We start from the raw sequence: 57,671 nt of genomic DNA, 5'->3' as shown, positions 1-57,671 counted from the left end.
GATCTAAAAGGAGCGCCCTTTGAGCTGCCGATTCTCCTCCGTTTAAATAGAGGATGAGACATTCCTGCATAAGGCTTGCTACTGCCCTGCCTACCCGGTAGGTTCGCATGAGCTGATTTTTAGCTACGGTTTGAACGAGACTTTTTTTACCTACAATCCAGCCTGCCTGCGGTCCGCCCAAAATCTTATCTCCCGAAAAGCAAACCAAATCCGCTCCTTCTTTTATAATGGAAGAAACCGTGGGCTCTTCGGGCACATTTAAGGATAGGTTTCCCGAGCCCTGATCCACTGCGAGAATTATATTTTGCGGAAGGATGGCTTTGATTTCTGAAATTGAAGGCTGCTCTGTAAAACCTCTTATTTTATAGTTTGAGGTATGAACCCAAAGCACCATTGCCGTGTTTTCGTTTATTGCTTTTTGAATGTCCTTAAGGCTTGTGATATTTGTTGTGCCGACCTCGATGAGCTTACAGCCTGCCATCTCCAAAATTTCGGGGATACGGAAGCCTCCGCCTATTTGAACCTGCTGTCCGCGGGAAACTATGACTTCCTTTCCGCCTGCGAGGGCCTTTAACATTAAAAAAACAGCCGCCGCATTGTTGTTCAATATGAGGGCATCCTCGGCTCCTGTCAAAAGGCTCATACAGTCATTTAAAAACTCGAACCTCTTTCCGCGGTTTCCGTCCCGCAAATCCATTTCTATAGAAGAATAGCCCGAAGCGGTTTCTTTTGCTCTGTCCCAAATATTTTCAGGCAGGGGAGAGCGGCCGAGGTTTGTATGGAGGATTATCCCCGTCGCATTTATTACGGGTGTAATTTTTGTGCGGATTATGGGTCTGCATAGTTTGCTTATTTCTTCGGCACAGGCCTTAAGCGAAGGAACATCCCCTCCGGCCCTTGCCTTTTTGCGTATGTCTTCCAAATACTCCGAGGCCTTTTTTACTACAAAGGGCCTTCCGATAAGAGCTGCCGTGTTTTTTAATATATCTTCATTTAAAAGTTTTTCAACTTGCGGAATCCTTGCAAGCGGATTTGTATTTTCTTTTGCCATGGGTGAAGTATAGAATAGAAAGGCTCTCTTGTCAAGGAAGTTTTCACCATGCTTGAAACAATTAAAAAAATTCTATATAATCGGCGGATTAAGGAGAGAATTCTATGCCGAAAAAGATTGTTATTGCCTTAGGCGGCAATGCATTAGGGAATAATTTGGAAGAACAAAGAAAGGCCGTTAAAATTACGGCAAAGGCCATTGCCGATTTAGCCGAAGAAGGTCATCAGGTAATCGTTTCTCACGGAAACGGGCCTCAGGTTGGAATGATTCATTTGGCAATGTCCGAATATCATAAAATCGATCCTAAAACTTCGGAACCCGAACTTGCAGTTTCCGTTGCTATGAGTCAAGGCTATATCGGGAATGATTTGGAAGCCGCTTTAAGGGAAGAACTTTTAAACCGCGGTATCAATAAGCCCGTTGCTACCTTGATAACTCAGGTGCTTGTAGATCCTTCGGATCCTGCCTTTTCAAAACCTACAAAACCCATAGGCAGTTTTATGACCAAGGAAGAAGCCGATATTTTAACCGCTAGGGGTGAAAATGTTGTAGAAGATGCAGGCCGAGGTTACAGGCGGGTTGTGGCTTCTCCCAAGCCCATAGATATTGCAGAAATAGAAAGTATCAGGGCGCTTTGCGATGCAGGCCAAATAGTTATAACCTGTGGAGGCGGAGGTATTCCTGTCGTAAAAAAAGGAAACGCTCTTTGCGGTGTTCCGGCCGTTATCGACAAGGACTTTGCAAGTGCAAAGCTGGCTCAGCTTTTAAATGCAGACTGCCTTATCATCTTGACTGCTGTAGAAAAGGTCGCCATCAACTTTAACAAGCCGGACCAAAAATGGCTTTCAGAAATTTCGGTTGCAGAAGCAAAAAAATATATTGAAGAAGGACACTTTGCTCCCGGTTCCATGCTTCCGAAAGTGCAGGCTGCCATCCAGTTTGCCGAATCCAACAAAAAAGGTTATGCTCTTATTACCCTTTTGGAAAAAGCAAAGGATGCCATCGACGGTAAATCGGGAACAATAATCAGATAGTGGTTACAAATTTAAAACATAAATATTTCGGGCCTTTTTCTTTTTATAAAAATGCCATAAAATTAGCTGTACCTGTAATGGTACAGCTTTTTATTCAATCTCTTGTTTCTCTTATAGACAACTTTATGGTTGCCGACCTAGGCGACCTAAAAATGAGCGGGGTAAATGTTGCCAATCAAATTATCTTTGTATACATAACCGGCCTAAATATTCTTTGCAGTGCGGGCGGAATGTTTATGTCGCAGTATAACGGCACAAAGGATGAAGAAGGAATGCAGCAGGCCTACCGCTTTAAGCAGATATCCGGCATCATATTCGCACTTGTTCTTCTTGTTGTCTGTCTTACAATCCCCGACCTTGTTTTAGGCCTCTTGGTGAATGGTAATACTGCAAAAAAAGAAATAGTAGAGCAGGCCGTAATTTACAGCAATGTTATTCTATTATCGTTTATTCCCACAGCCTTTTCGGTAGGTATAGCCTCTTCTTTCCGTGAAACGGGAAATGTAAAGGTTCCCATGTATATATCCCTTGTTTCAACCCTTATAAATACTATCGGAAACTACATGCTCATATACGGAAATCTGGGTGCCCCTAGGCTTGAGGTCGCAGGAGCTGCCTATGCTACGGTAATTGCCCGCTGTGCCGAGCTTATAATTTTTGTTCTTTATGCAAAAAAAGTTAAGCCTCTTTTCTATGTAAAAATAAAAGAAATGCTTAAAATAAAGCTTCACCTTTTTTATGAGATTTTAAAAAAGTCTGCCCTCATCTTTGTTGCCGATATGTCTTGGGTTCTGAGCGAGATAGTGGCAACGGCTGTTTATAACAGCAGGGGAGGCACTGAAGTTGTAGCCGGTATGTCTGCGGGCTGGACAATTGCCAACCTATTCTTTTTGGTTTTTCCGGCAATAGGTACTTCGGTTGGCGTTATAATAGGCGGTACCCTCGGAAGAAATAAGCTTGAGGAGGCAAGAGAGCAGGCCCGTTGGATTAAAAGAGGTGCTTTTGTACTCGGTCTCGGAACATCCCTTTTAGAGCTTTTTTCGATTATGCTGGTTCCGATTGTGTTCCGTAGTTTAAGTCCTGCTTCTCATGAGGTTACAAGGCTTCTTATAATCTTTATCGCTCTTTATATGCCTGTATGGACCTTTCAAAACACCCAATATGCGATAGCCCGATCCGGAGGGGATGCGGTCATGGGAGTCTGGGTAGATACTACGGTAAATATGTTCTTATTTATGCCCTGCATGCTTTTGTTATATTATTTTACGGATTGGTCTTCACCCATTATGTATGCAATTGCTAAACTTACCAGCATAATGAAAGCTGTCCTTGCCGAAGTCCAGCTAAAAAAAGAACGCTGGGTCAAAAACTTGACTAGGATTGAAAAATAAAATCTCTATTTATAGAAGGAGGATAGTAGTTATATGGAAATATTGATTAGGCCGACCGAAAAAAAGGACCTTCCATTGGTTAAAGCCTTATGGGCTGATGGTGATGTTATGAAATTTGTAGGATTTCCGGACGGTTTGGTTCAAACCGATGAAGAAATGGCCCGTTGGTATGATTGGGTGCTAAAGAACAGTCCTCTATCTATGCATTATTCGATTTTTGAGGGGGAAGTTTATTGCGGAGAAACTTGGTATTCCATCGATACGGTTCATGATAATCTTACAAGTCTTGATATTAAGCTGTTTGCCAAGGCTCGGGGGAGAGGGATTGCCTCTAAGGCCTTGAGTTTTGCTATAGAACAGGCAAGACTTAAAGGTGCGAAAAAGGTTTGGGTTAATCCTGTTCCTCAAAATGAAAAAGCAATCAAACTTTATAAAAGATTAGGTTTTTCCGCCTCTAAGGTACCTGAGCATATTTTAAAAAAAGAGGGAGAGGACGGTTATATTTATATGGAAAAAGAGCTTAGATAAAAAAAGAGCTTGGGTTCAAGTTTGAAACCGCAAGCTCTTTTCCATTAATAGCTCTTTGAATCGCGTGAGCGTCTTGTTTTTTTCATAAGTTTTCGGCGGAGGGCCTTATTCTTTCTGTTTAAAACAGTGGAAGGTTTTTCGTAGAATTCCTTCTTTTTCCATTCGCGGATAATACCTTCTTTTTCGACTTGACGCTTAAATCTTTTTAGAGCTTTTTCAAGATGCTCTGAATCGTCAATTGTTACATATGCCATTTCTTTTTTCACCCCCTCCGGCTTTAGGATTAAGAGTCGATTATATAGAAAATATAAGAATATGTCAATAGGATGATTTTTTGTTTGTATAAATTCCGGCTTGTCTTTTTTTTTGTTTTTCTGTATAATGCGGACTTATCATATAATACACCTTTTCAAAAAGGAAAGCTCGTTCCCGGACTTTTTGAGGCATTTTGCATTTGCCGTTTTACTGACGATGCAAAGGAATTTATTTTGACTAATACCAAGATTAATGTTTTATCGCGTTTAGCCCTTTTGATTGTTGCAATAGTATGGGGTAGTTCTCTTGTTGTTGTAAGCGAAACTACGGATTTTTTTAAACCTAATTTTTTATTGGGCTTAAGATTTTCTATTGCCTGTTTTTTGCTTTGTCTTGTGTTTTATAAAAAATTAAAACTTATAGACAAAGATTATCTTATAAACGGAGGAATTGTAGGTTTTTTTCTGTTTATTGCTTATTCCAGTCAAACCTTCGGCGTTACGACTGCCGGCGGACTCCCCGGACGAAGCGCCTTTTTATCTGCTTCTTATTGCGTAATCGTACCCTTTTTGGGTTGGCTTGTAAACAGGATTCGTCCCGATAGGTACAACGCCTCTGCTGCCGTTTTGTGTATTTTGGGAATAGGTCTTGTATCTTTTAAAGACTTGGTTCTTTCATCCTCTGTAGGAATAACGCTGGGAGATTTTTATGCTCTTTTAAGCGGTCTTCTTTTTGCAAGCCACATTGTAAGTATTACACGATTAAGCAAAAGAAAGGATCCCATTCTTATGACTATTATCCAATTCGGAGCGGCTGCAATTCTTTCATGGCTTGTAACCCTTATTTTTGAAGATAATAGTGCAATAGTTTGGTCTTATTCGTCCATAGGTTCCGTGCTCTATCTTGCTGCAATTTGTACGGGACTGGCTCTTCTTTTACAAAATATAGGACAAAAGCACACCGATGCTTCGAGTGCAGCCATTATTTTAGGTCTTGAATCAATTTTCGGAATTATCTTTTCGGTTATATTTAAGGGTGAAAGTCTTGATGTTTATTCGGTTTTCGGTTTTATCTTAATCTTTATAGCTATAATAATTTCGGAAACAAAGCTTTCATTTTTAAAAAAGACCGAAATTAAAGTCGAAATTGTTTCATAGCTTGAAAAAGCTTTAAACTTTATAGTATAATATTCTTCTAAAATATTGTTAAAATGATGAGGTTAATATGAAAAACGATATAAATTATTTTACATCAGAATCTGTAAGTGAAGGACATCCCGATAAGCTCTGCGATCAGATTTCGGATGCAGTTTTAGATGCATGTTTGAGAGATGACCCTGAAAGCCATGTAGCCTGTGAAACCTTTGCCTCTACCGCTTTGGTGCTTGTCGGCGGAGAGATAACCACAAATACCTATGTAGATATTCAAGAGATTGCACGGTCTATCGCTGAAGAAATAGGCTATACAAATACCGATTTCGGTTTGGACTGCCATTCTATGGCAGTTATGAATATGATCCATTCCCAGTCCCCCGATATTTCGCAAGGGGTAGACGGTACCGGGCTTGATGAATATAAGGGCCAACAAGGGGCCGGAGATCAGGGTATGATGTTCGGTTTTGCCTGCAAGGAAACTCCTGAACTGATGCCTGCTCCCATTATGTTTTCTCATTCTGTATTGAGGTATGCGGCAAAGCTCAGGAAAGAAAAGGTTATTCCTTGGCTCAGACCCGATTCAAAGACTCAGATTACCGTAAAATATGAAGGATTTAAACCTATAAAGATAGATACTGTTGTGCTTTCTCATCAGCACTATCCCGATGTTAAATATGATGAGTTAAAGAATACCTTAATCAATCAGGTTATTAAGCCTGTTTTGGGTCCGACCGGACTTTTGGCAGATGATACCAAATATTTTATTAATCCTACCGGCCGCTTTGTTATAGGGGGTCCCTTTGGAGACACAGGTCTTACCGGAAGAAAAATAATAGTAGACACCTACGGCGGAATGGGAAGACATGGAGGAGGCGCTTTTTCGGGTAAGGATCCGTCAAAGGTTGACCGCTCTGCTGCCTACATGGCTCGATACATTGCAAAAAACGTAGTAGCCGCAGACCTTGCACGCCGCTGCGAAGTTCAGTTAGCCTATGCAATCGGAGTTCCTTTCCCTGTTGCCGTAAGAGTTGATACCTTCGGCACGGGTGAAGTTCCTGAAGAAAAAATAGAAAAGGCAATAAAAGAGGTTTTTGATATGTCTCCGGCAGGCATAATAAAGACTCTGGATTTAAAACGCCCTATCTATAAAGAAACGGCAGCTTACGGACACTTCGGCCGCCCCGAATTCTCATGGGAAAAAACCGACAAGACGGAAGCTCTAAAGAAAGCGGTTAAATAAGCTTATCTGTTATTTGCATTTACACTTAAGTTTTAAGGGAATTATTTAAATGAAAGAGATCGACGATTTTTTTGAGAGAAATAATTTTGATTATAAAATTGATATCGAATATGCAGCTTCAATCCTTTTGGAAGATATGAAAAAAGGATTGGAAAGCGAAGTTGAGTCTGTTTCTTCCATGGATATGATTCCCTTATGGAAAAATCTTCCCACCGATATCCCTAAGGATAAAAAGGTAATAATCATCGATGCGGGAGGAACCAATTTTAGGGCAGGTATTGTCTATTTTGACAAAAAAGGAGAGCCTGAAATTCTTTCTTTTTTTAAGCATCCGATGCCTGCTCTTGACAAGGAAATGACTAATGAAGAGTTCTTTGACAGCATTGCCGAATACTTAGAACCTTTAAAAGATGAGTCCGATATGATTTCCTTTTGCTTTTCCTATGCCATAAAGATTTTTCCCGACGGCGGCGGACAGGCTATTAAACTTTCAAAAGAAATAAAACTGCCCTATATCGGCGATTGCAAAATAAATGAAGGGCTTTTTCAAGCCTTATCTCGTAAGGGTTGGAAAAAAATAAAAAAAATTATAATGGTGAACGATACCGCTGCAGTTCTCCAGTCAGGAATTTTTTCTGAAACCGACGATCAGAGCTTTGACTCTCACATAGGCTTTGTTCTAGGGACGGGGCTAAATTCAGCATATATCGAATACGGAAAGATTGAAAAACTCAAAAGTACCGAATTTTACGATAAACCACAGATAATCGTATGCGAGTCGGGAAAGAGCAATAAGATTCCTCAAAGTAAATTCGATAAAATCTTATCCGAAAATTCCAATTTAAAAAACGAGTATTTTTTGGAAAGAATGTGTTCAGGACGCTATCTTGGAGAGCTTTGTTCAATTGCATTAAGGACGGGTGCTGCCGAGGGAATTTTTTCGCCGCGGGTCAACAAGATGCTTTTAAATTCCTCTGATTTTTCAAGTGAAGAGATTTCTTTGTTTTTAAAGGAACAAAATCACGATAAAAATATTTTTTCCGGTATAATCGAAGCTCATTCGGTTTCGGAAGACTATGTTAAAATCTATTCCATATGTAAATGCTTTTTTGAGAGAGCCGGAAGGCTTTCAGCTGCCGTAATTGCTGCCGCTTGTATAAAAACCGGTAAGGGTAAATCGCCGGATAAGCCCATCTGTATAAGTGCTGACGGTTCGATGTTTTTAAAAGGTTTTTTGATTAAAGAAAGAATCTTTAAGAGTTTACACACCTGTTTAACCGAAAAAAGAGGAATTTACTTTGTTCTTAAAACAAATGATGAGGCTGTAACCTTGGGTACAGCTCTTGCAGCCTTTTTAAATTAAATAATAAATCTTAATTTTTTTTAATATGTTGACATTTTATTTTCTTTTTGCTAAAATTATACCTGATAAATCGTTATGGTTTATACTTTAGTTATGGGAGATCGAAATGCGTAAATGAGTTTATATCTTCGAGGTAATTTTACTTCCGGCTTATAATACGGAAACAAAAACGAAGGACCTTTTGCGAATTTTGCTTTTTCCGCCGCCTTCTTTTTGATTCCTTCAAAATTGTCTTTATAGCCTTTTTGTAAATTTATTTTGAAAAACTCGTTATCTCCCAATCTTTTTTAAATGGAGGAGAGTTTATGAAAAAACATCTCATGGTTATTGTTACAGGTGCCGTGATCGGTATTGCGGCCCTCGTATTGGTTAGGTTCGGAAATCCGGGAAACATGGGTTTTTGTATTGCATGTTTTTTGCGGGACATTGCCGGCGCCTTAAAACTGCATAATGCAGGAGTTGTTCAGTATATGAGACCTGAGGTAATAGGTCTTATAATCGGTGCCTTTATACTGGCTTTTGTAAAAAAAGAATTTAAGCCGAGAGGCGGATCTGCTGCCTTTACACGATTTACTCTAGGTTTCTTTGTTATGATAGGAGCCTTGGTTTTCTTAGGCTGTCCTTTGAGAATGTTTTTACGCTTGGGAGCAGGAGATTTAAATGCTGTTTTCGGTTTAGTAGGCTTTATTGCCGGAATTGTAATCGGTATCTTCTTCTTAAATAAAAACTTTTCTCTTAGCAGGGCTCATAATCAGTCAAAGCAGGAAGGTGTAATTCCTATAATCTTTATGATTGTTTTCTTTGTTCTTTTGGTTGCCTTCCCCTCAGCTCTTGCTTTTAGCGAAAAAGGTCCCGGTGCTATGAAGGCTCCGATTTTCTTGGCATTGGCTGTAGGTCTTGTTGTAGGCGGTCTTGCTCAAAGAAGCAGAATGTGTACTGTAGGCGGAATTCGAGATGCAATCATGCTTAAAGATTTTCACCTATTGTGGGGAAGCCTTACTATTTTGGTAACTGTTGTAGTAGGTTCGTTAATTTTAGGTAAGTTCAATTTAAGTTTTGCCGGTCAGCCCGTAGCCCACACAGACGGCTTATGGAATGCCCTTGGAATGGTTTTAGTCGGCTGGGCAAGCGTTCTTTTGGGCGGCTGTCCTTTAAGACAGCTCATATTGACGGGTGAAGGAAACAGCGATTCAGCAATTACTGTTGTAGGGCTTATCGCCGGTGCTGCTTTTGCCCATAACTTCGGCCTGGCTTCCTCCGGTAAAGGACCGACAAGTGCCGGAATGATTGCTGTTGTTGTAGGTTTGATTCTTACAGCTTTTGTAAGTATCTATTATTCTTTGAAAAATAAATAAGTTTTTATTAGGAGAAGATTATGTCTGATATTATTGTAGATGCCCGAGGGCTTGCTTGCCCTGAGCCTGTGGTTTTAACCAAGAAAGCTCTTGCTGTAAATTCCGCCTTCGTTGTGTTGGTAGATAATGAAACATCAAAAGAAAATATAAAACGCTTTTGCGATAATGCAAAGGCTAAAACAAAGATTGAACCTAGCGATGACGGCTGGAAAATTGCCGTATCAAAATAATGAAAGAGTATTTGATTACCTTTCATACGCATTATGATTCTCTTGTCTGCATGAGGGCCGTGAACAAAACGGATAATGCTAAGACAGGAGAGTTGACTGCAAAATTGGTTCCGGTGCCGCGCTCTGTAAGTTCAAGCTGCGGCACTGCATTAAAATTAATTTTTAAAGAAGGCCTTGCTTTTGATAAAGATTATTTTAGTCAATTTGATTACGATGCTTTTTATTTTTTAAGTGAAGACGGTAAGTACGTTGAGGTGTGATGGTGCGATTAAAGGCGGCAGTGTTACGGAAGCTTTCCGATTTGGATGGATTCCATCAATACTGCCGCCGCTTTTTATTAGTTAATTATTTTGTTTTTAACGCATCCAGTTTTTGTTTTAATTCTGCAAGAACCTTTTCTATTTCTTCATAAGTTTCTAAGGTTTCCAGATGAGCTCTTCCTTCTTTAATTATTTTTTCCAATTTTTTTTGTTCTCCCTTTTTATAATTGTCGGGATTTTTGTAGTTTACAAGTTCCTTAATTGAAGCATCAAGCACCAAAGCCTGTAAAACCGCATTCTTTACTGCAAGGGAAGCTGCTGTGGCTCCTCCTACTGCATCAACTCCCGGAGCTCCGGGGAAACCGACATTCATTTTTTTGACATCTTCTATGGTAAGGTTTTTATACTTTTCAAAACCTTTTCCTGACAAATATTTTTTCCAGTAAGCTTTGTTGCTTGCTGCAGCTCCTATAACATCTGCTGCGATAGATGCCTCCGTGTTTTTCTCGTCATCACTTACTTTGATGATTTTACCTTGGTCATCAACGGTTACATCGATACATACTGAATATCCATATTCATAATTAGTACCGGCAGGGGTCGAGCCGGCTACCTTTGCAGTTCCGTAAAGCATCTCCGGTTCGCAAGCAAAAGCAAATACTAAAAGAGTTGTTACAAAGAATCCTATAGCTTTTATCTTTTTACTCATTTTTATCATATTCCTCCGTAAACAAGATTTTGTTAGCAATAGTATACTCTTATATAATTAAATGTTCAATAGCTCTTTTTTTGTCTTGACCATAAGTTAAAATTATGAGATACTGCATCACGGAGGCTGATATGAGCTGTTCACTTATTAATGAAGATTTCGATTTATTAAAAGCTGCAAAGAATCCGGGCTGAGGTGCAAAGCTGAGTGCGGGTGCACTCGATAAACTTTTAAAAAATTTTTCCGTAAGGAATGACGATAATTTACTCGTAGGTTTTAATACTTCAGATGATGCTGCCGTCTATAAGATAAACGATGAAACGGCTCTTATATCTACTATAGATTTTTTTCCGCCGGTTTCAGGCGATCCTTATATATTCGGGCAAGTTGCCGCCGCAAATTCTTTAAGCGATATTTATGCGATGGGCGGGGAGCCTAAGCTCGCCTTAAATCTTTTTTGTATTACCAAAGATATGCCTGAAGATATGATAAAAGAAATTTTACGCGGCGGTTTTGATAAGGTTTATGAGGCCGGTGCTATAGTCTGCGGAGGGCATACTATTTATGATGACTCGCCCAAGTACGGTTTGGCTGTAAACGGTTTTGTTCATCCTAAAAAGATTTTGGAAAATTCTACAGCAAAGGAAGGCGATGTTTTAATTTTGACTAAGCCTATCGGCACGGGCATTTTACTTACGGCTTCAAAGGCCGACATGTCGCCGCCGGAAGAACTTGACCGCTGTTATAAGATTATGGCTTTTTTAAATGCGAAGGCCCGCAACATCATGGTAAAATATAAAATAAATGCCTGTACCGACATTACCGGTTTCGGTCTTCTCGGTCATCTTTATGAGATGGGGAAGGGAAGCGATATGAGTATTGAAGTTGATTATAAATCCGTTCCTATTTATAAATCCGTAATTGAAAGTGCCGAAATGGGTATGATGCCGGCAGGAGTTTACTCCAATAGAAATTTTGTGGGAGATAATGTTGTCTTTGAAAATGTTCCCCTTGCCTACCAAGACCTGATGTTCGATCCTCAAACTTCGGGAGGGCTTTTGATTTCGGTAGACAAGGACGATGCCGCTGCTCTTTACGAGGAACTGTCTCAAGCTATGGAAAATACTCCCTGCGGCAAACCTGCCATTATAGGCCTTGTTACCAAGCGGGAAGAAAAAATTCTTAGGGTGAGTTAAGCCCTTGGGCAAAGCTCCTTTACGGCCTTTATGGCAGTTTCAATTTCTTCTTCTATTGTAAAGGGGCCTGTGGAAAATCTTACCGTGCCTTGCGGAAAAGTGCCGATGGACTTATGAGCCGAAGGCGAACAATGGAGGCCGCAGCGGGTAAGGATACCGTATTTTTCTTCGAGAGAGGCACCGGCTTCAGCATTGTCCATAAATTCGGAAAAGTCTATCGAAACAATTCCGACCCTGTTTTCAGTTGACTCTCCTCCCGCTATTTTTATCGGAAGGTCTTTTATTCCGTCCAAAAATAGTTTAAGCAGTTTTTGTTCTTTTGTGTGAATATTTTGAATTCCGAAAGCATCCAACCATTTCAGGCTGTGGTGAAGACCTGCAATGCCGATTATGTTTTGAGTTCCGGCTTCGAATTTATCGGGCATAAAGGAGGGCGTTACTTCCGAATCGGATGCACTTCCTGTTCCGCCTGTGATGAGGGGCTCAACCTTTTTTGCAAAATCCTTATCGAATAAGATGCCTCCCGTTCCTTGGGGGCCGAGTAAGCCCTTATGGCCTGTAAAGCAAAAGGCTGCCGGTTTTAATTTTGCAAGGTCGACGGGAATGTGGCCGGCAGTTTGGGCTCCGTCTATTACTAAAGGAATATTGTGCTTTTTTAAGATTGAGGCAATTTCTTCGATAGGCTGAATAAAGCCCGTTACATTTGAAGCATGTGAAAAAACGGCAAGACGGGTTTCAGGCCTTATCATAGATTCGATTAAGGATGTATCTACAAAGGCTCCTCCGTTTTTTAAGATTGCAGGAATGCGGTCAATCTTGACGCCTAATTTTTCCATTTGAACCAGAGGACGCATTACGGCATTATGCTCAAAGGAGCTTGTTAAAACCCTGTCGCCCGATTTGAGAAAACCCTTGATAATATAGTTTAAACTTGCCGTAACTCCCGATGTAAAAATAACATGGGTTGCCGGCTGAAAATTAAAGAGCTTACACAAGAGTTCTCTTGTTTCGATGACGGCAAGACCTGCTTCTTCGGTTTCGGTATAGGTACTGCGGTTAATATTTCCCGTTCCTATATTAACCGCCCTTGCAAGAGCTTGATCGAGACCGGGAGCCTTAGGAAAAGCACCGGCCGCATTGTCTAAAAAGATACGCTTTTTCATAAGATTTATTATCCTCCGTTAAAATTTATTATACTTCGGATAGTTTTTTAAGTCAATTGAATGGATGAAGGGGTATCTGCAATTACAAAATCAGCATTGCATCTCCGTAAGAAAAGAATTTATATTTTTCTTCGACGGCATGGCGGTAGGCTTTAAAAATATTTTCTTTTCCTGCAAGGGCGGAGACCAGCATTACGAGGCTCGACTCCGGGGTGTGAAAATTGGTAAAGAGTTTATCTATCAGTTTAAATTTATATGAGGGGTAAATAAAAATATCCGTGGACTGATTGCCCCGTTTTAATTCTTTTCTTTTTTCGTCCCATGCGGATTCGAGAGTACGCACGGTGGTCGTTCCTACGGCTATAATAGGCCTTCCTTCCTTCTTGGCTTTTTCAACGGCCTGAGCCGTTTTTTCCGAAATAAAAAAATGTTCGGTGTGCATCTTATGGTCTTCTATTTTTTCAGCCCGTACGGGAAGAAAGGTACCGAGTCCCACATGGAGGGTTACATATTCAATATCGATTCCCTTATCCCTTATTTTTGAAAGCACCTCTTGGGTAAAGTGGAGGCCTGCAGTGGGAGCCGCAATCGAGCCGTAGATTTCTGCATAGACGGTCTGATAGCGGTCTGCATCTTCTTGAGTATCTTTTCGGTGAATGTAGGGAGGCAGGGGCATGTGCCCGTATTTATCGAGCCACTCATCATCGATAACCCTATTAAATTTCATACAGCGGAATTCGCTTTCGAGAGGTATCGCGGACTCGATTATTTCAGCTTCCGTTCCGTCTTCAAATAAAAAGGTCTTCCCGGGTTTTTGGCGTTTTGCTTTTTTTGCCATAACCTGCCAAAGGGAACCGTCCGAGTCCTTCATAGGATTAATCATTAAAAATTCGCATACTGCATTTGTCTTGCTTTTTGCATAAATGCGGGCATGACGCACCTTCGAGTTATTAAAAACCATCAGGGCATTTTTTGGAAGAATTTCAGGCAGCTCTGTAAAAAGCCTGTCTTCAAGTTTTCCGCTTTGTTTGTCTAAAATTAAAAGCCTGTCGCCGCCTCTTTTTTCGGAGGGCGATTGAGCTATCAGCTCTTCCGGTAAGTCAAAGTTAAATTCTTTTGTAAGCATAGTTTTCCATCAAAATAAGTGTTGTTATATTGTTTGTTCACCAAACAAGGATAAAATTTTTTTATCCCCGAAGAGTTTTGCATACCCAAGGGCAGACATACCTAGGCCGTCCTTGATGTTACAGTCGGCTCCGTGCTTTACAAGCATTTCCACAACATCGGCTTCATGACGGCCTACCGAAAGAATCAAGGCTGTTTGTCCGTCCTTGCTTTGAATATTGGTATCGGCTTTTTTTTCGAGGAGGGCTTGTACCGCTTCAAGGTATCCGACTTGAGCCGCATCCATCAAGGCCGAGTAGTTTCTGTCTTCTGCGCAAAGGTTTATTGCCGCCCCTTTTTCAAGCAGGAGTTCAAGTGTTTCAAAACATTTGTTTCTTACGGCAAGGGATAAAACCGGTGTTCCGAGGGAATCTTTTTGCGAAGGGTCAAAGCCTGCATCGATAAAAAGTTCTACGATTTCTTTTTCGTTATTTTTAACCGCACGCACATAATTCGGAATAAAAAGAGAATAACCGTTTTCTAAAAGTTTTGCACGGGCCAGCTCTTTAAGCTGATTTTCCGTAAAGCGTTTTTTTTCTACCTCAAAATAGGACTCAAAGGACTTAATTGTCAGCATAACAAAAGAACGCAAAAAGTTCTTCGGCAGTTCGAGCTTTTCGCTTTCTTCAAGTACAAGAACCGGAAGATTTAAACCTGTGGCATAGCCCGAAAAAAACATAAAGCCCAAATAGGCAGCAGGATTTTTACTGTAAATAAAGAGAACATGAGTAATGTTTTTCATAATATGGCGCGGCGTGTGTAAATTTTCATCTTTCCATATCTCATCTTCATTGTATAAAGTTACATCACATTCATGGGATATGATTATATTTTTAATAGCCATCGCTGCGTCTTTTTTCTTTTCATCATAGAAAATAGCGACATTCATAAAGCTTATTATATCTTCTTATAAAAAAAAAGTAAATAGAAGAGATTTTATGCTGGTATAATTTTAAAAACTATATTATAATAATTCTATGAGAAAAAAAGAGCTTTGTTCAAAAGATACTAATCTAAGGGCTGCATATATCACCCCTCATCCTCCGATTATAATTCCCGAGATAGGCAGGGGAGAGGAGAAAAAAATAGCTTCAACTTCTAAGGCTCTTAAAACCATATCGAAAGAAGTAAAGCAAATAGAACCTGAAACTATTATAATCATTACTCCACATGCAAAAATGCACCGAGGGGCAGTTACAATAAATACGGCTCCTCTTATCGAAGGAACTATGGCTCAATTCGGTTGTCCCGATTTGCGTTTTTCGGCAAAAAACGATGAGCGGATTGTAAAAGAAATAATCAAAAAATGCAAAAAGACAGGCTTCCCTTATGCGGCTGTAGATATGAATCTAGATCACGGCTCCTTTGTTCCGCTTTATTTTATAAGTTCCGAGTTTTTAAATTTTTCTCTTGTGCATATAAATTATGGAATTATGTTGAGCGCAATGCTTGAAGAATTCGGGTCAATTCTTTCCGATATTATTGAAGAAAAAAAATGCAAATCGGTTTTTATTGCGAGCGGAGATCTTTCACATCGGCTTCTTTCTACAGGCCCTTACGGTTTTGCCCCTGAAGGACCCAAATTCGATAAGGAATTTGTAAGAATTATAGAAAAGGGAAGCCTTTCCGAATTTGCCGATATTCCTCCTTTGCTTACCGAAAGGGCGGGGGAGTGCGGGCTTAATTCTTTTTTAATTTTATCGGGGCTTTTATCCTGCTATAAACATTCTCAAGAGCTGCTTTCCTACGAAGGCCCATTCGGAGTCGGATACGGTGTTGCTCGATTTAAGGTTGAATCTATAAGGCAGACGGAAGATGAGGACTTAGAGGTTGTTTTTAAAGAAAAAAAGAAATTTCTATTGCCCGATTCTCAAACAAACGACCCTTATATAAATCTTGCACGAAGGAGTATTATCTACTATTTAAAGCATAATAAGTTTTTAAAGCCTAAGAATACCGAGGGCATCCAATCGGGAAAGGCCGGCGTTTTTGTATGCTTAAAGAAAAAAGGGGAGCTTCGAGGATGTATAGGTACAATACTTCCTACCAAAAGCCGCATAAGTGAAGAAATAATTAAAAATGCAGTATCGGCAGCTTTGAATGATCCACGGTTTCTTCCTGTCGATTTATCCGAAATGGACGAAATTGTTTGTTCTGTCGATATTCTTTTAGAACCGGAAGAAATAAAATCGATTTCGGATTTGGATGTAAAACGTTTCGGTGTAATAGTCTCATCGGGTTCGAGGACCGGACTTCTTTTACCCAACCTTGAAGGTATCGATTCCGCCGGTATGCAGGTCGCCATAGCTCTTCAAAAAGGCAGAATAAGCCCCGAAGAACCTTACCGTATGTACCGCTTTGAAGTTATAAGGCATGAATAAAAAAACGAGGTTAAAAAAATTAAAAACCGAAGATTTAAATTATTGACATTTTTTTTCTGTACTCCGCTTTTTGTTGTCTTGTTGTTTTTTTCTTGTAAGAGCCGCCGAATTGCAGAACCATTGGAGCCTCCTAAGCCTGAGGTTTTAATCGAAAAAGAACCGGAAGATCCTTTTTTGGGTGTTTATGTTATGGACCTTCCTGCATCCCGAAGCGGAATTACAAGCTACTCGGTAGAATTTAACTCCGATCAAACTGCAAGGGTTTTAGTTTTTAAAGAAGGAAGAACGGAACCTGAAATCTCGCATGGTAATTGGCTTATAGCGAAGGACGGAATTATTATTTTGTATTTTAGACAAAACATTCCTAGCGAATTCTTTATAAAAAATGATGACGGTTCTCTTTCTTTTTTAAACGCTCAAAGAAAACCTTATTCGGGCGAATTGGCTGAGCTTCTCATTTTGCGTAAAATCGAAAAGAAATAAATCGTGATAACCAGTTATCATGATAACCAGTTATAAGGAAATATTTTGATGATTATATTTTTAATCGGAATGAGCCGAGCCGGAAAAACCGAAGCGGGCAGGGCTCTTTCAAAAAAACTTAAAGCTTCTTTTATAGATACGGATTCCTATATGGAAGAAGTTTACGGGAAGGCGATAAGAGAACTTTATAAGGCTCATGGAGAAAAAGAATTCCGTCTAAAAGAATTTGAATGTTTTAATACAATAATCGAAAAAATTTCGCCTTGTTCAAATGAAAAAAACGCCGTTAGCTGTGGGTACAAAAACGCTGTTCACTGTGATGATGTAAACGCCATTGTCAGCACCGGAGGAGGCTATGCGGAAAACGAAGCCATTATCAAAAAGCTAAAAGATTTTCCCCGAATAATTTTAATCGATACCACTCCGGCCGAAATTTTTTATAGAATAAAAACGGCTGCACATAAAGAAGGCTTTTATCCTGCCTTTTTAGGAGAAAATATTAAAAATGAAAAAGATGCGGAAGACCGTTTTTTTTCGATATACGAAAGGCGTATAAAAATCTACAAAGCTTTGGCTTCCTTTTCCATAAACCCGAAAGGCCTCTCCCCCGAAAAAGCGGCAGATAAAATTATTTCATCTTTGTAAATAAAATTTAAGGCTTGATAAAATCTTGTTCTTATGTTATCATTATCCTATGAAAAGCATAGATAAGGAGTTGAACTCCATTACTGAATTATTCCCGTCCGATTTTACGGATGATGAAAAGGCTCTCGCGAAAACGCATTTTTTAAAGAAACTGTCGGTTTTAACGCACAGTTTTTACGGCGGAAAGCTCCAGACTGTCCCCAAATGCGGTTTGTACGGTTTTAACTGGTTTAACGTTTGGTATACACCCGGCGTTTCTGCTATTTCTACCACAATTCGCGATGATAATGAAACATCCTTTGCTCTTTCCAACAAAGGGAACTTGGTTGCTGTTGTAAGCGACTCTACACGAGTTTTAGGCGACGGCGACTGCACCCCTCCCGGAGGATTGGGAGTTATGGAAGGCAAGTGTATGCTTATGAAGTATTTAGGCGGCGTTGACTCATATCCTCTGTGTATCGATTCTATTGTAAGAGTTGACGAAGAAGGAAAACGGGGCGTAAAAGCCGGAAAGCATGACCCCGACAAGATTATCGATTTTGTCAGAATGCTCGAACCTTCGGTAGGAGCCGTAAACCTTGAAGATATTCAACAGCCCGACTGCTTTAAGGTTTTGGATACATTGAGAGAGGTCTGCGAAATTCCCGTCTGGCATGATGATGCTCAAGGCACTGCCTGTATAACCCTTGCAGGTCTTTTAAACGCTATAAAACTTGCCGGTAAAAAGATGGAAGACTGCAAGATTGTTCTTTTGGGAGCAGGTGCTTCAAACACGACAATAGCCCGTCTTATCTTGGCTGACGGCGGAAAACCTGAAAATATGATTATCTGCGATTCAAGAGGAGCATTACATTCAGGCCGAAAAGACATAGAAGAAGATAAACGCTATTACCGAAAGTGGGAGCTCTGTTTACAGACCAATCCCAAAAAGATTGAAACCTTTGATGAAGCAATGAAGGGTGCCGACGTTTTAATCGCTCTTTCTACTCCCGGGCCCAACACTGTAACAAAGGAACAGGTTGCCTCGATGAATAAAAAGGCTATAGTCTTTACCTGTGCAAACCCCATCCCCGAAATCTGGCCCCATGAAGCTAAGGCCGCAGGTGCCTTTATCGTCGGAACAGGACGAGGAGACTTCCCGAATCAGATTAACAACTCTGTTTGTTTCCCCGGAATCCTAAAGGGTGCTCTTTTGGTAAGAGCCAAAAAGATTTCCGACGGAATGGCTATCCGCTGTTCTCACTCGATTGCAGACTATTCCGAGAAGAAGGGCATTAACCCCGACAATATCGTAGTTACAATGCAGGATGAAGATGTCTTTGCTGTTGAAGCTGCCGATGTTGCAATGCAGGCAATTAAGGAAGGCTTGGCCCGTGTAACCATGACATGGGATGAAGCCTACCAAAGAGCAAAAAAAGATATCGAAGAAAGCCGCTCCTTGACCAAAATGTTAATGGAAAAAGATTTTATCAAAGAGCCCCCGCAGGAGTTCTATGAAAAAGCCCTAGAATACGCTATCGAGCAAATTAAAAAGAACAGAAAATAAATAGACATTTCTAAAAACCACTTGGATTTTTAGAAGTTTCTGTACAAGACCGGCCGGCTCTTAAAAAGAATCGGTCGGTTTTTTATATTAAAACCATGTAAATCGTATAGTTGATTACATAATTTGCATAGATTTTTATCAGGGGTTTTAAGGCTATCATCGATAATTTATATTATTAAAAAATCTTTGCGCAGCTCAAGCCTTGGCTTGAGCTCTTTGCGTTCCTTTCGGTTAAAAAAACTTGTCCGGTTTAAAATTCTAAAGTGTTGACAAAAGATCGGGGGGGGGTATACTATAGTCAAAGAGGAGAATCTTTAAATGCAAACTTTAAAAAAAATAATTTCTATGTATAAGTTAAAAAAGCATATTTATTCTTGTGTTCTTATATCGTTTATTTTTTCACTTGTGTCGCTGATCTCTCTTATTTATCCGAAACTCTACGGTACCTTTGTTTCTAATCTTGAAAATAATATTAACCCTTCAAGGGTGCTTGTTATATACATAGGTGTAATTTGTTTTTCGCTTATTTTTGAATATCTTGTCGGCTGGGTTTTCGGTAAGGTGCATATGCGTTTTGATTCTGCATTGCGTTACGGCCTTTATTCTTCGCTTTCGCAGCATTCCGAAAAAACGATTAAAACTCATGGGCAAGGTTACTACGAAAATATTATGGATGCTTCGGTCGGCTCAATTCTTTCTCTTTTTGTGCCTTCCGTAATGAATAAGCTGATGGGCATTGTGCGCTACATTTTTATTCTTGTAATCCTTTTTACATATTCTTATATCTTCGGCCTTTTAGGCCTTGCGGCTCTGGCGCTTTATACATGTGCCTATTTTATTAACCGTAAATTTTATTCGCCTATGTTTTTAAAAACAATGAGGGCTTATGCAGGTCTTCATTCCAAAATGATAGAAGCGCTTTCAATGACAACTCTTTTTCGGGGCTTTCCCTTATTTAAACTTGAAAAAAATGAAAGAATAAAAAACACAATAAAAGATGTAAATAACAGTGTACGCAAAACTGATTTGTTTTCGGATACCGTCTACCGCCTTGTTCCTGTTTATGTATTGCCCTTATTGTCTGTAGCCCTTATGGCTGTTTCGGCAAAGATGTATTTTGACGGTACTTTACCTTTAAGCGTTTTAATAACCATAATTGCATATTTTTCACAGTTAACCTCGGTTTTAGGAGACCTTGATTCGGTAAGTCAGGCTTATTTTGGAGCTTGCGAAAGTGCCGATGAAATTTTAAGCCTAATGGAAGAAGAGGATATAAAAGAAAAACTTAATATGGAAGATGAGTCTCAAAACTTTTTCTTTGATATTTCCGGTTTAAGTTTACAGGTAGATAAGGAGCGGAGTCTTTTTATAGAGCGCTTAAGTTTCGGCTTAAACAAAAAATATGCCTTACTCGGTGTTTCAGGTTCCGGTAAGTCGAGTCTTTTAAATATTCTTTTAGGACGGGACAAGATGACCGGAAATGTTTTTGTGTTTAACAAAAATACGAATCCATATGATTATGAATTGTCCGATAAAATTCTTTATATCTCACAAGATTCCTATATCCTAAATGCGGATTTAATTCAAAACATCGAGCTGGGCTGCCATAACGCAAACCTTGCCGAAAAAATAATTGAAACCCTACAGCTTGGCTCTTTAAGAGGAAGAGACTTAGGTATAGACGGAAAACATATTTCAGGCGGAGAAAAAAGGCTTATAAATATTGCCCGTATATTTTTCCATGCAGAAAGATATGATTACCTAATCTTTGACGAAATTTTTACCTCGATAGATGTGCTCACCAAAAGAAGAATATTTCCGCTTTTAAAAGATTTAATCAAAAACAAAAGCTGCATAATAGTGTCACACGATATAGAAGAAATAGAATTCTTTTGTGATCATGTAGTTTCAATTGAAGCCGACGGCAAAATATTTTCTGGCACCTATGAGGAAGCAAAGATAAATAAAAGCTTTTTAAGCAAGATATTAGCTGAAAATTAAAAACTTCCGCCTCTTCTTGACATTCCGTCCCATCTATAATATCCTGTAAGCCTTAATTAAAACTTGCTTTAAAGGAGCTTTATCATGGAAAAAAATAAACTTGCCGAGCTTAAAAATTCAATTTCAAATGCAGCCGAAAAGGTGATGGACGAGATTATCACTATCTGCAATATACCCAGCCCCACGGGCTACACCTGCGAGGCTGCCGATTATGTTATGAAAAGGCTTTCAGGTCTAGGCTTTAAGCCTTGGCTTACGAACAAGGGTGCTGTTGTCTGCGAACTTGATAAAAATGCCGAACCTAATACCGGCAAAAAAGGAGATAAGGCTCTTTTGCTTTCAGCCCATATTGACACCCTCGGCCTCTTTGTTAGGCACATTAAATCTTCAGGCCGTCTGCGTACCTCTCTTGACGGGGGCTTTCCGTACAATTATGTAGAGCAGTCCAATGTAACGGTTATTACTAGGGAGGGGAAAAAATATGAGGGCACCATGAGGCTCACGGAGCCCGCCGTTCACGCTTCGCGCGAAATAAACGAGCTGAAAAGAGATGATTCGAATATGGAGCTCGTGCTCGATGAGATTGTAAAATCCCGTGAAGATGTCGAAAAGCTCGGCATCATGGCGGGCGATGTTGTGGCCATTGAATCCCTTGCCCGAAAGGCCGGGAACGGCTTTTTAAAGAGTCGGCACTTGGACGACAAGGCTAGCTGCGGAATGTTCATCTATCTTGCAGAGCAGGTTGCAAAGGGAGAATTAAAACTAAAACGCAAGACCTACATTATGTTTACAAATTATGAAGAAATAGGCCACGGAGCTTCTGCAGGACATCCCGAAGGCATAAGCGATATGCTCGCAGTCGATATGGGCGTTGTGGGAAGCGATCTTGATACCGATGAATATGCAGTTTCAATCTGTGCAAAGGATTCTTCCGGGCCCTATAACTATGATTTTACAAGCGAGCTTATCAAAATAGCCAAGGATATGGAACTAAACTTTGCAGTCGATGTTTATCCCTTTTACGGCTCGGATGCTTCAGCTGCCCTAAGTGCAGGTTATGACTACCGCCATGCCCTCATAGGAACCGGAGTTGCTGCCTCCCACGGCTATGAGAGAATTCATAAACAGGGGCTTGAAAACACTCTTCTTTTATTGACAGCTTATATTTCGGAATAGCTCGATATTAAAATGAAAGAAAAAAAAAGATACAAAAAAACGGATATAGAATTCTCTCAGCCTAAAAAAACTCCATTGATTGTCAGGTTTGTGCTTTGGATAAAGCATATTCCTGCAAGCGATATTTTTAGAATACTGGCAGGTTTTGCATTTATTTTTCTTGTATTGGTTGTAATTATCTTTGTTTCGGAAGCAAACAGTAATTCAAGGATTAACAATTTTTTCGATGCCTTTTGGTATTCTCTTGTAACTATCACAACCGTCGGTTACGGAGACATTACTCCCTCAACAATTTTGGGCCGCTTGGCCGGTATCATTCTCCTTCTTTTTGGAGTTGTAGCTTTTGCAGGAGTGAGCGGAAAAGTTGCATCGTTCTTTTTTGATAGACAGGTAAAAAAGGATAGGGGGCTTATTAGATTGGAAAAGATAAAAAATCATTTTTTGATATGCGGCTGGAAGCCTAACTTTGACAGAATTCTTTTAGGGATTATTTCTTCAAACCCCGATATTCCCATAGACCATATTGTTCTTATAAACAATGCAAGCCCCGAAAATATGGATATAATCAAAACCGACAGACGCTTTAAGGGGCTTATCTATCTATTCGGGGATTATACCGATGAGGCGACCTTGCTCCGTGCAAATGTAAGATATGCAGAGCGGGCTCTCATTCTTTCAGACTATTCGCAAAATGCTTCCCCCATGGAAATAGATTCGCGCACGGTACTTGCAGTTCTCACAATAGGAAGCCTTAACTCCCATATATATACGGCTGCCGAGCTCATCGACTCAAAATTCCGGCAGCACCTTTCCCTTGCTCACTGTGATGAAATTATTTTAAGTACCGATTATGAAAGAAGCATTTTAGTTTCGGCTTCAAGCGGTACGGGGCTTAGCCATGTTTTAAGAGAACTAATTACGGAAAAGTCAGGCGAGGGGCTTATCATAAACGATATTCCCTTTGAGTTTATAGGCAAAACCTACCGCGAATACCGCCGCAGCCTTTCTGGCGGCCGCGTTTTAATAGGCCTTTTGGAAAATACGGGGAACTTTTACAGCCGCCGAAAAGAAGCTCTGCACGAGGCTCAAAAAAATCCCAATATTCAGCAGATAGTAAATAACCTAAAAAAGATAAAACGGCTTAAAAGCAACGAGCCTATTTTGACTCCGCCCGATGAGTATATAATAAAGCCTAATTCCAGAGGTATCTTTGTTTCGGGAAGAAAGCGTACCGACTTTACCCTTGACGGAACGGCTCTTGACGACTCCCAAATTCTAAATGAAGGAGGAGCTGATGACAGATAAAGAAATCATGGAAAAAAAAGATGAAATTCTAGCTCTTATATCGAGATTGGAAATATTTTCAGACCTTGCAGGATTAGATTCGTCTAAAGGTTCGGATATTTCAGATAATCAAAATAAGATATTTTTAGAAAAGCTTTTTTCTTTTTTAAGTGTAAAAAATTTTAATAGCGGCGAAATTATACTCGATAAAAACGACACGGGAAAAAGCCTTTTTATCTTAGTTAAGGGCGAGGTACAAATGCTCCGCACAACCCTTGAAGGTTCTCCCTTCGCCTTAAGCAATCTAAAGGCTGAAGAAAAAGTCTGCTTTGGAAAGGCTGCTTTGCTCGGAGAAGATTTTCACGGTTCTTCCGTAAAAGCCTTAAACGAGTGCACCGTCTTGGAGCTAGGGTCTCAAGATTTTTTAAGCCTATGCAATGAAATGCCTGCCCAAGGAGCCAAGGTTATTTACCGTATTGCCCGCCGCCTTGCAAAAGCCCTCCAAGAAGCGACCAAGGATTCCCTTACCCTCTATCAGGCCCTGCTCGATGAGGTAGGGATGCCTTAAATTAGAGAGCCTCGATTTCCGTTTCGGGAAGGCCTGTTATTTCTTTAATCAAAGCTATATCAAAGTTTTTTTGCTTCATAAGTTTGGCCGTTTCTTTCTTAGTTTTATAAGCTCCTCTATCCATGGCGTCCATTTCAAAAGTAGACATTAATCTATATTCTTGCCTTGCTTGTTCGTTTTGTTTTATTGCTTGTATCATTTCTTCTATCCTCCTTATAAATTCACTTTTTGCTTTACCTGTTTTAAGGTACTCTAAAAATTCTTTTAATTCTTTGTCTTCAGTGTCCTTAAAGGCCTCTGCGTTTATTATAATCTTTTTCGTACCGTCTTGTAAAGATATATTTTTATCTTCAAGACAGATCTTTTCAAAGGTATAAATAGGCCTATTTTTACCTATGGCATCAAAAGTACAGATAGAAATTATAAAACAATCATTTAAATTATTATAGGAATTTCCCTTATCTAAGAATGAAATATCTATGGCAGCTTGGTAAAACCTCATTCGTTTCGGGATATTGCGTTCATTGCTTACCTGCATTTCAATATCATAAAATTTACCGTTTTCTGTTTGTACAAGAACATCAAATCTTACTGACTTTGCCTGTTCATAGTTTTTACTATTATGTTGTACTGAGATATAAGTAATTTTACCTATTGTGCCGGCCAGTATCATTTCAATAAGTCTTTTGCATAAATCCGGATTTTGCATAACTTTACAAAACATAAAATCGTCTGTAAATGTTAAATCTTCAAATCTTTTGATCATTTGTGTTCTCCTAATTTTTTCACATTTCCCCTCCACATTATATTTATAGGGATTATTTAAAAAAAAAGAGTAAATTTATAAAAATTCTTTGCGGCCTTTGCGCTCCCTGCGGTTAAATTCCTCCCCTAAAAAAAAATTCCTCCCTTTTCAAAGCTCTAAAAAAGGTGTATAATCAAAGGTATGGCTAATGATATGCAAAATAAGGAAAGGGAGCTTTTAGCTGCCGTCGATTACATTTTAAACAGGGCAGGGGAGAGGGAAATAGAAGTTATTGCTGCTGCCTTGGAGCGGAAAAAAAATGAGGCTTCGGCGGCAAGTCCTCTCGCTGCTATAAATCCTGAAAATATGGCAAAACAAATGTCCGAATCCATCAACAAGTCGATTCAGGCAAGCCTTGAGGGGGTTCGCCATACCTTCCGCGATTTTGCAGCCGATATGCTTTTAAAAGAAGCTCCCGAGCTTTCCGAAGATCAGATGAAGGCTCTTATCGATTCGTGGATTCCCGAACAAGGCTCCTATGACGGTAAAATAAAAAGCCTTGCAAAAAACGGAAAGATTGACGGTGTTCCTGCCGATGTATTATATGGAATGATTTTGCAATTTGTTTCTTACAGCATAGGCGAAATGAGTGCAAAAGAAAACGATGAGTTAAAAACGGCAATGGGAAACTGGACGGAAAAATATTGGAGCCGTTTCCCGATGAGAGTAAAAGAGGAGATAAAAAGTTTTATCAACGGAGAAATCACATCGGGCGAATTCAGGAAGAATATAACTGCTTTGATTTCTTAAATATGGAGTGCTTAAAATGAATAAAACAATGGCCTGTGAAGACTGCGAAGCAATAGATGAAGCCTTCGGTAAAATGGGTGAAATGCAAAAAAAAATCGCAATAAAAAAAATAACCGAGATGGAAGAATCTTTGGAAAAACTTGAAGAAGAGTTGACCGATATTATTAACACCCATTCAAATATATTGACTGAAAATTGATGGAGTTTTTATGAAAAAAAAATTAAAATTTGCCTTACCGGTTTGCTTTATTTTTTTTAGTTTGCTAAACCTCCATTCCGAGCTATCTTTTGAATCTGCCGATATAAATACTGAAGGCGATATTTTATTCGATATCAAGGCAGATGCTTATGAGGGTTATTCATATAAAACTCTTTTTAAATATTCGAATGAAAATAATAAAATAGAGCAGCTTACATTTTTTCCCGAAAAATTGCAGCTTTTAGGAAACAATAAATTTTTACAGGTTTCAAACCGTTTCGGTATCATAAGGCTCGACCTCAAGTCAGGAGCTGTCGATTCCCATTCCGATTTTGAACCTCTTTCGGCATCCAATTCTTCAAAGATAGGCGCTCTTAACAATATAAAAGCAAGCCCTGACGGAAGATGGCTTGCATTGGTCGAGCCCTCCACCCTTGTTTTCGGACGGCTCGTACTGATGGACACCGATACCGGCAGAAGATATATATTGAGTAACAAAAATGTTCGAAATGATCTTCCCGTATCTTGGTCGCCTGATTCAAAGATTATTTTATATGAAGATGATGGAGTAATTTATTTTGCCAGACCTGAGTGGTTTTCGGAATCTACTTTTACGGATAAGAATTTTAGAAAACTTTCTCAAGGTAAAATAAAGAATTTAAAATGGATTTCATCTTCGGAATTTGTTTTTTTATCGGGGAATGCTCTTTACAGGGTTTCTTCCACCGAGCTTTTTACAAAGGCTTTTTATGCGCCCTTATTTTCTGCAGGAAAGCTTGCTGCAAAAATCCCTTCGGATTTTTCTCCGGCCTTTGATTCTGTTTTTATAGCACCTGACGGCAAGACCGCCGTTTTTGTTAAAGGCAAAAGAAATGTTTACCGCATTAAACTGGATGGAGACGATTATGTCAATGTTTACTCCTCGGATTCTATTCCCTATTTATTGCTTCCTGGAAATACCGCTGAAGTTTCCGTTCATTGGAAAGATAATTCCCCAATTGTTTTTGCCGAAGGTCTTGCAGGCGGCTCAAAAATTTTAAGGGCATGGCAAATTCTTCCTTCTTCTTCAAGTTTTGAAAAAATTCCCGTCACCGAAAAAAGCTCGTTTCTTGCAGCTTCCACTAATTTTGAAGTTGCCGTTTTTAAGGAAGACGAGGGAGTTGTTTTTTATGATACTTCGCTCACGGAAGAAAACGGTGCACCTTCATGGAAAAAGCTAGATGTTTTTTCTGATGAAAAAATTGTCTCGGCTGTTTGGAAAAATAATTTTACCTTTTTTTTAGGCGGTGAAAATTATATTTACGAGTATAATCTTAACGATAGTTCTTCCGATACAGGCAGGAAAAAGATTTCCGTTTCGTCAATGCAGGATTATAGCTGGGCGGACTCAGGCAAGGAAATTTTAATAAGTTTGAAAAGCGTCCGGAATAATGAGACGGATGGCGCTCCTCAGGACTCCGATAATGCAGATGTCTTGCAATATGTTTCAAATTTAAAATGGACTCATTCTTCAAAAAAAATCATGCAAAAGAAAAACGCTAATCTTTCGGATAGAATTTACATAGATTCAAATTCGGGCTATTTTGCTAATATGATTTATATTCGCCGTCTTAAAGATTTTATAACCCGTCCGCTTTTGGAAGACGGAAACTTTTTAAAGGAAAAAACTCAAAAAAAGATTTCTTATGAAAGTGCCAATTCTTCTTCCGTTTTTTCGCATGGAAGCCGAAGCGGGAAAAAACGGGTTGCCTTAGTCTTTGATGCCATGGATGATATGGACGGAATTGCGAGCATTCTTTATACCTTAAAAAAGAATAATATAAGTTCAACTTTTTTTATAAATGGTGAAGCAATGAGGCAAAACCCCAATGCCGTAAAAGAGATTGTAAAAAGCGGACACCAATGCGGTTCCCTTTTCTTTACCACATGGAATTTGAACGATACGGCTTATCGTATAGACGATAATTTTATAAAGCAGGGACTGGCCCGTAATGAAGATAATTTTTATTCTCTTACAGGTTCCGAGCTTTCCCTTATCTGGCATACTCCTCATTATATTTCTTCCTCCCTTATTTTAAATGCCGGAAAAAATGCCGGTTATGTTTTTATTTCGCCTGATGTTAGGGTAGCCGATTGGCTTAGCCCCGATGAAAAATTTGCCGTTCCTTCTCTTTATAAGACTTCTGCAGAATTAATTGAAGATATAGCTGATGCGGTTCAGCCGGGTTCTATAATTCCCATACGCATTGGCAGAAGCCTTTCAACTAGGAGCGATTATCTTTATTATAATTTACAGCTATTGATAGATGTTTTAACCGAAATGGGGTATGAGATTACCGATGTTAAAACCTTGATGGGACTTAAGTAAAAGCTCTTAATAAGAAAACCTCCAAAGTCTAAAAGATTTTGGAGGCTTTTTTAATTTTAGCCGAATTCTTATTTAAACCGTTTATAGGTTTTTGAAGGATCGTAGAGACCTGATCTTTTTTCGCCTTTAATGGACGGAATCGTTAAAATAATATCCGGTTCTACCCAGTTTGGATTGTTTGCATCAGGGAGCTTATCCTTGTTAGCCTCATACAGCTTACGCCACATAAAGGGATTTCCATAGACTTCCTTTTTGGCTGCTATATTCCACAAACAGTCCTTTTCTCCTCTCCATGTCCTGATTCTATATTGAGAAGGAAGCTCTGCAAGACCTGTGTCATCCTTTCCCTTAACTACCGAAAGAGCGTCCATTACTCTTTGGGCACATACGACTGCTACATCATAGTTTTCGTTATCGAAGGCTATGCTTCCTGCGTTTAAGGCTTCTTCTGCAGTCCTATAGGCATCGGGATATTTTTCTTCAGCTCCGTTTGCCTTTGCCCAAGTGAATCTGGTACGTGCCTTGTTCATTTCCTGTTCAGCTTCGGTTTTAGCCAGCATTCTTTGAATAAAATCCGCCGACTGCTGTGCATAGCTTTCTGCAAGCTTTGAATATTCTATCGAGGCTTCGTAATCTCCTTCATCATAGGCCTTCGCTGCAAGTTCAGTATAAGCCCTGCTTTTTCTCTGGTATTCGTTGTCATCATAGGAGAGAGCAACAAGCGGTATTAAAACCGTCAAAAATATTAAGATTGTGATAAGTTTTTTCATTATCGGCCTCCTCCTGTTGTTTGGTTATTTCCTGTGTTTGCAGGTGCATCGCCCTTGGTGTTGATGTTTTCAACAGGCGCTCCGGTCTGAGGTGTGGACAGGTTTTGTAAATCAAGGTTTCCTTCAGTGAAGCCTTCTCCGGCCTCGGTCAATGGTGCTTCCTTATCAGCTTCTAAAGCGAGGGCCGAGCTTTCCTGCTGCCGTTTTGCAGCCTCAGCCATAGCTTTTTCGGCTTCTGCCTTTTTTAAAGAAACCTCTTCGTATAGTTTTGCAAAAAGTTTTGCTGCTTCATTATACGACGTGTAGGCCTCCTTATAATCGGACCTGTCTGCAGCCGACTTTCCGCGGTTATAGATTCTAACTGCCTTGTTGTAGTCTTCTTTTCTGCTTCTTGCAACCTTGATAGAATCGCAGTCATCTTTGTACTCTTTTGCAGTGTCTTTTGACTTTTTGGCAGATTCAAGGTATCCCTTAGCTGCGACTTTTTTATAAAGCTTCAAAGCATCTTCCGAAGATTCTTTTGCCATCTTATGGTCTAAGGGGTAATGATCTATAGTGTTGATCGAAAATCTTTCGGCCTCAACATAGTCTGCCGGTGAATAGCTTCCAAAGTTATTGCTTTCAATTTCGGTCCTTAAAGTTGCCGCATTCATTAGATTTGAAAGAGTGTCATATCTGATGATGGCTTCATTATATTTTGCAATTGCGGCTTTATAGTTTCCGGCTTGTGCATCAGAGTCGGCCTTTTGTCTTAAGGTCTCCGGAACTTGGAAAAGCTCTGCATAGGCCTTATCGGCGCCCAGCTCTACAGCCTTTTTTCTCGCCTTGTTAACCTTTCCGTTTTGACCTTGAAAAAGTTTTAGTTCAGCAAGAAGAGGGTCAGTCTTGGGTACTTCCGGCTTAACAACTTCCTGTTTAGGCTCTTCTTTTTCTACAACTGGAGCCTTTACTTCTTCTACTTTCGGCTCAGGCGGAATATCTTGTGTTTTTTGCTTTGATGCACATGATGCAAAAAAAAGCGGCACAAGGATAGACATCAAAATCAGTAATTTATAATTTTTCTTCATTAAATACCTCCCATTTGATATTAACTAATAATACTCTTTTTTTACTCTTTTTTCAAGCTGTAATTTTTTTTCTCACATATTTAAAAAATTACTATTAATTACAAAAAAAAACTATAAGAATTATAGAGAGGTATATATGAAAAATATAATTTTACAAAAAAACCGCGAAGATTGCGGAGCTGCATGTATTGCAAATATATGCAGGCATTATGAGAAGCCTATCGATATGGGCAAGATAAGAAGGCTGCTTCAAGGCGGTAAGAAGGGAGCCTCAGGTTTGGGCATAATTCATGCTGCCGAGACCTTAGGGTTTTCATGCCGAGGGGCTGTTTCTGAATCAAAAGAAATTCCAAAAAATATTCCTATGCCCTTTATTGCTCATGCTGTAAGGGGGAGCGATAACCATTATCTTGTCGTTTATAAATCGGATTCAAACTATGTTTATTTGGCGGATCCTTCCGAAGGATATAAAAAGATAAACACAGAGGTTTTTCAAAAAAATTGGACAGGGGTGTTTTTTGTACTTTTGCCCCGGCCGGATTTTTCAGACAAGGGGTCTTCATCAAAGGGCTTAACCAGATTTTTGCCTATTCTAAAATCGCACAAAAAGATATGCGCGGAAATTTTAATTGCGAGCGTTATCCTGTCTTTTTTGGGCATTATTAGTGCGTTTTATTTTAGGTTTTTGATTGATGAGGTACTAAGTTCCAATTTAAGAGAGACCCTTACCGGTTTTTCGGTAGGTTTTTTGGGCGTAATTATTTTTAGAAGTCTTTTGGGGTTGGCTAGGAATCAGCTGCTGATGAGTATGAGTTATAAGATTGATACGGTTTTGGTGTATCGATATTTTGAGCATATCCTTCATTTGCCGATGCGCTTTTTTACCGAAAAAAAGACCGGAGAGCTTGTTGCAAGAATGAACGATACGGTTACGATAAGGCAGGTTATTTCCGCTACGGCCTTGACCGTTGTTTTAGACTCCTTGATGCTTATTTTCGGAGCAATATTTTTAATCTCCCTCGGTTCCAATTTGCTTGTTGCAGCCCTTGTTCCTGTTGTGGTAAGTTCGGTTTTGGTATGGTTTTATGCAAGACCTTATCAAAAAATGATAAGGGCCAGGGCCTCCGCAGAGGCCGAAAAACACTCCTGTATTGTTGAAAGCCTAAACGGAATAGCTACAATCAAAGCCTTGGGTGCCGAATCTAAGGCCCTTGAAAGAGCCGAGTTTAAAATCGTAAATGCCATCAGAAAGGGTATCAAACTTGCATCTTTTTCCAATTATCAAAACAGCCTCCAAAATTTTATCGGAAGATGCGGAACCTTGGCTATTTATTGGCTCGGAAGTTTAAATATCTTAAACGGTTCAATGTCTTTAGGCCAATTAATTTCCTTTGTCATCCTTTCAGGTTATTTTTTGGATCCTCTTGCAAGGCTTTTAACTCTGCAGCCTCAGCTTCAAGAGGCCTATGTTGCGGCGGAAAGGCTTGCCGAAATCTTTGATGAAGAAACCGAAGAAAATTTGGATAAGGGAAAAATCGAATCGAATGGCCTTGCTGGCAAAATCGATATAAAAAATTTATCCTTCGGCTACGATTCCCATTCAAAAAATTTGAAGAACATAAATTTAAGTATAAATCCCGGTGAAAGGGTAGCCTTTGTCGGTGCTTCAGGTTCCGGCAAGACCACCCTTGCAAAGCTTTTGATGAAATTTTATTCTGCACAGGAGGGGGATATTTTTGTAGACGATATAAATCTAAAAGACCTAAAAAACGATTCTTATCGTAAGCAAATAGGCTATGTTCCTCAGGACATTCTCTTGTTTTCGGGGACGATAGCGGAAAATATAAATTGGAGTTCGGGAAACGGCGATTACAGGCGGATGATGACCGCTGCCGAGGTTTCAGGCGCTGCTTCTTTTATCGAATCCATGCCCGATAGGTACAATACCCTTGTCGGGGAGCAAGGCACCACCCTTTCCGGAGGAGAAAGGCAGCGTATAGCTATTGCACGTATCCTTTTACACAATCCATCCATGTTGATTTTGGATGAGGCTACTTCAGCTCTGGACGGAATTTCTGAAGCGGAAGTTTTGAATACTCTCAAAGAAATCGGTGCAGGCCGGACTTCAATAATCATTGCTCACAGGTTAAGCTCAATCAAGGACTGCGATAAAATCTTCGTGTTCGATAAGGGCGAAATAGCCGAGGCGGGAACACACGCAGACTTGCTCGAAAAAGACGGGGTTTATTCAAGATTGTGGGAAACTCAAAATAAGGAGGAGTATGTAGCATGAAATCCATCTTATATGTTGAGGACTTAACCTATACCGGCGAGGTGCTTCAAGAGCAAAAAACGGGAATTTTCAGTTCCGTAATTTCAATTATCTGCCTTCTGGCTCTTTGCACAACGGCTTGGCTTATTTTAGGAAAAAAAGAAGAAGTTGTAAGGGCTTCAGGAATGGTGCGTCCCATAGAAAATGTTTCCTTTGTAAAAAGTTTTACGGCAGGGAAGATACAAAATATTCACTTTACCTCAGGTCAATATGTCGAAAAAGGGGCTATTCTTTTAAACATTGACGATACGGTTGCCCAAAAGGAAAGGCAAAACCTTGAGGATCTGATGATAAAAATCGAACAAAAAATTAAGGATACTGAGGCCTGCATAAAAAGTGCTGAAAAAGACTTAATGCTTGTTCCATTTGAAAGAAAAATAGCTTATAAACGGATGGAAAATTATTTTTCGGTAAAAACCAATTTGAAAAAAGCTTTGGAGCTGAATTCTAGGATTTTTGAAGAGGAAAAAGCTCTTCCTTATTTTAGTTTGGCAAACCAAAAAATTGAGCTTCTCAATCTAAATGTTGAAAAAAGCAAAAGAGACTTGGAGCAGTATAAAAATTCTTTTTTCCATTCCCTTCTCAGCGAAAAAGAGGCCTTAGAGCTTCAAAAAGAAAATTTAAGCAATTCCCTTTTTAAAATGGAAGAAAGTTTAAAACTTTTTACAGTTTATGCTCCTATTTCGGGAGAAGTGCAGGAAATTTCATCTCTTAACTGCGGGGATAATGTTTTTAGCGGCCAAGAAATATTAAAGATTGTGCCTTCCTCAAGTGAAAACATTAGGGTTGTGTTAAGACTCCCTTCTTCGAAAGCCGGGCTTGTAAGAGAAGATATGAAGGTTCGTTTAAAATTTCCGGCCTTTCCTCATCATGAGTTCGGCAGTCTTGACGGGCAAGTGGAAACCATACTTCCCGATGTTTTTTTGGGAGCAAAAAATTCCGAGTATGCCGTCTTTGTAAAATTGGATGGGAATACCTTGCCGGATAAAAAGGGAATGGCTCATTTTCTAAAAGTGGGATTGGATGCCGAGGCGTCAATAATCACCGAAACAGGTTCTATTCTGTCATTTATACTAAAAAGATTGGAGGTAAAATGAAAGAGTTTGTGTTAAATATAGTTTTTGGTCTTATTTTATTTTCGGCCAATGCTGAAATAAAAATGGAAGTCGGGATAAACGAGTTTTTTGACAGGGTAAATCCTCTTCTTCAAAAAAATCGGCAATATAAAAAAATGGAATTAAGCTTTAAATTTAATGAAAGACTCCTGTTTTCGGAATTTGCAGGGTGGATGCCTTTTCCGTATCTTGATGTAAATACTTCTGTTTCAGGCACAGAACTGGATAAGCACTATAAGGCTTTTGATATTGCTGCATCCTTAGGGATCAGTCAAAGGCTTCCTCTGGGCATGAGCCTTAATCTTACAGGTAAGCAATCATGCGGAATTTTTTTTGACAATAAACCGGACTATTCCTATAAATTTAGCTCTTCTGCCGGGCTGAATGTCCCGCTTTGGTTTATGGCGCCTGCTGCCCTGCCTGATTTTGTAAAACAGGAATTCGGTCTGCATCAAAGGAAAAAGCGGCTTTCCGTGCTTGAAAAGGATAAAAATAAAAAGGCTTTAATCATAAAAATGCTTTCAGCTATAGGCTCGGAAAAAATCTTAAAGAAAAAGCTGGAGCTTTTAAAAAATGTACAAAACTGGAATATCGAAGAAAAACAAAAAAACGAAATTTTATTTTCGCAAGGAAAGCTTTCTGTTCTTGATTTTTCCGAAAAGAACAAAAAGATTCGGCAGGAGGAAATTTTGCTTTTTCAAGCCGAACAAAACTATGATGCTCTTATGGGTGAAATCGAATCTATGGGTTTGAATTTTAGTGATTTGAGCGAGGATATTGATTCTTGGTTTGATTTTTTTGAAAATTTTGCCTTTTATCTTCAAAGAGAAGCATCGGCCGGGGATGAGCTGAGCCTTTTACAGCATGAGGTCTCTTGGATGCAGTCGGTTAAAAATTTTAATAATAGTATTCCAAGGCTTTTTTTATCGTTTGGTGCTGATGTGCTTCCGTCGAAAGACTATTATCCGTCTTTTCCGACAGCCTTTATGGGCTATTGGAAGGATAATCATAGTCTTAAATGGTCGGTATCTATGAATTTAAGGATAAATCTTTCTCCATTACATGATGATTTTAGGCTGAATAAAAATTTTAAAATTTTAAAAGAAATTAACTCTTTGAACGAGACCTTTTTAAGACGCAGCCTTGAAGAAGAAAAAAAGAAAGGATTAAAAAATATAGAAAGAGCCGTATTTACATCCGAAATGTCAAAATCCTCCCTTGAAATTCAAAAAAAATACTTTACCCTTGCCGAAGAGCTCTATAAGCAGGGCAAGAGCAGTATTCACGAATTATATGCTGCTCAAAACCTTTTAGAAGACACCCAAATTAATTACTATGCTGAAAGATTGGCATATATTTTAACTGTTTTGCAGACTTATAATTTTTAAAAGTACCGGACTTTTTAAGTTTATTCTTTAAAATCAGGCATTCTTTCTTTTTTAGGAATGTCTGATTTTATTTCTAATTTCGCTAAAATTCCATATCAAGGTCTTGACAAAAAATACTCGATTTGATAAAATGCTTGAACCTATTTTGTGGGTATTTTGCTCCTGTAGCTCAGTCGGCAGAGCACAACCATGGTAAGGTTGGGGTCAGCAGTTCAATTCTGCTCGGGAGCTTTTCGGAAACGATGACCTAGAATTTTGCGGAGGGTAAAGTAATGGCTAAGAAAACGGCTGTAGAGCTCATAGCTCTTCAATGCAGCGAATGTAAAAGAAGAAATTATACTACATCTAAGAACAGAAAAAATATTCAGGGTAAGCTTGAATTGATGAAGTATTGTTCTTTTGATCGCAAGCATACATTGCATAAGGAAACAAAGATAAAGTAGTCGAATAAGTCCGTGCCGTAAGGCAGCGGGCTTAGATTCAATTAGGTCAGTAGCTCCAATGGTAGAGCGTCGGTCTCCAAAACCGAATGTTGAGGGTTCGAGTCCTTCCTGGCCTGTAATTTTAAAAAACGAGGTTTTTATGGCTAAAATTGGAACTTTTTGGAAAGAATGTATAGGCGAGCTTAGAAAAGTTGTCTGGCCTACAGCTTCTGAAGTAGGGTCTTCAGTAAAAGTAGTGTTGATTTCTACCCTTATTGTAGCTGTTTTTCTCGGCGGTCTTGATGCTTTCTTTATAGCTTGTGTGGGTTGGATATTTTAAATAATGGCTAAGGCTTGGTACATTCTTCATACCTATTCGGGTTATGAGAATAAAATTGAAAGAACGATACGTACTCTGATAGAAAAAGGGATTATCTCTGCTGATTTTGTTACAGATATAAAAATACCTGAAGAACTTGTAATTGAAAATAAGGGCGGAAAAAAACGCAATGTTAAGCGTAAGTTTCTTCCCGGTTATATGCTGGTCGAAATGAATCTTCCAGATCTTGGTTGGAAAAGTGTTTGCTCCGAAATTCGCAAAATTCAGGGTGTTACAGGTTTCTTGGGAACGGCAGGAAATGAAAAACCTCAGCCTATTTCTTCTGAAGAAGCAAAGGAAATCCTGCAAAAAACAGGCGAAATTAAGGGCGACAAGAATATCCGGGTTATTCAAAATTTCAGTGAAGGACAGCATGTTAAAATCATCGAAGGTGCTTTTGCCTCGTTTACCGGCGTCATCGATGAAGTTATGGCAGATAAAAATAAGTTAAGAGTTATGGTAGCGATCTTCGGCCGTACTACACCGGTTGAAGTCGAAATGTCTCAAGCCGAAATCATTTAAATTTTAAACAAGGTGCGGTGCTCGGCATCAGCACTTTAATTGTATATTACGGGAGGAGGAAATACCTCCGTTTGTACCGGAAGGAGAGAAGATGGCAAAGAAAAAGGTTGTGACACAGATTAAACTTCAGTGTCCCGCAGGAAAAGCAACTCCTGCGCCGCCTGTAGGCCCGGCTCTAGGTCCGCACGGTGTAAGTGCGCCTCAGTTTGTACAGCAGTTCAATGACCGTACAAAGTCCATGGAGCCCGGTTTGGTTATCCCCGTTGTTATTACGGTATATGCCGATAAGAGTTTTACTTTTATCCTCAAAACACCGCCCGCATCGGTTTTAATCAAAAAAGCCTGTAAGATTGAAAAAGGTTCTGCCACATCGGTTACTGCAAAAGTCGGAAAACTTTCAAAGGCCGCATTGGAAGAAATCGCAAAAACAAAGATGCCCGATATCAATGCAAACGACATTGAAGCTGCAAAGAAAATCATTGCAGGAACTGCACGAAGCATGGGTGTAGAGGTGGAGCGCTAGTATGAAACACGGAAAAAATTACAAAAATGCACTTGCAAAGTATGATTCTGCCGCATCCTATGAGCTTCCCAAGGCTGTTGATATTGTCAAAGAGCTTAAATACGCCAAATTCGATGAAACAGTTGAAGTTCATGTAAGTTTGACCCTTGGTAAGGGACAGAGCGTTAGAGATACCCTTGTTCTCCCCCATCAGTTTAGGGGCGAAAAAAAGGTTTTGGTTTTTTGTACGGACGATAGAGTAAAAGAAGCTCTTGATGCAGGAGCTGTCTATGCCGGTTCTACGGAGTACATCGAAAAAGTAAAGGGCGGCTGGCTCGATTTTGATATCGCGGTTGCTACCCCCGATATGATGAAGGATGTAGGCCGCTTGGGTATGGTGCTCGGCCGCAGAGGTTTAATGCCTAACCCTAAGACAGGAACGGTTACCACGGATATTGCAAGCGCTATAAACGAGCTTAAAAAAGGCCGTGTAGAATTCCGCGCCGATAAGGGCGGAGTTGTTCATCTCCCTGTCGGAAAGGTTTCTATGGATTCTTCCAAGATTGTGGAAAACGTACAGGCTCTTATCAACGAAACGATGAGAAAAAAGCCTGCCGATGCAAAGGGTGACTATATCAGATCCGTATCGATTAGTTCGACGATGGGCCCCGGCGTTTGGGTTGATTATAAGGTAGGAGAGTAAAAATGGCATTAAGAACAAAAAATCCGAATCGCCAAAAAACCGAAGCGATTGAAAGCATCAAAAACTATGTAAAAGCCTCCTCCGCTTTTATTTTTACCGAGTACAGAGGCTTAAAGGTTGAGCAAATCACTGAGCTCCGCAAGAAGCTCAGAGAAAATGCTTGCACATACAAGGTTGTACGCAATAATTTTGCACGCATTGCTTTTGAAGATGCCGATATTAAGGATGTAGATTCCTGGTTAACCGGACCTACAGCCTTGGCTATGATTGCAGAAGATGCAAACCTTGCCGCTAAGACCTTGTTTGAATATGCAAAAGATGCTCCGGCTCTTGTAATTAAGGGTGCGGTAGTTGACGGTGAAATTTATGATGCCAAGCAAATTGAGGCATTTTCAAAGCTTCCCGGCAAAAAAGATCTTATTGCAATGTTTATGTCTACAGTCAATGCTACAACTTCCAAGTTTGTACGCACCTTACAGGCGATTGTGGATAAGGGCGGTGCCCAAGGCTCAGCTCCCGCAGAAGCAAAAGCTGAAGCTCCTGCTTCAGAGGAAAAAGCGGCCGAACAGCCTGCAGAGTCTGCTCCCGAAGCAGCTCCCGAGGCTTAAAACAAGCTTTCGGATATTTCCGAAAGTAGTAAGCAGTCAGGCTTCAAAAGCTGACCCCCTGTCTGCTTAAGGTGCCTAAAAAGCACAAAAATCTAATTTTTAAGGAGAAGATAATATGGCAGCATTAACAAATGAACAAATTATTGAAGCAATCGGCGAAAAAACGATTCTCGAACTTTCCGAGCTTATCAAGGCTATGGAAGAAAAATTCGGTGTAACAGCCGCTGCTCCCGTTGCAGTAGTTGCAGGCGGAGCTGCAGGAGGCGGAGCCGCTGAAGAAGAGAAGACAGAATTCACTGTTACTCTTAAAGGTCTTTCCGATCCCGGTAAAAAGATCGGTGTTATTAAAGAAGTTCGAAACGTTATTCCCGGCCTCGGCTTGAAGGAAGCTAAAGAGCTTGTTGAAGGAGCTCCGAAAGTCCTTAAAGAAGATGTTTCTAAAGAAGAAGCAGCCAAGATTAAGGAAGCTATTACAGCCGCCGGCGGTGAAGTTGAAATTGCTTAATAAGCAAAATACCGGCTTTATGCCGGACCTTGTTGTGCTTCTTCCAAAAAGAAGCACAACAGCATAGACAATGAATTTTCTCTAAGACTTCCTGTATGAATTCTCAGGAAGTCTTTTTGTGATTAAATATAGACTTGGGGGGTAATGGATGTTTGCAAGAGGTCAAAAAATAGATCGAAGGTATTACGGTAAGGATGTTCCGAATTTTATGGAGCTTCCTAATCTCATCGATATTCAGATTCAATCTTACAATAAATTTTTAAACAAAGAAAAAAAGACAGATGAGACCGAGATTGAGGGCTTAGAATCGGTATTCCATACAACTTTTCCTATTGAAAGTACAAATGAAGACATGGCTTTGCAATATCTATCCTATTCTCTCGATTATGATAGTATTAAATTTTCTGAAATTGAATGCAAACAAAAGGGACTTACTTATTCCGTCCCTTTAAAAGCCGAAATAGACTTATTTTTTAAAGAAACTAAGGAAATTCGCCGCAAAAACATCTATATGGGCGATATTCCTCTGATGACGGAAAGAGGAACCTTTATTATAAACGGAGCGGAAAGGGTTGTAGTTTCTCAGATTCACCGCTCGCCTGGTGTTATCTTTTCGCATGAAAAGGGTGTTTACTCAAGCCGCATTATTCCATACCGAGGAACATGGCTTGAATTCGAAATAGATCAGAAAAAAGAGCTTATCTACGCAAAGCTTGACAGTAAAAAGCGAATTTTAGGTACGATATTTTTACGTGCTCTCGGATATGACACAAGAGAAAAAATTATCGACCTTTTCTATAAAACAAAGACAGCCAAAATATCTCCGGATAGGACAGAGTATGAAGAATTAATCGGTCAGGTACTGGCCAGGGATGTCTATGTAAAGGGTGAAGACGGCGAAAAGCGTAAAATGCATCAAGCCGGCGAAAAAATTCATCCCCACAACATCGACGATTTAATTCAAAATGACGTTAAAAAGATAACGATAATCGACTTTAAGGGAAAAGATTCTTTGGATTCTCAGATTATCATCAACTGTTTTGAAAGAGAAGAAATCAAGTATACTCCCGATCCGGCCGTAAACGATGAGCCCACCGTTGAAGATGCCCTAAACGCAGTCTACAGCGTTATCCGTCCGGGAGATCCTATTACCTACGAAAATGCAAAAGAAGACCTGCACAATATGTTTTTTACTGCAAGAAGGTACGATATAGGTAAGGTCGGCCGATATAAATTAAACAAAAAATTCGACTATTCCGATGACGTTAAAGGTACAACCTTAATCGAAGAAGATATATTTAAGACAATGAAATTTTTGATCAAGGTTTACATAGGTGAAGAAAGTATTGACGATATCGACCACCTAGGCAATAGGCGAATTAGGTCAGTCGGCGAAATTATGACCGATGTTCTAAAAAAAGCCTTTTCCAGAATGGAGCGTATTGCCCGTGACAGGATGAGTTCGAAGGAAATGGATACCATTAAACCTCAGGACTTAATTTCCATTAAGCCCATTGTTGCGGCTATTAAGGAATTCTTCGGAGCAAGCCAGTTGTCCCAGTTCATGGATCAGGTAAACCCCTTGGCCGAGCTTACTCATAAGCGCCGTCTTAATGCCTTAGGCCCGGGCGGTCTTTCGCGTGACAGGGCGGGCTTTGAGGTACGAGAAGTTCACTATACCCATTATGGAAGAATGTGCCCGATCGAGACCCCTGAAGGCCCGAACATTGGTCTTATCGTTTCTATGGCAAACTATGCTCGTGTAAACGAATACGGCTTTTTGGAGGCACCCTATGTAAAGGTTGTAAACGGGGTTGCTACCCGCGAAATCGAGTACCTGTCTGCAATGGATGAAGACAAATATTTTATCGGACAGGTTTCTTCCGCTATCGGAAAGGACGGAAAGATCAATACGGATCAAGTTTCGTGCCGAAAACTTGGAGACTATACTTCAATAAGCCCGAAAGATATCCAGTACATGGATGTTTCGCCTAAACAGATTATATCCGTTTCGGCTTCTCTAATTCCCTTCCTTGAACATGATGACGCTAACCGTGCCCTCATGGGCTCTAACATGCAGCGTCAGGCTGTTCCTTTAGTTTTCCCCGAACCTCCGCGAGTCGGAACCGGTATGGAAAAAAAGTGTGCCTATGATTCGGGCGTTTTGATTAAGGCAAAAAGATCGGGAAAGGTTGAGTTTGTTTCTTCCGATACGATTATCATAGCCCCCGAAAAGGGAAAAAATAAAGAAGATAAGGATGAGTACACTCTCTTAAAATATCAAAGGACGAACCAAGAAACCTGTTACCATCAGCGCCCCATCGTCAATGTAGGCGATACGGTCAAGGCAGGCCAGCCCATAGCTGACGGTCCTGCAACCTATAACGGAGAATTGGCCCTAGGCCGAAACATCCTCGTAGGCTTCGTTCCTTGGAACGGCTATAACTACGAAGACGCTATCTTAATTTCACGCAGGGTCGTAAAAGAAGATATGTTTACTTCTATCCATATAAAAGAGCTTTCAACCGATGTTCGGGAAACAAAGCTGGGTGCCGAAAAGATGACCTGCGATATTCCGAACAAGTCCGAAAAGAGCTTGGACGACCTCGACAGCGAAGGTATTATCCGCATAGGCTCTAAGGTAAAGCCCGGCGATATCCTTGTCGGAAAGGTTACTCCTAAGAGCGAAAGCGATACAACCCCCGAATTTAAGCTCCTTAATTCTATCTTCGGTGAAAAGGCTAAGGAAGTGCGGGATACCTCTCTGCGTGTTCCCCACGGAACCGAGGGCACGGTTATCGATGTTCAGCGCTTAAAGAGGGATCAGGGAGATGACTTGAGTCCCGGTGTAGATGAAGTTGTAAAGGTCTTAATCGCTACAAAGCGAAAACTCCGCGAGGGAGATAAAATGGCAGGCCGCCACGGAAACAAGGGTCTTGTAGCCAGAATTCTCCCCGAAGAAGATATGCCCTACATGGAAGACGGAACACCGCTTGATATTTGTCTAAACCCGCTCGGTGTTCCTTCTCGAATGAATATCGGCCAGATTTTGGAATCGGAGCTGGGACTTGCAGGATTAAAATTGAATGAGTGGTACGAGTCTCCGGTTTTTGAATCTCCCAGTATGGAACAGATTGAAGCGAAGCTTAAAGAAGCCGGCTATCCTACCAGCTCTAAGGTAAAACTCCGTGACGGCTTAACCGGCCGCCTCTTTGAAAACGAGGTATTTGTCGGGGTTATCTACTTCTTAAAGCTGGCTCACTTGGTAGACGATAAGATGCACGCCCGGTCAACAGGCCCCTATTCTCTTGTTACCCAGCAGCCCTTGGGCGGTAAGGCTCAATTCGGCGGTCAGCGCTTGGGAGAAATGGAAGTTTGGGCACTTGAGGCTTACGGTGCAGCCAACACATTGCAGGAGCTTATCACAATCAAGTCCGACGATATGCACGGACGATCTAAAATATATGAATCCATCGTTAAGGGCGAGCCTTCAAGCTCTGCCGGTATCCCCGAATCCTTTAACGTATTGGTACAGGAATTAAGAGGTTTAGCTCTCGACTTTACAATCTATGATGCAAAGGGTCAGCAGATTCCTTTAACCGAAAGGGATGAAGAGCTAATTAAACGCGAAAAAACAAGTACTAACTTTTAACGGAAGTAAGGAGAGGGAAAGATTATGAGAGATATACAGGATTTTGACAGCTTGATGATAAGGCTTGCTTCACCCGACACTATAAAGGCTTGGTCCTATGGGGAAGTAAAAAAGCCTGAAACAATCAATTACCGAACCTTGCGTCCGGAGAGGGACGGTTTGTTTTGCGAAAGAATATTCGGAACCACAAAGGAATGGGAATGTTTTTGCGGAAAGTTTAAATCAATCCGTTATAAGGGCGTTATCTGCGACCGCTGCGGTGTTGAGGTTACTCACTTTAAGGTACGCCGTGAACGCATGGGACACATAGAACTTGCAGCTCCCGTTTCTCATATTTGGTATTACCGCTCGGTACCTAGCCGAATGGGACTTTTGCTTAACCTACAGGTTGCAGCCCTCAGGTCTGTTTTATACTACGAAAAATACATCGTTATAGATGCAAACGATACCGACTTGGAACCCATGCAGCTTTTAACCGAAGATGAGTACAGGGATGCTCATGAACGCTATGGAGCTGCCTTTACCGCAGGTATGGGAGCTGGGGCTATTAAAACCCTTCTTCAAAATATAAACTTGGATGAGCTTGCAGCCCAGCTTCGTGCTAAAATGATTGAAAAAGGTGCAAAAAGCGATCAACGCCTTTTGCGCAGAATCGAAATAGTTGAAAATTTCAGGGCATCGGGCAACAAACCCGAATGGATGATTCTTGATGTTATTCCGGTTATTCCTCCGGATTTGCGCCCCATGGTTCAGCTTGACGGAGGCCGCTTTGCAACCTCCGACCTCAATGACTTGTATCGAAGGGTTATTCACAGAAACAGCCGTTTGAGTAAGCTCATGGAACTAAAGGCCCCCGATATTATTATCAGAAACGAAAAGAGAATGCTCCAAGAAGCGGTCGATGCCTTGTTCGATAACTCAAAGCGCAAAAAGGCCATTAAAGGAGCTTCAAACAGACCTCTAAAATCGATTTCCGATCTTTTAAAGGGAAAGCAGGGAAGATTCCGCCAAAACCTCTTAGGTAAGCGTGTCGACTATTCAGGCCGATCCGTTATTGTTGTAGGCCCCGAGCTCAAGCTTTGGCAGTGCGGTCTGCCCACTAAGATGGCCTTGGAGCTGTTTAAGCCTTTTATAATGAAAAAACTTGTTCAAAAGGAAGTTGTTTCCAATATTAAAAAGGCAAAACTCCTCGTAGAACAGGAAGCTGCCGAAGTTTTTGCAGTCCTTGACGAGGTTGTAAGCGAACATCCTGTTCTTTTAAACCGTGCTCCGACCCTCCACAGGCTTGGTATTCAGGCCTTTGAACCCGTTTTGGTAGAAGGAAAGGCTATCCGCCTCCATCCTCTTGTATGTAAGGCCTTTAACGCCGACTTTGACGGAGACCAGATGGCTATCCACGTTCCGCTCACTCAGGCGGCTCAAATGGAGTGCTGGACTTTGATGCTTTCAGCCCGAAACCTTCTCGACCCTGCAAACGGAAAAACAATAGTTTTCCCGACACAGGACATGGTTCTAGGTCTTTACTATCTTACAAAGGAAAGAGCCTTGGCTGAAGGTAAAAAAGAGCGCCGATATTCTTCCGTTGCAGAAGTTTTGATGGCCGCAGAATGTCATGCCGTAGGCTGGCAGGAACCCGTTTTAATCGACTATGAAACGGAACCCGGTAAGATTGAAACCGTAAGAACTACACCGGGAAGGATTCTATTTAATGAGGAAATGCCCGAAGGCGTTCCCTTTACAAATTATGCTTTAAACGATAAAAAAATACGAAAACTGATAGAGAACGTCTTTAAGGATAAGGGCCCGTGGCTGGCTGTTCAGCTTTTGGACAAGCTCAAGGCTGTCGGCTATAAGTATGCTACATATTTCGGTGCAACTTTGAGTATGGAAGACATGATTATTCCTCCTGAAAAGGCCGGAATGCTCGAAAAGGCCAACAAAGAGGTTTTGGAAATCTATAACCAGTATAAGGGCGGCCACATTACCCAAGAAGAACGCTATAACCGTGTAGTTGACGTTTGGCAGAAGACAAACTCCAATCTTAAAGAAATTCTTATGAAACGTCTGCAAGAAGACAAGGGTGGGTTTAACACGATTCACATGATGGAAACTTCGGGTGCTCGAGGTTCTAAGGATCAGATAAATCAGCTTGCCGGAATGCGAGGTCTTATGTCCAAGCCTACGGGAGACATCATCGAACTTCCGATTAGATCGAACTTTAAAGAAGGCTTAAACGTTATGGAATTCTTTATTTCGACTAACGGTGCCCGAAAAGGTTTGACCGATACGGCTCTTAAAACCTCTGACGCAGGTTACCTGACCCGCCGTCTTGTTGATATTGCCCAAAACGTAGTTGTAAACGAAGAAGACTGCGGTACCATCAACGGTATAGAATATGCCGCAATTAAACGCGGAGACGAAATCCGTGAATCTTTGAGCGAGCGTATTGCCGGAAAATACACTCTGGAAAGGGTTATTCACCCAATTACGGGAGAGCTTCTCATAGATGTAAACGAGTATATTACCGATGAGACAGCTAAGAAGATAGAAGAAGCCGGTGTTGAAACCGTTAAGCTCCGCACCGTTTTAACCTGCGAATCCAAGCACGGTGTTTGCGTAAAATGTTACGGACGGGATCTTGCCCGAAACAGAATTGTCCGAATAGGGGAGGCTGTAGGTATTATCGCAGCCCAGTCCATCGGTCAGCCCGGTACACAGCTTACGATGCGTACCTTCCACGAGGGCGGTACGGCTTCTAAAAACGTTGAAGAGAACAGGATCGTATTTAACGACTATTCTATCATCGTTCGCGGTATAAAGGGTTCTTATGTAACGCTTAAAAACGGACACTTCCTCTTTACAAGAAAAGGCGAGTTTACCTTCAGCAGGGTATTGAATGAGTATGCTCTTAAAAAAGGTGAAACAGCCCTTGTAAGTACAGGCACAAGGGTAGTAAAGGGTAACCCTCTTTATACATTAAAGAACGGAAAGGAAGTGCTTTCGGAAAATATAGCCATTGCCGAAGTCAGAGATAATATTATCTATTTGACAGGTCAAGAGCAGACAATAGAGATAAGAAACGGTTCCGAGGTTGTAGTAAAAGAAAATGATGTTATAAAGGCCGGAGAAACGGTAGGTACTTTCGACCCCTTCGCCGATCCCATTTTGGCGGAATATGACGGCTTTGTCCGCTTTGAAGATATTCTTCCCGGTACAACCTTAAAAGAAGAAGCCGATGAGGAAACGGGGGTTGTCGAAAAGCGAATAAGCGATGCCCACTTCGATAAGATGCAGCCCCGCATCTTTATCTCAGATGAATCGGGTAACACCGTAGGTGAGGACTCTTACTTCCTCCCCGGAGGAGCTCAGCTCTTGGTTGAAGAAGGTCAGGAAATTAAGGCCGGTGCAATCCTTGCAAAGATAGCAAAAGAGTCGGTAAAGACAAAGGATATTACCGGAGGTCTTCCGCGAGTTTCGGAGCTCCTTGAAGCCCGCAGACCAAAGTCGCCTGCCGTTCTTGCCGCTATTGCCGGTGTTGTTACCATAAAGAAAGGCTTGCTCAAGGGCAAGAGAACTATTATGGTTCGTGACGAATACGGTCATGATGTAAAGCACTTGGTTCCTATCGGAAAGAGAATGCTTGTCCGTGACGGAGATACGGTAAAAGCCGGCGAGCCCTTGTGTGACGGCAGCTTTGATCCGCACGATATTTTAAATATCCTCGGTGAAAATGCCCTTCAAAACTACTTGATGAAGGAAATCAAGGAAGTTTATGATGCTCAGGGCGTTACCATCAACGATAAACACGTAGGTATAATCGTACGTCAGATGCTCCGAAAGGTAAAGATTGTTTCGGTTGGAGATACCAAGTTTATCTTTGACCAGCAGATAGATAAATACCGCTTCCATGAGGAAAATAAGAGGGTTAAGGAAGAAGGCGGTCAGCCTGCAGTTGCCCGACCTATGTTCCAAGGAATTACAAAGGCAGCCTTAAACATCGACTCCTTTATTTCGGCTGCTTCTTTCCAAGAAACCACAAAGGTTCTTACAAATGCCGCTATTGCAGGTTCTTCGGATGAGCTTCGCGGCCTAAAAGAGAACGTAATTATCGGACATCTTATTCCTGCCGGAACAGGTATGAAGCAGTACCGAGATATTAAACTTTTCGATAAAAACAAGAGTGACTTGGATGTTCAGATGAACGAAATCCTTGAACGCCGCAGACTTGAAGCCGAAGCTGCTCAAGCTCTCGAAGAAAAAGAACTTATCGAAGAAGAAAACTTTTTGGATGATCTCTAAAATCTAGGGGAAGGGAGGAGCCCCCGTCCAGAGCAGGGGTTACCTCCCTTCCCCTATGACCCCATCCCTCTTTACCTCGAAGCTTTGCTGGTTGTACCCGCACTGCCAAAGGGCTTGTTGCCCTTTGGAATCCCGCAAATTATCATAGGATTTAGGTTATTCTTTGGTTGAGATGAAAAAAAAGATTAAGGTAAATTCAAAGGTTGGGAGGAGAGGGGAGGGCGAAATTTCTACAGCAATTTTTCCCTATTGACATTTGCACATAATTGATAATATAATCCTGCTGATTATGAAATTTATTAATAATAGCTTTATTAAAGCTTGGATGAACCGTAAGTATAGACTGTGGATTCTTTTGTTTGGTGTGTTTTCTTTTTTAGTTGTATACATCAAATATTTGATAAAAAAAATTACTAAATCTTCTTCTGCAATGAATCAATATGGTAAGATTATTGCGAGTGTAAATGAAGAACTTCAAAATACCAATATGATGGAAAATTTGTTAAAAGAGTCTTATGAACAGGTAGTCCGTAAGAATGAGTATTTTAAGAAAGTTATGTCTGAAGCTGAGATATTAAAAGAAGCTGAAAAAAATGCAAAAAAAAGATATAATGAGTTGTATCATGAGAAAATAAATTATCTTTGTGAACATAATTCAGTGAAGAAGATAACATTTTTAGATTTTTTTCTTGATACACTTAAAAATCCTGTATTTCTAATCCTTTCCATTATCATTTCTTTTCCAATGTATGTGCTTCTCTATATATATACTAGACCAATTCAAAAGTATATTTTAGAAAGATTATTTATGATGGTATTTGTGATTTTTGGAGTTACTTTTATGGTCTTTACTATACTGTATTTCTCTCCTATGGATCCTGCGGTAAATATTTTAGGTCAAACGGCAACTCCGGAACAAGTTGAAGAGTTTAATAGAGTATATGGTTTAAATGCATCATATTTTTCAAGACTATTTACAACTTTTAAATCGCTTATAACTTTTGATTTGGGTATCACATATGTTGGAAATATGTCTGTTTCTACTGAAATTGCAACAAAATTTCCTATAACATTGACTATAGCATTTTGCTCTGTTTTCATTGCTGTATTAATAGCTATACCGGCAGGAATTATGTCTGCTATAAAACAATATTCTTCTTTTGATTATACATTCATGTTTTTTGCATTGATAGGCTTATCTATACCTAATTTTTGGCTTGCCCTATTATTAATTTTGCAATTCTCTATAAAAATGAGCTGGCTTCCGGCAACATATATTGTGGGTAATTGGCAGTCTTTAATAATGCCTGCAGTAGTACTAGGTACTGGAATGAGTGCTACAGTTGCAAGAATGACCCGTTCATCTATGTTAGAGGTTAAGCATTCCGATTATATATTAACGGCAAGAGCAAAAGGTTTATCTCCCTATAGGGTAACAATAAAGCATATTTTAGGAAATGCAATGATTCCGATTATAACGGTTATAGGGCTTCAATTTGGTGCCCTATTAGGCGGTTCAGCCGTTACCGAAAAAAGTTTTAATATACGCGGTCTTGGTAGTTTCATTGTTGATAGGCAGTTTATACCTGATGTTCCTGTTGTATTAGCTGGAGTCGTATATATTGCTGTTGTTATCAGTGTTGTGAATTTAATGGTTGATATACTATATGCAATGTTGGATCCTAGGATAAAATCAAAAATAAAAAATTCATAAAATTATAGACTAGATGGGGGTATGCATTGTGGTCGATAAAGATTTCTATTTAAATAAAAGATATTTGAGGCTTTTAGGGAACAGTCTCGAATATGCAACAGCAAGACTTGCATGGCAGGTTTCGTTAGTTGTATCTATTATATTTGCTTTTTCTTCATATAATTTTAAAACAGGAGAAATTGGGCTTGTGCCGGGTATAGTTTTTATAGTATATTTTATTGGTTCGTTTTTACAATATATAGTTTGTAAAAAAATAAAAAAAGATTTTACTAAAAATGGGAAAGTTTTGAGTAAAACCATGAAATGCGGTTATCTTTTTATCCCCTTTATACTTACAGGTAATTTTTTATTATCTAATGCCGGTTTTATGCTTATAAAAAGAGAAAAAAGTATTGAATATTGTTTAGCAGTATATTCTTTTTTAATAACATTTGTTGTTGTAGTAATATCTCTTTTGAATTTGGCTAAAGAATATATTTCAAACTTTTTTTTTATAGGTATTGGTATACTTTTATTACTAGCATTATTTAATATTGTTACTATCTTATTGTCTTCAAAAATAAGTTCAGGTAATTTGGGTAGATTTACAGTTCCATTTGCGATAATTTTAATACTTTCTTCAGCTACAGGTAATTTATTTTCATTTATATTAGGTATTATGATACTGTTCAAAAAATTTCACAAAAATTCTGCAGCTAGTATAGGCTGGATAGATGTTTTAAAACGAATTTTTAGAAATTATGTATCAGTTGTAGGTTTGTTTTTTATAGTTTTTTTGATGTCCATATCAATATGCAGCTATCTTACATTTGATTATGCTTATGCAGTAGAGAATAATTATAGCACAATACAGCAAATTCCAAGTTTACAATTTCCATTTGGAACGGATGACTATGGAAGGTGTTTATTTACTAGAATTGTATTCGGCGCCAGAATCTCTCTTACAGTCGGTATAATATCTACAGGAATTCCTATTATAATCGGTTGCTTCCTTGGTGCCATATCGGGCTATTATGGGAAAAATGTAGATAATGTAATTATGAGATTACTGGATATACTTTATGCAACGCCGGGGATATTACTTGCCATTGCTATAATCGCTGCGTTTGGTTCTAATACATTCAATTTAATAATGGCTTTGTCGGTTGCATATATACCAATATATGCTCGAACAATGAGGGCTACGGTATTGACAATTTCCAATCAAGAATTTGTTGAAGCGTCAAGAGCTTGTGGAGCAAGAGATCTTAGGATAATATTTAAACATATTATTCCAAATTCACTTGCTCCTATAATAGTAAGGGCTACTTTGTCGATAGGTGCAGCAGTTCTTTCAACAAGTGCTCTTAGTTTTTTAGGGCTGGGCGTAGAGCCTCATATTCCTGAATGGGGTAATATATTAAAGGCCGGAAGCAGTTTTTTGGAAACTAGTCCGCATATAGCAATTTTTCCCGGGATAGCAATAATACTGATTGTTTTAGCATTTAATTATTTTGGTGATGGTCTTAGGGATGCTTTAGATCCTAAATTAAAATAGGTGATAGTATGGTTGATAATAAAGTAAAAGATACGGTAATAAGTATAAAAAATCTGCATGTTCATTATGTGACAGAGGATGAAATATATCGTGCTGTAAATGGTTTAAATCTTGAAATATTAAAAGGCGAAGTTGTTGGGCTTGTTGGAGAAACAGGGGCAGGTAAAACAACTACGGCCCTGTCTATTATGCAGCTGGTACCGGATCCGCCCGGAATAATTGTAGACGGAGAGATATACTACGATGGAAAGAACATAATAAGAAATACGGAAAAAGAAAATAGAATAGTGCGGGGAAATGGTATATCTATGATTTTTCAAGACCCTATGACCGCATTAAATCCAATTATGACAATTGGAGAGCAGCTGGAAGAAGTTGTTGAAACCCATGAAAAAATGCCGAAACAAGATATCAAAAAGAGAGTTGTAGATATGCTTGAGACAGTAGGTATTAATAAAGAACGTTATAATGATTATCCGCATCAATTTTCCGGAGGTATGAAACAACGTGTTGTTATAGCAATGGCCTTATTGTGTAAACCTCAATTACTGATAGCCGATGAACCTACTACGGCATTAGATGTAACAATACAAGCACAGATATTAAATATAATGCAGGATTTGATAAAAAAATTTGATATGTCTATGCTTTTGATAACTCATGATTTAGGTGTTGTTGCTGAAACTTGTAATAAAGTATGTATTATGTATGCCGGTGAAATAGTGGAAAGCGGAAATGTTGAGGATGTTTTTGAGCAACCGAAACATCCGTATACAGTCGGTCTTTTCGGTTCTATTCCAAAAATTGATGAAGATGTTGCCGAACTAAGTCCGATAAAGGGGAGCGTCTCAAATTCATCGGAACTTCCTGATGGGTGTTATTTTTATCCTAGATGTCCTTATGCTAAAGATATATGTATGAAAGAAAAACCGGGAATTAAAGGTGATAATCATATGTATAGATGCCACTTTGATATAAGCAAATTTGTTCTTAATACCGATGAGGATAAAAATACAGCTATAGATAAAATTGATATAAAACATAAGACTGAGTTTTTTAATGATAATATTCAAGATATAACAAATGAAAGACCTCTTTTAGAGGTAAGAAACTTGAAAAAATATTTCCCTTTAGTAAGTGGTTATTTACATGCTGTTGATGATGTTTCATTTTCTATACCTAGGGGGAAAACTCTTGGTATAGTAGGAGAAAGCGGTTGCGGTAAATCGACTTTAGGAAGAACCGTACTAAGACTTCATGAGCCGACTGCCGGAAGTATTTTATATGATGGAATGGATATAACAAACTTTAATAGTGAAGAGATGAGAAAACTAAGGCAGAATTTCCAGATTATATTTCAAGATCCATATGCCAGTTTAAATCCAAGGATGAGTGTATCTCAAATTATAGGAGAACCATTAACTATACATAAAAAATTTAAAGAAAAACAAGCTCTACAAAAGAGAATACTTGAACTTATGTCTTTAGTCGGTTTATCTAAAAAAGCTTACAATAATTATCCTCATGAATTTGATGGCGGACGCAGACAAAGAATAGTTATTGCTAGAGCTCTAGCTATGAATCCTGAATTTATAGTATGTGATGAACCTGTTTCAGCTTTGGACGTGTCTGTTCAAGCACAGATATTGAATCTACTTATGCAATTACAAAAGCAGATAGGCCTTACTTATATGTTTATTAGTCATGATTTGTCTGTAGTAAAACATATATCGGATGAAATTGGGGTTATGTATTTGGGTCAACTTATTGAGAGAGCTCCCAAAAATAAACTTTTTTATAAACCGCTCCATCCATATACTATAGCTTTACTTAGTGCAATACCTTCAATAACCATTAACAAGAAGACTTCAAGGATCTTACTTAAGGGAGAGATAGTAAGTCCGATTAACCCTAAAAAGGGGTGTAGGTTTGAAAGCAGATGTCCTTTTGCAATAGAAATATGTTCCAAGATTACACCCATATTGAAAAATGTTGCTTGTGATCATTTTGTAGCCTGTCATAGATGGCATGAAATAGAAAACGGTAATTGTAAATATGAGTAATACCTAATAAATAAAACTGGATATTGACAGATATGTATCAATAATGTATCATTGAATATAGTATTAAAACTACTTATGTTGACAACATGGTGTAGTTATATAAATAGGGGGATTAAGATGAAAGGAAGATTATTGGGATGTGTTTTAGCTATTGCACTTTTAACCAGTTGCGGTAGTAAAACTAGAGAAAATTCAGCTGCAGGTGGAGACGGTAAAGCTGTTTCTGGAAATAAGACTGAGACAATTAGAATATTATCTCAATCGTCATATCAGAGCAAAGCTTCAAATGTTTTACGGGATCAATTAACAAAAGCAGGCTTTAATGTAGAATTAAATACTCAGCCTGACTATTCAAGTTATTTAGTACCGCTTAAAGCCGGCGATTATGATTTGGCAATAACCGGTTGGACTACAGTTACAGGTAACCCTGATTATGCTGTGAGGTCCCTTTTTATGACCGGTGGAGATTATAATAATTTACCGGTTTCAGATGCTAAAGTCGATCAACTTATAGACAAAGCCGCAGCAGAAACGCCGGAGCAATATGTTGAGACTTACAGAGAATTGGAAAATTATCTTGTATCGGAAAAAGCCTATATTGTTCCTCTTTATTCTAACTTGAGAATATTGGCTTATAACAAAGAATTGATAAAGAATAATGTTAGACATTCTAAATCACGCTCTTTGGTTTGGGAAGAATTTGAGTATAATGATTCTTCTTTAAATGAAAAACGTCCTTTGATTTTGACACAAAATACTGCAAATTTGACATCTTTATGGCCGATAAAAGGTAATGACGGCTCAATTAATCAGTTGAATACAAATATGTATGTAAGATTGGTTAATTTAACTGATGAAGATGATATTATTGCTGAGGGCTCTCTTTCATATAGTAATGTTATAGCCGAAGGAAATAAGGAGTATTATTTCTTACTTAGAGATGATGTATATTTTGCAGCCGTGGATAAAAACAAAAATGTCGTTAACACCGGTGAAAGAGTAGGGGTTGATGATGTAATATTTTCTTTAAATAATGCAAGAGACAAAAATAGTGCACCGGATCATAGGACTTTTACCTTGCATGGAAGTATGGAAAGTATAGAAGCTATAACGGATTTAAATATACTGAAGACCGGTAAAAAATCGGGAACTAATACATCCATATTGAGTGCTTTGCAAGAGTCTGCTCCAACATCAATAAAAGCTCTGACAGCCGATAAAACTAAAGCAAATACTAAGGACGGTGTATATCAAGTAATAAGAATAATTACTAAAAGACCATTTCCGCAAGTGTTAAATTTTTTAGCTCATCAATCAGCCGGAATTACATCAGTTAAACAAGTTACAAAGGTTAATAAAGATTTAAATGTTAAAACTTATGATCCCAAGAAAGATGTAATTTATGGTGATCAATCAACAGTAACGGAAGGAAGTACATATAATAATACTTTATGGTGTTCCGGTCCATATATTCTGGTTAAAAAGAACGAATATGATATAATTTTTATGAAAAACCCCGGATATATGGTTGGTTCTAAGCATGAGCCAAGAATAAAACAGATAACCTATAAGGTTATTGCTGATAATGCCTCTGCAGTAGGCGCTTTTAGAGCTGGAGAAGTTGATTTTGTTCCTGCAGTTGATGATGATAAGGTTGAGATTCTTGAAGGTGATGCAAAAGTATTGGTTTCTAAACGAAGTTCAAATTCTGTTATTTATGCAGCATTTAATTTAAAGGATGGTAGTAAATTTAGAAATCAAAAACTTAGACAAGCTGTACTTAATGCCGTAGAACAAGAAGGTTTTATCGCCGTTTACTCGGGACTTAAGCAAAAAGCATATTCTACATTGTCCACATTGATTGATACGGGCAATGAATTAAAAGTTGATTTAGAAAAGAGTAGAAAATTATTATTAGAATATCAAAATGAAAAATGATGTATAATTAAGAACACTCTTTACATCTTCCAAAGGGCTTGTAGCCCTTTGGAATCCCCTGATTGTTACAAAGGTTTTTTTCAGCATTGACATATCCGATATTTTAAAGTACTATAAATAAAAAGAAACTTATCTTAAGGATTTTTTATGAATAAAGTCAAAGTAATCGGTGTTGTAAAAGCTGCCACGATAACGGCTCTTTTGGTTATTTGTATAAGCTGCCAATCTTTTTCCTGTTCTGGTGAAGTGATCAAAGGAAACGGAAAGATAGAAACTAAATCATTCCCTCAAAACAATTTTAATGCTCTTTCCATTTCCGGCGGTTGGACTGCCGACATAAGGTATAGCGAAACCTTTTCCATGCAAATTGAAACGGATGAAAATATTTTCCCCGATTTGGATATATCAGTTGCCGGCACCACCCTTAACATCGGTTTTAAATCGGGGTACAGCATATCACCGACTCAGTGTAAAGTTTCTATCACAATGCCTGCTTTAATAAAGTTGCAGACAGCCGGTTCACTTACAGCTATCATTTCATCATTCAATATGCCTAAAGATTCAATGTCGATAGATATCGCAGGCAGCGGTAATATTACTGCACGCGATATTACGGTAAACACTCTAAAGGTGGACGTATCCGGCTCAGGCGATTTTTCCGCAACAGGGAAGGCCGAAAATATGATAGCGGATATCTCCGGTTCAGGGGATATAAAAACAACGGATTTTGAAACCGAAAAGGCGGATATTTCAATTTCAGGCTCCGGTTCTGCAAAAGTATGGGTTACACGGCATTTAAAAGCCGATATAGGCGGCTCCGGTTCCGTCCGTTATAAGGGTAATCCTGTTATTGAGACTAAAAGTTCAGGCAGTGGCCGCATATCTTCTCTTTAAAAAATTATGAAGGATTTTATATAGGATGAAAAAAGAAAACCAAGAACATCTCCTTGTTATTTTATGAAGCTCACGGAAGAAAGATGGCTTTCAGAACGCTTCGGAGAGGAATATAAATCTTATAGTAAACGGGTCAACCGCTTTATTCCGTGGAGAAAATACATAACTAATTGCTGATGAGTAATTTGTAATTCGATTGGGAGGTTTATTTATGAGAAGAGTAGACAGGGCAGTAACGGACAATCGGCAAATACAATCAATTATCGAAAAAGCAAAGGTTGTACATATCGGCATGATCGATAATGACCGGCCGTATGTAGTGCCGATGCAGTACGGTTTTATATTTAACGAAGACAAATTGACTTTATATGTGCACTGCGCAAAAAAAGGGCGGAAGCTGGATATTATCAACAAGAACCCGCATGTTTTTATCGAGCTTGAAACGGAAGCTGTGATTATTTCCGGAGGAGAAATTCCGTGTGAGTACGGATCGGAATATGCAAGCGTTATGGGAGACGGTACAGCTGTTTTTGTTGAAGATGAAAAAGAAAAGATTTTAGGCTTGCAGCTGCTGATGAAAACACAGACAGGCAGAGATTTTGAAATAACCGAACAGATGACAAAACAGGTTACTGTTTTACGTATCGATGTTCCATGTGTAACAGCAAAAAGCAGAGCTAAGGTTTAATAGGAGGATACTATGTGTAAAGAATGCTATGTAAACGAAAACAGAATTACCCCATTACTGAATCCCGTAGATTGCTTGGAAAATCATACGCAATATATCTGCGGAACATGCGGCCGATGTATTTGTATTGAACATGATCCGCAACGGGGTTTGCAAAGATGGAATTTCCCGTTTAAATCATTGGAAATTGCAAAACTCTATTTGCGTACTGCGGATTATACCGAAAAAAAGGCCTGCGGTATCTACGAAATAGAAAACAGCAAGGGCAAAAAATCATATAAAATTTTTCCGTCTTATGACGATCTGCTTTTATTTTTGAAAAAGAATAAAGATAAACAATGCAAACAAACCGCTCCCCTTTTTACCGTTTGGAAATATAAAGAATATCCGCATACACAGATACGTATGTTGACTCCTGCCGAAGTAAAAAAATACATGAGTGAGCGTAAAAACTGAAAGAATTGGAATGAAGCATAAAAAATGCATCGATAATATTTTTTCATAAGGAGTCTTTAATGCACATAATCTACGAAACTAACGGCTTAGGTTTTCTTGGTTGGATAAAAGATTTACCCGGGGCTTATATTCGGGGGAAGACACTGGAAGAGGCTAGGGGGAAAGTCAATAAAGAAATAGCTTTATATAATGAATGGCTTAATTTTGAAAGAGCTGTCGATATGCAAATAAATGAAGAAATAAAAGAATCCGATTTACACATTGAAGATGCCGATTCCGATATTATATTTGATTCGGAGCTAATCGATTTTGATAAGCAAGACGATTTTCTTTTTTGGTGTGATAAAGTTTTACTTTCCGGAACAAAAACCGAAGAAATATATAAAAGAATGAAGAATAAATCGCTAATTGACATTACGATGAAGCGGAAAACTTTTTACGGTGATGTGTATTGTACAATTAATGATCAATATCGTCACATTGTTAATGTTCAAAACTACTATCTAAATCAAATCGGTACTGAAATGGATATAGCCGATGAACTCCGGCTCAATCGTATGGAATTTATAGGAAAACTAAAGGAAAAATATCTAAAAGAGGGCAATAAGCTGTATCGCAATGAGAGTGAGGATTGGACGGTTAAAAAAGTAATTCGTAGAACTATTTGGCATGACCGTATTCATATCAGGGCGATAGAAAGAATGGAAAAACGCTTAAGCGGATGACTTGAGGTAGTAGCTCCATTATTACCTCGAATATCATAAAATATAAGGAGGGAAAATTATGGATTTAAGTTTTAGGTTATCAAAAGATGCAGAGTACATCGCATTAATGAATAAAGATGTACAAGAGCTTCATTATAGATTGTATCCTGAGTATTTTAAACCTTTTTCATATGATGAAACATTAAACTTTTTTAAAAAGCAATTACAAGAAGAAAATTGGTTTTGCTATATTGTCTCTTGTGACGGAAAAGATGCCGGTTATGCTTTATTTTATATTCGGGATTATCAAGAAAACCCTTTTAGAAAAGCTTATAGAGGAATACATATCGATCAAATCGGCATAGCACCTGAATACAGACGAAAGGGAATCGGCAAGGCCCTTATGAAAGAAATTGAAAAAATTGCCGTTAAAGAAAAAGCCTCACAAATCGAGTTGACTCATTGGGAGCTGAACGAAGATGCAAAGTGTTTCTATGAGAGTCTTGGCTTTGATACATATATAAGATTTGTTGTTAAAAAAATATAAAGCCCCCAATTAATAAAGCCTTGATTTTATCTGAAAAAAGACATACAATAAATATAGAGTAGTATGAATATATAAGAAGGAGGTAGAAGCTTGGTTATTTCAAAAGAAGAAGTTAAGGATTCCGTAATAAGACGCTTAAAGAGAAATTTCAGTAAAAGCCTTGATAAGGCTACCCGCCGAGAGATTTATGATGCCGTAGCCAGTACGGTTATGGAGCTGATTCAATCGAACTGGATTAAGACTATGAATGCTCAAGAGAAAACCGGCGTTAGAAGGATGTATTATCTTTCAGCCGAATTTTTGATGGGGCGTGCCTTAATCAATAATATAAACAATATGGGCATTCGGAAAACCATTGAAGAGATTGCAGATGAAATCTCCGAACCTCTTTCAATTATCGAAGATGAAGAGCCGGATGCCGGTTTAGGAAACGGAGGCTTGGGAAGACTCGCTGCCTGTTTTTTGGACTCACTTGCAACCATGAACTATCCCGGGCACGGCTACGGCATCCGCTATAAGTATGGAATGTTCGAACAAAGAATCGAAAACGGCTATCAAGTCGAATAT

Annotated in this window: 52 protein-coding genes, 2 tRNA genes and 2 pseudogenes (2 of these 56 only partly in view); 47 read left to right on the top strand and 9 right to left on the bottom strand. The window is 39.3% G+C overall.

Going from position 1 to position 57,671, the window contains the following annotated elements; genetic code table 11:
• On the bottom strand, positions 1–1,051 hold the 5' portion of the coding sequence (gene selA, locus HGJ18_RS08700) for an L-seryl-tRNA(Sec) selenium transferase (protein ID WP_253695854.1). Its footprint begins 296 nt before the window's first position; only the first 1,051 of its 1,347 coding nucleotides appear in the window; the start codon lies at positions 1,049–1,051; its stop codon lies off the left edge, out of view.
• Positions 1,052–1,155: 104 nt separating this feature from the next.
• On the opposite strand from selA, the gene arcC reads away from it, so the two are divergent.
• Genes arcC through HGJ18_RS08685 form a run of 3 tightly spaced genes read left to right on the top strand, consistent with a single transcriptional unit; the run spans position 1,156 to position 4,004 of the window.
• Positions 1,156–2,085 (top strand): carbamate kinase, encoded by a 930-nt coding sequence (arcC, locus tag HGJ18_RS08695; RefSeq protein WP_253695853.1) that lies wholly within the window; start codon positions 1,156–1,158, stop codon positions 2,083–2,085.
• Complete coding sequence (locus HGJ18_RS08690; RefSeq protein ID WP_253695851.1) at positions 2,085–3,476, top strand: MATE family efflux transporter; 1,392 nt, start codon at positions 2,085–2,087, stop codon at positions 3,474–3,476. The genes arcC and HGJ18_RS08690 overlap by 1 nt, the downstream gene beginning before the upstream one ends.
• Before the next feature lie 33 nt (positions 3,477–3,509).
• Positions 3,510–4,004 carry a GNAT family N-acetyltransferase gene (locus HGJ18_RS08685; RefSeq protein ID WP_002673963.1) on the top strand — a complete coding sequence of 165 codons (495 nt, stop codon included), beginning with the start codon at positions 3,510–3,512 and terminating at the stop codon, positions 4,002–4,004.
• Positions 4,005–4,048: 44 nt separating this feature from the next.
• Here the strand turns inward: HGJ18_RS08685 and rpsU are convergent, their stop codons facing one another.
• A complete protein-coding gene (gene rpsU / locus HGJ18_RS08680; RefSeq protein ID WP_002673965.1) occupies positions 4,049–4,258 on the bottom strand; it encodes a 30S ribosomal protein S21 in 210 nt (69 codons plus the stop codon).
• Between the two features lie 84 nt (positions 4,259–4,342).
• Here rpsU and HGJ18_RS08675 point away from each other — a divergent pair, with 84 nt between their 5' ends.
• The 6 genes from HGJ18_RS08675 (at position 4,343) to HGJ18_RS08650 (ending at position 9,861) form a co-directional block, all read left to right on the top strand.
• Positions 4,343–5,416 carry a DMT family transporter gene (locus HGJ18_RS08675; RefSeq protein WP_010697994.1) on the top strand — a complete coding sequence of 358 codons (1,074 nt, stop codon included), beginning with the start codon at positions 4,343–4,345 and terminating at the stop codon, positions 5,414–5,416.
• Between the two features lie 67 nt (positions 5,417–5,483).
• A complete protein-coding gene (gene metK, locus HGJ18_RS08670; RefSeq protein ID WP_253695849.1) occupies positions 5,484–6,653 on the top strand; it encodes a methionine adenosyltransferase in 1,170 nt (389 codons plus the stop codon).
• A 49-nt stretch (positions 6,654–6,702) separates the two neighbouring features.
• Positions 6,703–8,016 (top strand): hexokinase family protein, encoded by a 1,314-nt coding sequence (locus HGJ18_RS08665; protein ID WP_253695847.1) that lies wholly within the window; start codon positions 6,703–6,705, stop codon positions 8,014–8,016.
• Positions 8,017–8,321: 305 nt separating this feature from the next.
• A complete protein-coding gene (yedE, locus tag HGJ18_RS08660) occupies positions 8,322–9,371 on the top strand; it encodes a YedE family putative selenium transporter (protein WP_253695846.1) in 1,050 nt (349 codons plus the stop codon).
• Between the two features lie 20 nt (positions 9,372–9,391).
• Entirely contained in the window at positions 9,392–9,601 is a 210-nt protein-coding gene (locus HGJ18_RS08655) for a sulfurtransferase TusA family protein (RefSeq protein ID WP_002667494.1), read from the top strand.
• The gene (locus tag HGJ18_RS08650) at positions 9,601–9,861 is read left to right on the top strand and encodes a putative Se/S carrier protein (protein WP_002684139.1); all 261 of its coding nucleotides are present in this window, start codon (positions 9,601–9,603) and stop codon (positions 9,859–9,861) included. The genes HGJ18_RS08655 and HGJ18_RS08650 overlap by 1 nt, the downstream gene beginning before the upstream one ends.
• Before the next feature lie 85 nt (positions 9,862–9,946).
• On the opposite strand, the gene HGJ18_RS08645 is transcribed toward HGJ18_RS08650, so the two are convergent.
• The gene (locus HGJ18_RS08645) at positions 9,947–10,570 is read right to left on the bottom strand and encodes an FMN-binding protein (protein ID WP_253695844.1); all 624 of its coding nucleotides are present in this window, start codon (positions 10,568–10,570) and stop codon (positions 9,947–9,949) included.
• Between the two features lie 131 nt (positions 10,571–10,701).
• On the opposite strand from HGJ18_RS08645, the gene selD reads away from it, so the two are divergent.
• Complete coding sequence (gene selD / locus HGJ18_RS08640) at positions 10,702–11,766, top strand: selenide, water dikinase SelD (protein ID WP_253695842.1); 1,065 nt, start codon at positions 10,702–10,704, stop codon at positions 11,764–11,766.
• Here the strand turns inward: selD and HGJ18_RS08635 are convergent.
• From HGJ18_RS08635 to HGJ18_RS08625, 3 genes are all read right to left on the bottom strand, one after another.
• The gene (locus HGJ18_RS08635) at positions 11,763–12,929 is read right to left on the bottom strand and encodes an aminotransferase class V-fold PLP-dependent enzyme (RefSeq protein ID WP_253695835.1); all 1,167 of its coding nucleotides are present in this window, start codon (positions 12,927–12,929) and stop codon (positions 11,763–11,765) included. The genes selD and HGJ18_RS08635 overlap by 4 nt on opposite strands.
• Positions 12,930–13,011: 82 nt before the next feature.
• Positions 13,012–14,055 (bottom strand): tRNA preQ1(34) S-adenosylmethionine ribosyltransferase-isomerase QueA, encoded by a 1,044-nt coding sequence (gene queA, locus HGJ18_RS08630; RefSeq protein WP_253695833.1) that lies wholly within the window; start codon positions 14,053–14,055, stop codon positions 13,012–13,014.
• 24 nt (positions 14,056–14,079) lie between these two features.
• Positions 14,080–14,982 (bottom strand): ankyrin repeat domain-containing protein, encoded by a 903-nt coding sequence (locus tag HGJ18_RS08625; protein WP_253695831.1) that lies wholly within the window; start codon positions 14,980–14,982, stop codon positions 14,080–14,082.
• Positions 14,983–15,070: 88 nt separating this feature from the next.
• Here HGJ18_RS08625 and amrA point away from each other — a divergent pair, with 88 nt between their 5' ends.
• From amrA to HGJ18_RS08585, 8 genes are all read left to right on the top strand, one after another.
• Positions 15,071–16,474 (top strand): AmmeMemoRadiSam system protein A, encoded by a 1,404-nt coding sequence (amrA, locus tag HGJ18_RS08620; protein ID WP_253695829.1) that lies wholly within the window; start codon positions 15,071–15,073, stop codon positions 16,472–16,474.
• 42 nt (positions 16,475–16,516) lie between these two features.
• On the top strand, positions 16,517–16,957 hold the full coding sequence (locus HGJ18_RS08615) for a hypothetical protein (RefSeq protein WP_253695828.1): 441 nt from the start codon (positions 16,517–16,519) through the stop codon (positions 16,955–16,957).
• A gap of 48 nt (positions 16,958–17,005) precedes the next feature.
• Entirely contained in the window at positions 17,006–17,602 is a 597-nt protein-coding gene (locus tag HGJ18_RS08610) for a shikimate kinase (RefSeq protein WP_253695826.1), read from the top strand.
• Between the two features lie 49 nt (positions 17,603–17,651).
• Entirely contained in the window at positions 17,652–19,148 is a 1,497-nt protein-coding gene (locus tag HGJ18_RS08605) for an NAD(P)-dependent malic enzyme (protein WP_253695824.1), read from the top strand.
• Positions 19,149–19,466: 318 nt separating this feature from the next.
• Positions 19,467–21,149 (top strand): ATP-binding cassette domain-containing protein, encoded by a 1,683-nt coding sequence (locus HGJ18_RS08600; protein ID WP_253695822.1) that lies wholly within the window; start codon positions 19,467–19,469, stop codon positions 21,147–21,149.
• Positions 21,150–21,233: 84 nt separating this feature from the next.
• Complete coding sequence (locus tag HGJ18_RS08595) at positions 21,234–22,325, top strand: M42 family metallopeptidase (RefSeq protein ID WP_253695820.1); 1,092 nt, start codon at positions 21,234–21,236, stop codon at positions 22,323–22,325.
• A 12-nt stretch (positions 22,326–22,337) separates the two neighbouring features.
• A complete protein-coding gene (locus tag HGJ18_RS08590; protein ID WP_253695813.1) occupies positions 22,338–23,630 on the top strand; it encodes a potassium channel family protein in 1,293 nt (430 codons plus the stop codon).
• Positions 23,620–24,177 carry a cyclic nucleotide-binding domain-containing protein gene (locus HGJ18_RS08585; protein WP_253695812.1) on the top strand — a complete coding sequence of 186 codons (558 nt, stop codon included), beginning with the start codon at positions 23,620–23,622 and terminating at the stop codon, positions 24,175–24,177. The genes HGJ18_RS08590 and HGJ18_RS08585 overlap by 11 nt, the downstream gene beginning before the upstream one ends.
• A 1-nt stretch (position 24,178) precedes the next feature.
• On the opposite strand, the gene HGJ18_RS08580 is transcribed toward HGJ18_RS08585, so the two are convergent.
• Positions 24,179–24,943 (bottom strand): Rpn family recombination-promoting nuclease/putative transposase, encoded by a 765-nt coding sequence (locus HGJ18_RS08580; RefSeq protein WP_253695804.1) that lies wholly within the window; start codon positions 24,941–24,943, stop codon positions 24,179–24,181.
• A gap of 180 nt (positions 24,944–25,123) precedes the next feature.
• Here HGJ18_RS08580 and HGJ18_RS08575 point away from each other — a divergent pair, with 180 nt between their 5' ends.
• Genes HGJ18_RS08575 through HGJ18_RS08565 form a run of 3 tightly spaced genes read left to right on the top strand, consistent with a single transcriptional unit; the run spans position 25,124 to position 28,299 of the window.
• The gene (locus HGJ18_RS08575; RefSeq protein ID WP_253695802.1) at positions 25,124–25,732 is read left to right on the top strand and encodes a hypothetical protein; all 609 of its coding nucleotides are present in this window, start codon (positions 25,124–25,126) and stop codon (positions 25,730–25,732) included.
• Between the two features lie 16 nt (positions 25,733–25,748).
• Positions 25,749–25,931 (top strand): hypothetical protein, encoded by a 183-nt coding sequence (locus HGJ18_RS08570; RefSeq protein WP_253695789.1) that lies wholly within the window; start codon positions 25,749–25,751, stop codon positions 25,929–25,931.
• A gap of 10 nt (positions 25,932–25,941) precedes the next feature.
• Positions 25,942–28,299: a polysaccharide deacetylase family protein gene (locus HGJ18_RS08565; protein WP_253695787.1), complete on the top strand. Its 2,358-nt coding sequence runs from the start codon at positions 25,942–25,944 to the stop codon at positions 28,297–28,299.
• A 68-nt stretch (positions 28,300–28,367) separates the two neighbouring features.
• On the opposite strand, the gene HGJ18_RS08560 is transcribed toward HGJ18_RS08565, so the two are convergent.
• Both HGJ18_RS08560 and HGJ18_RS08555 read right to left on the bottom strand, forming a co-directional pair.
• Positions 28,368–29,069, bottom strand: coding sequence for a DUF4398 domain-containing protein (locus tag HGJ18_RS08560; RefSeq protein WP_253695785.1), 702 nt, complete (start codon positions 29,067–29,069; stop codon positions 28,368–28,370).
• Entirely contained in the window at positions 29,069–30,136 is a 1,068-nt protein-coding gene (locus HGJ18_RS08555) for a hypothetical protein (protein ID WP_253695783.1), read from the bottom strand. The genes HGJ18_RS08560 and HGJ18_RS08555 overlap by 1 nt, the downstream gene beginning before the upstream one ends.
• 136 nt (positions 30,137–30,272) lie before the next feature.
• Between HGJ18_RS08555 and HGJ18_RS08550 the strand changes: the two genes are divergently transcribed.
• From HGJ18_RS08550 to HGJ18_RS08430, 26 genes and pseudogenes are all read left to right on the top strand, one after another.
• Entirely contained in the window at positions 30,273–32,429 is a 2,157-nt protein-coding gene (locus HGJ18_RS08550) for a peptidase domain-containing ABC transporter (RefSeq protein ID WP_253695781.1), read from the top strand.
• Positions 32,426–33,565, top strand: a complete 1,140-nt coding sequence (locus HGJ18_RS08545) for an HlyD family secretion protein (RefSeq protein WP_253695779.1) — start codon at positions 32,426–32,428, stop codon at positions 33,563–33,565. The genes HGJ18_RS08550 and HGJ18_RS08545 overlap by 4 nt, the downstream gene beginning before the upstream one ends.
• Positions 33,562–34,971 (top strand): TolC family protein, encoded by a 1,410-nt coding sequence (locus HGJ18_RS08540; RefSeq protein ID WP_253695777.1) that lies wholly within the window; start codon positions 33,562–33,564, stop codon positions 34,969–34,971. Before HGJ18_RS08545 ends, HGJ18_RS08540 begins: the two co-directional genes overlap by 4 nt.
• Before the next feature lie 158 nt (positions 34,972–35,129).
• Positions 35,130–35,202 (top strand) — tRNA-Thr (locus HGJ18_RS08535).
• Positions 35,203–35,243: 41 nt separating this feature from the next.
• On the top strand, positions 35,244–35,414 hold the full coding sequence (rpmG, locus tag HGJ18_RS08530) for a 50S ribosomal protein L33 (protein ID WP_002667594.1): 171 nt from the start codon (positions 35,244–35,246) through the stop codon (positions 35,412–35,414).
• Between the two features lie 43 nt (positions 35,415–35,457).
• Positions 35,458–35,530: transfer RNA gene (locus tag HGJ18_RS08525), tRNA-Trp, on the top strand.
• Between the two features lie 23 nt (positions 35,531–35,553).
• Complete coding sequence (gene secE, locus HGJ18_RS08520; protein ID WP_002667596.1) at positions 35,554–35,733, top strand: preprotein translocase subunit SecE; 180 nt, start codon at positions 35,554–35,556, stop codon at positions 35,731–35,733.
• 3 nt (positions 35,734–35,736) lie between these two features.
• Positions 35,737–36,294, top strand: coding sequence for a transcription termination/antitermination protein NusG (gene nusG, locus HGJ18_RS08515; protein WP_253691870.1), 558 nt, complete (start codon positions 35,737–35,739; stop codon positions 36,292–36,294).
• Positions 36,295–36,385: 91 nt separating this feature from the next.
• Positions 36,386–36,817 (top strand): 50S ribosomal protein L11, encoded by a 432-nt coding sequence (gene rplK / locus HGJ18_RS08510; protein WP_010695132.1) that lies wholly within the window; start codon positions 36,386–36,388, stop codon positions 36,815–36,817.
• Between the two features lies 1 nt (position 36,818).
• Positions 36,819–37,499, top strand: coding sequence for a 50S ribosomal protein L1 (gene rplA, locus HGJ18_RS08505; RefSeq protein WP_253695775.1), 681 nt, complete (start codon positions 36,819–36,821; stop codon positions 37,497–37,499).
• A gap of 2 nt (positions 37,500–37,501) precedes the next feature.
• Positions 37,502–38,107, top strand: coding sequence for a 50S ribosomal protein L10 (gene rplJ / locus HGJ18_RS08500; protein ID WP_253695773.1), 606 nt, complete (start codon positions 37,502–37,504; stop codon positions 38,105–38,107).
• A gap of 115 nt (positions 38,108–38,222) precedes the next feature.
• Positions 38,223–38,612 (top strand): 50S ribosomal protein L7/L12, encoded by a 390-nt coding sequence (rplL, locus tag HGJ18_RS08495; RefSeq protein WP_002667605.1) that lies wholly within the window; start codon positions 38,223–38,225, stop codon positions 38,610–38,612.
• Positions 38,613–38,760: 148 nt separating this feature from the next.
• Positions 38,761–42,264, top strand: a complete 3,504-nt coding sequence (gene rpoB / locus HGJ18_RS08490) for a DNA-directed RNA polymerase subunit beta (protein ID WP_253695771.1) — start codon at positions 38,761–38,763, stop codon at positions 42,262–42,264.
• A 24-nt stretch (positions 42,265–42,288) separates the two neighbouring features.
• Positions 42,289–46,563, top strand: coding sequence for a DNA-directed RNA polymerase subunit beta' (rpoC, locus tag HGJ18_RS08485; RefSeq protein WP_253695769.1), 4,275 nt, complete (start codon positions 42,289–42,291; stop codon positions 46,561–46,563).
• A 289-nt stretch (positions 46,564–46,852) separates the two neighbouring features.
• Positions 46,853–48,277, top strand: coding sequence for an ABC transporter permease (locus HGJ18_RS08480; protein ID WP_253695768.1), 1,425 nt, complete (start codon positions 46,853–46,855; stop codon positions 48,275–48,277).
• Positions 48,278–48,305: 28 nt separating this feature from the next.
• Positions 48,306–49,814 (top strand): ABC transporter permease, encoded by a 1,509-nt coding sequence (locus tag HGJ18_RS08475; protein WP_253695766.1) that lies wholly within the window; start codon positions 48,306–48,308, stop codon positions 49,812–49,814.
• Positions 49,815–49,822: 8 nt separating this feature from the next.
• Positions 49,823–50,773, top strand: a pseudogene (locus HGJ18_RS12945) (ABC transporter ATP-binding protein); the annotation flags it as partial.
• Positions 50,768–51,877 carry an ABC transporter ATP-binding protein gene (locus HGJ18_RS12940; protein ID WP_495573979.1) on the top strand — a complete coding sequence of 370 codons (1,110 nt, stop codon included), beginning with the start codon at positions 50,768–50,770 and terminating at the stop codon, positions 51,875–51,877. The pseudogene HGJ18_RS12945 and the gene HGJ18_RS12940, both read left to right, overlap by 6 nt.
• 117 nt (positions 51,878–51,994) lie before the next feature.
• Positions 51,995–53,815 carry an ABC transporter substrate-binding protein gene (locus HGJ18_RS08460; RefSeq protein WP_002674081.1) on the top strand — a complete coding sequence of 607 codons (1,821 nt, stop codon included), beginning with the start codon at positions 51,995–51,997 and terminating at the stop codon, positions 53,813–53,815.
• A 147-nt stretch (positions 53,816–53,962) separates the two neighbouring features.
• On the top strand, positions 53,963–54,709 hold the full coding sequence (locus HGJ18_RS08455) for a head GIN domain-containing protein (protein ID WP_253695764.1): 747 nt from the start codon (positions 53,963–53,965) through the stop codon (positions 54,707–54,709).
• A gap of 60 nt (positions 54,710–54,769) precedes the next feature.
• Positions 54,770–54,886 (top strand): annotated as a pseudogene (locus HGJ18_RS12925) (methyltransferase family protein); the annotation flags it as partial.
• A 34-nt stretch (positions 54,887–54,920) separates the two neighbouring features.
• Positions 54,921–55,397 carry a pyridoxamine 5'-phosphate oxidase family protein gene (locus HGJ18_RS08450; protein WP_253695762.1) on the top strand — a complete coding sequence of 159 codons (477 nt, stop codon included), beginning with the start codon at positions 54,921–54,923 and terminating at the stop codon, positions 55,395–55,397.
• Positions 55,398–55,409: 12 nt separating this feature from the next.
• On the top strand, positions 55,410–55,853 hold the full coding sequence (locus HGJ18_RS08445) for a hypothetical protein (protein WP_253695761.1): 444 nt from the start codon (positions 55,410–55,412) through the stop codon (positions 55,851–55,853).
• 59 nt (positions 55,854–55,912) lie between these two features.
• Positions 55,913–56,578 (top strand): hypothetical protein, encoded by a 666-nt coding sequence (locus HGJ18_RS08440; RefSeq protein WP_253695759.1) that lies wholly within the window; start codon positions 55,913–55,915, stop codon positions 56,576–56,578.
• Positions 56,579–56,636: 58 nt separating this feature from the next.
• Positions 56,637–57,104, top strand: a complete 468-nt coding sequence (locus HGJ18_RS08435) for a GNAT family N-acetyltransferase (RefSeq protein WP_253695758.1) — start codon at positions 56,637–56,639, stop codon at positions 57,102–57,104.
• A gap of 90 nt (positions 57,105–57,194) precedes the next feature.
• Positions 57,195–57,671, top strand: partial view of a glycogen/starch/alpha-glucan phosphorylase gene (locus HGJ18_RS08430; RefSeq protein ID WP_253695756.1) — the beginning only. 1,977 nt of this gene lie beyond the right edge of the window; only the first 477 of its 2,454 coding nucleotides appear in the window; it begins with the start codon at positions 57,195–57,197; the stop codon falls past the right edge of the window.

The organism is Treponema denticola (assembly GCF_024181405.1).
In the GTDB taxonomy this organism is placed as follows: Bacteria; Spirochaetota; Spirochaetia; order Treponematales; family Treponemataceae; genus Treponema_B; species Treponema_B denticola_D.
Note: the sequence above shows the minus strand (reverse complement) of the source record. Positions and strands in the feature narration are given on the sequence as shown.

Bases quoted from the DNA above. Each gene is read 5' to 3' on its own strand.
- HGJ18_RS08610 (WP_253695826.1), top strand. From the start codon at position 17,006: ATGATTATATTTTTAATCGGAATGAGCCGAGCCGGAAAAACCGAAGCG.
- HGJ18_RS08435 (WP_253695758.1), top strand. From the start codon at position 56,637: ATGGATTTAAGTTTTAGGTTATCAAAAGATGCAGAGTACATCGCATTA.
- HGJ18_RS08600 (WP_253695822.1), top strand. From the start codon at position 19,467: ATGCAAACTTTAAAAAAAATAATTTCTATGTATAAGTTAAAAAAGCAT.
- HGJ18_RS08595 (WP_253695820.1), top strand. From the start codon at position 21,234: ATGGAAAAAAATAAACTTGCCGAGCTTAAAAATTCAATTTCAAATGCA.
- HGJ18_RS08545 (WP_253695779.1), top strand. From the start codon at position 32,426: ATGAAATCCATCTTATATGTTGAGGACTTAACCTATACCGGCGAGGTG.
- HGJ18_RS08450 (WP_253695762.1), top strand. From the start codon at position 54,921: ATGAGAAGAGTAGACAGGGCAGTAACGGACAATCGGCAAATACAATCA.
- rpoC (WP_253695769.1), top strand. From the start codon at position 42,289: ATGAGAGATATACAGGATTTTGACAGCTTGATGATAAGGCTTGCTTCA.
- HGJ18_RS08460 (WP_002674081.1), top strand. From the start codon at position 51,995: ATGAAAGGAAGATTATTGGGATGTGTTTTAGCTATTGCACTTTTAACC.
- secE (WP_002667596.1), top strand. From the start codon at position 35,554: ATGGCTAAAATTGGAACTTTTTGGAAAGAATGTATAGGCGAGCTTAGA.
- yedE (WP_253695846.1), top strand. From the start codon at position 8,322: ATGAAAAAACATCTCATGGTTATTGTTACAGGTGCCGTGATCGGTATT.
- HGJ18_RS08625 (WP_253695831.1), bottom strand. From the start codon at position 14,982: ATGAATGTCGCTATTTTCTATGATGAAAAGAAAAAAGACGCAGCGATG.
- HGJ18_RS08440 (WP_253695759.1), top strand. From the start codon at position 55,913: ATGCACATAATCTACGAAACTAACGGCTTAGGTTTTCTTGGTTGGATA.
- rpsU (WP_002673965.1), bottom strand. From the start codon at position 4,258: ATGGCATATGTAACAATTGACGATTCAGAGCATCTTGAAAAAGCTCTA.
- HGJ18_RS08550 (WP_253695781.1), top strand. From the start codon at position 30,273: ATGAAAAATATAATTTTACAAAAAAACCGCGAAGATTGCGGAGCTGCA.
- HGJ18_RS08575 (WP_253695802.1), top strand. From the start codon at position 25,124: ATGGCTAATGATATGCAAAATAAGGAAAGGGAGCTTTTAGCTGCCGTC.
- HGJ18_RS12940 (WP_495573979.1), top strand. From the start codon at position 50,768: ATGTATAGATGCCACTTTGATATAAGCAAATTTGTTCTTAATACCGAT.
- HGJ18_RS08635 (WP_253695835.1), bottom strand. From the start codon at position 12,929: ATGAAAAAGCGTATCTTTTTAGACAATGCGGCCGGTGCTTTTCCTAAG.
- HGJ18_RS08455 (WP_253695764.1), top strand. From the start codon at position 53,963: ATGAATAAAGTCAAAGTAATCGGTGTTGTAAAAGCTGCCACGATAACG.
- HGJ18_RS08580 (WP_253695804.1), bottom strand. From the start codon at position 24,943: ATGATCAAAAGATTTGAAGATTTAACATTTACAGACGATTTTATGTTT.
- HGJ18_RS08665 (WP_253695847.1), top strand. From the start codon at position 6,703: ATGAAAGAGATCGACGATTTTTTTGAGAGAAATAATTTTGATTATAAA.
- HGJ18_RS08540 (WP_253695777.1), top strand. From the start codon at position 33,562: ATGAAAGAGTTTGTGTTAAATATAGTTTTTGGTCTTATTTTATTTTCG.
- rplL (WP_002667605.1), top strand. From the start codon at position 38,223: ATGGCAGCATTAACAAATGAACAAATTATTGAAGCAATCGGCGAAAAA.
- HGJ18_RS08605 (WP_253695824.1), top strand. From the start codon at position 17,652: ATGAAAAGCATAGATAAGGAGTTGAACTCCATTACTGAATTATTCCCG.
- arcC (WP_253695853.1), top strand. From the start codon at position 1,156: ATGCCGAAAAAGATTGTTATTGCCTTAGGCGGCAATGCATTAGGGAAT.
- HGJ18_RS08560 (WP_253695785.1), bottom strand. From the start codon at position 29,069: ATGAAAAAACTTATCACAATCTTAATATTTTTGACGGTTTTAATACCG.
- rpoB (WP_253695771.1), top strand. From the start codon at position 38,761: ATGTTTGCAAGAGGTCAAAAAATAGATCGAAGGTATTACGGTAAGGAT.
- nusG (WP_253691870.1), top strand. From the start codon at position 35,737: ATGGCTAAGGCTTGGTACATTCTTCATACCTATTCGGGTTATGAGAAT.
- metK (WP_253695849.1), top strand. From the start codon at position 5,484: ATGAAAAACGATATAAATTATTTTACATCAGAATCTGTAAGTGAAGGA.
- HGJ18_RS08590 (WP_253695813.1), top strand. From the start codon at position 22,338: ATGAAAGAAAAAAAAAGATACAAAAAAACGGATATAGAATTCTCTCAG.
- HGJ18_RS08565 (WP_253695787.1), top strand. From the start codon at position 25,942: ATGAAAAAAAAATTAAAATTTGCCTTACCGGTTTGCTTTATTTTTTTT.
- amrA (WP_253695829.1), top strand. From the start codon at position 15,071: ATGAGAAAAAAAGAGCTTTGTTCAAAAGATACTAATCTAAGGGCTGCA.
- HGJ18_RS08445 (WP_253695761.1), top strand. From the start codon at position 55,410: ATGTGTAAAGAATGCTATGTAAACGAAAACAGAATTACCCCATTACTG.
- HGJ18_RS08655 (WP_002667494.1), top strand. From the start codon at position 9,392: ATGTCTGATATTATTGTAGATGCCCGAGGGCTTGCTTGCCCTGAGCCT.
- HGJ18_RS08650 (WP_002684139.1), top strand. From the start codon at position 9,601: ATGAAAGAGTATTTGATTACCTTTCATACGCATTATGATTCTCTTGTC.
- rplK (WP_010695132.1), top strand. From the start codon at position 36,386: ATGGCAAAGAAAAAGGTTGTGACACAGATTAAACTTCAGTGTCCCGCA.
- rplJ (WP_253695773.1), top strand. From the start codon at position 37,502: ATGGCATTAAGAACAAAAAATCCGAATCGCCAAAAAACCGAAGCGATT.
- rpmG (WP_002667594.1), top strand. From the start codon at position 35,244: ATGGCTAAGAAAACGGCTGTAGAGCTCATAGCTCTTCAATGCAGCGAA.
- HGJ18_RS08555 (WP_253695783.1), bottom strand. From the start codon at position 30,136: ATGAAGAAAAATTATAAATTACTGATTTTGATGTCTATCCTTGTGCCG.
- HGJ18_RS08645 (WP_253695844.1), bottom strand. From the start codon at position 10,570: ATGAGTAAAAAGATAAAAGCTATAGGATTCTTTGTAACAACTCTTTTA.
- HGJ18_RS08480 (WP_253695768.1), top strand. From the start codon at position 46,853: ATGAAATTTATTAATAATAGCTTTATTAAAGCTTGGATGAACCGTAAG.
- queA (WP_253695833.1), bottom strand. From the start codon at position 14,055: ATGCTTACAAAAGAATTTAACTTTGACTTACCGGAAGAGCTGATAGCT.
- rplA (WP_253695775.1), top strand. From the start codon at position 36,819: ATGAAACACGGAAAAAATTACAAAAATGCACTTGCAAAGTATGATTCT.
- HGJ18_RS08685 (WP_002673963.1), top strand. From the start codon at position 3,510: ATGGAAATATTGATTAGGCCGACCGAAAAAAAGGACCTTCCATTGGTT.
- HGJ18_RS08570 (WP_253695789.1), top strand. From the start codon at position 25,749: ATGAATAAAACAATGGCCTGTGAAGACTGCGAAGCAATAGATGAAGCC.
- HGJ18_RS08585 (WP_253695812.1), top strand. From the start codon at position 23,620: ATGACAGATAAAGAAATCATGGAAAAAAAAGATGAAATTCTAGCTCTT.